Consider the following 56,522-nt stretch of genomic DNA (forward strand, 5'->3'; position numbering starts at 1 on the left):
CCTCATGGTCTCCTCGGTGGTGGCCCAGTCGATGCAGGCATCGGTGACGGAAACGCCGTACTGCATCTGACTGTGATCGTCGAGGATCTTCTGGCTGCCCCAGCCGATATTGGATTCCACCATCAGACCCATGATCGAGCGGTTGCCCTCGAGGATCTGGTTGGTGACGTTGTCCAGCACCAGTGGCTGCAGCGCCGGGTCCTTGTTGGAGTTGGCGTGGGAGCAGTCGATCATGATGTTGGGCTTGATGCCGGCCTTCTTCAGCTCCTGCTCGGCCAGCGCCACGCTGACGCTGTCGTAGTTGGGCTTGCCGTTACCGCCGCGCAGCACCACATGAGCGTAAGCGTTGCCGCGGGTGCGGATGATCGCCACCTGGCCGCTCTGGTTGATGCCGAGGAAATTGTGCGGATGCGAGACCGACTGCAAGGCGTTGATGGCCACGTCGAGGCTGCCGTCGGTGCCGTTCTTGAAGCCCACCGGGCTGGAGAGGCCCGAGGACATCTCGCGATGGGTCTGGGACTCGGTGGTGCGAGCGCCAATGGCCGACCAGCTGATGCAGTCCTGCAGGTACTGTGGCGAGATCGGGTCCAGCGCCTCGGTGGCCAGCGGCAGGCCGAGCTCGGAGAGCTCCACCAGCAGTTTGCGGGCGATGTGCAGCCCTTCCTCGATCTCGAACGAGCCGTTGAGGTGCGGGTCGTTGATCAGGCCCTTCCAGCCGACGGTGGTACGCGGCTTCTCGAAATAGACGCGCATCACGATGAACAGGCTGTCCTTGACCTCGTCGGCCAGGCGGCGCAGGCGGCGCGCATAGTCGAGGGCGGCGTCGACGTCGTGGATCGAGCAGGGGCCGACCACGACGAGCAGGCGCGGGTCGCTGCCGTCGAGAATGTTCTGAATGGTCCGGCGACCCTCGATCACCGTTCTCTCGGCGACGTCACCGAGGGGGATCTCGTTCTTGAGGGCTTCGGGAGTGATCAGTACGTCCTGGGAAAGGACGTTGAGGTTGCTGACCTGCTGATCTGACATGTTGCTACCTGTGTCGTGATGCGTTGAAGGCAATAAGATGAACTACTATACACCCGCCGGGGGAATAATCGGCAATCGGAACGGAACCCGAAGCGGCTGGAGGGGTCTCAGCGCCGGCAGCATGGCGGCCGGCTTGATGCGCGGCCAAGAAAGAGGAACACTTGTCGGGACGGACGACCACGTCCAGGGACATTCAGCGGCCAACGGGCTCCAGGTTGAAACCATGCAAGCAGATTATTCAACGACGCTTTACACCCGCATCCCGCCTCGGGGCGCTGCCCTGTCGGGGAGGGCATGAATGGGCAACCGGGAAACCGACCAGCAGCTCGTGGAGCGTGCGCAACAGGGCGATACGCGTGCCTTCGACCTGCTGGTGAAGAAGTATCAGCACAAGATCATCGGCTTGATCGGTCGCTACGTTCAGGACCACGCCGAAGTGCAGGATGTGGCCCAGGAGGCTTTCATCAAAGCCTATCGTGCACTGGGCAAGTTTCGCGCCGAGAGCGCGTTCTATACTTGGATGTATCGCATCGCCATCAATACGGCAAAGAACCATCTCGTCTCGAAGGGGCGCCGCCCACCAGGCAGCGATCTCGATATCGTCGATGCCGAAATTCTCGACCATAGCGGGCGACTTGCCGATATCGAAACCCCGGAGTCGTCGCTGGCCCGGGATCAACTTGAGACGGCCGTCTTCGAGGCCATCGAAAATCTACCCGACGATCTGCGCACGGCCATCACCCTGCGTGAACTCGATGGGCTCTCCTACGAGGACATCGCCAATATCATGCAGTGTCCGGTAGGGACGGTCCGCTCGAGGATCTTTCGTGCTCGTGAGGCGGTGGATCAGCATATTCAGCCGCTGGTGGAGACGGCTCGGACACGGGAATCGGTGACCGAGTGAAGTTTTTCAAGAAGTTTTCGTCTCGGCGCTGAACTGTCTCGCGCCGATGACGTCTGAAGCATTGACCGCAGTATGACAGCGGCAAATCATGGGCTGTCGGCATTCCGTTTCGGTGCGTTCGGGAATGCCGGAAAACATTGGTAGCAAGGCAGGGTGCCTTGTCGATGTGGGGGTGTAGAGGAATGAGTCAGAATGCACGGGAATCGCTTTCTGCCCTGATGGACAACGAAGGTGATGATCTCGAGCTTCGCCGGACGCTCAAGTCGCTCGAAGAGCAGCCGGACGCGGCGGAAGCCTGGCGGCGCTATCATCTGATGCGCAGCGTGATGCGGCGGGATCATGACATCGATGTCAGCACGGACCTCTCGGCCGGCATCATGGCCAGGCTCCATGCCGAGCCGGTGCCCGAAATGGAAGCGCCTCGTATTGCACCGCGTCGCATGCAGCCCTTCGCTCGCAGCGCAGGCATTGCGGCGGCGGTCACGCTGATGGTGATCACCGGGGTGCAGTTCTACAACGGCACCGATTTCACTCGCACGGGCGGTGAATCCGAGCTGGCCGACAACCAAGTCCCCGCAGCTGCAGGCCAGACTCAGCGCAACCTCGTGGCACAGGCCGGAGGCGGCAGTCAGGCCACCCCCGTTGGCATGCCGTTATTCTCTCCGGCGCTGTCGGGCGGTCAGGCAGGCGGCGTGATGCCGGTCGGCGCCAGCTTCGACAATCCCCTGTTCATGACTCCCAACCCGCGCCAGTCCCGCAGCACCGACCAGGAGCAGGCGCGCTTGCTGCAGTCATATCTCGACCGTCACTCTCAGGGGGCCACCAACCTGAGCGGCGACGTCTGGATGCCACTCCTGCGGGCTTCGGGTAACGAGACGCTGGGGCAGCGCTGATGGTAAGCAGGCGTAACGCCAGGTGCCTGGCTGCGTTGAGCGGTGTCTTGCTCCTGGCTTACGGTGCCGTCGCGATTGCAGAAACGTCGGCGGCGATTGCAGAAGCGGCGGATGAGCCAACCGAGACCGAGCACTTCGACTGCCGTCAGCTGGCCGAGTGGGAGCGTCCCGAATCGCCCGTGGAGTGGTTCGAGCGCAGTCTGTGGGCGGGTCACTGTCATGTCTTCCAGGCGCGAGCGGTACGCATCGGCATCGATGGCGTTCGTACCCTGGCGCTCTCCCGCGACATCCAGGACGGTGTCGAGCGCGAAGTAGCGCGTTTCCTCGACGGTCCTCCCGTATTCTTCGAGCGCCGTGGCCACATCGGTCGCATGAGCTGGTCCAACGGCGACCCGGAGGTCCCCGCTTCGCCGGCAGGCATGGCCCGGCATATCGAACAGTATTACCGCCTCTCCATGGGCAGCGATGAGCGTATCGCCAATCGCAGTGCGGTTCGTCTGGATATCGAGCCGTTGGACGGTTTGCGCTTCGGCCATCGCCTTTGGCTCGACGAAGACACTGCCTTGCCGCTCAAGCGCGAGTTGATCGACGACCGAGGGCGTGTTGTCGAGACGTTCCAACTGACCGAGCTTCAACCACCGCAGCTTTACCAAGGCGGAGTGGTGCTCGATGCAACTCCCGCGCCGCCACAGCAAGCCTGGGGGGCTGGCTGGTTGCCCAATGGCTTTCTCGATCAGCCGGTCGATACGCAGACCGACCGGCACGACCCGGAGGTTGGTCATCGCATCTACAGCGACGGCCTCTCTACGCTGAGTCTGTTCGTCGAGCCGATCGAGGAGGGGCGGGAGCGATTGATTCCCGGGCTGCATCGTCTGGGAATTTCGCTCGCCGTGGTACGCCATGTCGCGGTGGGCGGTCGGCCCATGCAGGTGGTGGCAATGGGTGAATTGCCGCCGCGGGTGCTGGCCCAGGTGGCGGAAAGTCTCTCCTGGGGCGAAGCATCCGAGGCGCCGGAGTGAATCGGCCCGCCAAGGGCGTCGTGGCCTGGAGTCCGGGCGCTGCGACACCTTGAGACGCCTTGAAAAGCGATCCGGGCCGCCGCAATTACCGCAAGGGAAATGAGTTACCGCAAGGGAGATGAGTTACCGCCAGGGATGCGAGTTACACCCAGGGACATCATGTTTTCCCTGGGAACAGTAAGTTCCGCTATAGATAATGAAATGCTGATGCAGGAGCTCTCATGAAGCCATTGACGCGACAGGTCTCTCTTTGGGCGCTGCTTGTGGCCATGCTGCTGTCATGGCAGTCTGCCGTTGCCCGCGAGCTGCCCGATTTCACCGTGCTGGTCGAGCAGGCGGCCCCCGGCGTGGTCAACATCTCGACTACCCGCATGATGCCGGGGCGCACTCAGGGGTTCGAAGATTTCGGCGGACAGGACATTCCGGACATCTTCCGCCACTTCTTCGGCGACCGTTTCCCGGCGCCGCCCGGTGGGGGAGGCGGTGGGCCGGGCCGGGGACAAGAGCGCCAATCCCTGGGCTCCGGTTTCATCATCAGTGAAGATGGCTATATCCTCACCAATGCCCACGTGGTAGACGGAGCCGACGAAATCCTCGTGCGTCTCAACGACCGCCGCGAGCTCGAAGCCGAGCTGATCGGTGCGGATAGCCAAACCGACGTGGCGCTGCTCAAGGTCGATGCTTCCGACCTGCCGACGCTGCGCATGGGGGATTCCGACCGGCTGCGCGTAGGCGAATGGGTGGCGGCCATCGGTTCGCCGTTCGGTTTCGACCACTCGGTGACTGCGGGTATCATCAGCGCCATCAATCGTACCCTGCCGCGCGATGCCTACGTGCCTTTCATCCAGACCGACGTTGCCATCAATCCAGGAAACTCCGGTGGGCCGCTGTTCAATCTCGACGGCGAGGTCGTGGGCATCAATGCGCAGATTTTCACCCGTAGCGGCGGCTTCATGGGCGTGTCGTTCGCGATTCCCATCAACGTGGCCATGGACGTCGCCAATCAGCTGCGGGATGACGGCCGCGTGCGTCGCGGCTGGCTCGGCGTGATGATCCAGCCGGTATCGCGCGACCTGGCCGAGTCGTTCGGCATGGACAGCGCCAGCGGTGCTCTGATTGCCGACCTCGACCCCGAAGGTCCGGCCGCGCGTGCCGGGCTGCAGGCGGGTGACATCGTGCTCGAGGTCGACGGCGAGGAGGTCGAGCGTTCGCGCAACCTGCCGCGCCTGATCGGGCGGGTCACGCCGGGCAACGATGCCGAATTGACCATCATGCGTGACGGTGAGCGCCAGGAGATTGCCGTCACCATCGGCGACTGGCCGGATAGCGAGCAGACCGAGCAGGCGCGCCGCGGCGGTGAATCCGATGCTCAGGCCCGCCTGGGCATCGCCGTGGCCGAGCTCGAGGATGCCGAGCGTCAGCGGCTCGGCATCGACAGCGGAGTGGTGGTGCGTGAGGTCGACCCCCGTGGGGCGGCTGCCGATGCCGGCATTCGGCCTGGTGACGTGATCGTAAGCATCGATCATCATGCCGTGGAGGAGCCAGCTCAGCTGCGCGAGCTGGTCGAAAGATTGCCTGGTGATCGCGCCGTGCCGGTGCGTCTCTACCGTGAGGGACGCTCACTGTTCGTGGCACTGCGTCTGGGCAACGGCTAAGCAGCGGCCAAGGCCACCGGCCATCGCGACGACACCTCCCGCTCGTGCGGGAGGTGTCGTCGTTTTTGCCGCTGCATGCGGCTGTGCTGTCCAACCCTTGGCCATGCCGGTACAATACCGGCCATTGAATTCATATGACGTGAACGGGCGCCGACCTAGATTGCCGCTGCCGCGCTCGTGTCGAATACCGGACTGGGTTAGATGAGCAACGAAGCAAGCAACGGAAAACTGAAGCACATTCGTAACTTCTCGATCATTGCCCATATCGACCACGGCAAGTCGACCCTGGCAGATCGCCTGATCCAGAGCTGCGGCGGACTGACCGAGCGCGAACTGAAGGAGCAGGTGCTCGACTCGATGGACCTCGAGCGCGAGCGAGGCATCACCATCAAGGCCCAGTCGGTCACGCTGGACTATCATGCCCAGGATGGCAACACCTACCAGCTCAACTTCATCGACACCCCGGGTCACGTCGACTTCTCCTACGAAGTATCGCGCTCGCTGTATGCCTGCGAGGGGGCGCTGCTGGTAGTGGACGCCGCTCAGGGCGTCGAAGCGCAGTCGGTCGCCAACTGCTATACCGCGATCGAGCAGGGCCTCGAGGTGCTGCCGGTACTCAACAAGATGGACCTGCCCCAGGCCGACCCGGACAAGGTCTCCCATGAGATCGAGGAGATCATCGGACTGGACGCCACCGATGCCTGCCAGGTGTCGGCAAAGAGCGGTTTGGGTATCGATGGGTTGCTCGAACGCCTGGTGCGTGACATTCCGCCGCCCAAAGGCGATCCCGATGCGCCGTTGCAGGCACTGATCATCGACTCCTGGTTCGACAACTACCTCGGCGTGGTGTCGCTGGTGCGTATCTTCGACGGCACCCTGAAAAAGGGCGAGAAGATCCGCATCAAATCGACCGGTCGCGACTGGCAGGCCAACGAGGTGGGCATCTTCACTCCGATACGCAAGGAAACCAACATCCTGCGTGCCGGTGAGGTGGGCTTCGTGGTGGCCGGCATCAAGGACATCCACGGTGCCCCGGTGGGGGATACCATCACCCACGCCAAGACCCCGGACGTCGAGCGCTTGCCCGGCTTCCAGAAGGTCAAGCCGCAGGTCTACGCCGGCATGTTCCCGGTCAGCGCCGACGATTACGAAGACTTCCGCGATGCGCTGGAGAAGCTGGCGCTGAACGACGCCTCACTGGAGTACGAGCCGGAGAACTCCGATGCTCTGGGTTTCGGTTTTCGCGTCGGCTTCCTCGGCACGCTGCACATGGAGATCATCCAGGAGCGGCTCGAGCGTGAGTACGACCTCGATCTGCTCACCACCGCACCCACGGTGGTCTACGAACTGGCAATGAAGAACGGTGACGTCAAATACGTCTCCAATCCCTCAAAGCTGCCCGACATGGCCGACGTGGACGAGATGCGCGAACCGATCGTACGCGCCAGCATCCTGGTGCCGCAGGAGTTCGTCGGCAACGTGATCATGGAGTGCGAGAACCGGCGCGGCAATCAGCTCGACATGCAGTTCCTCGGCAGCCAGATCCAGCTCACCTATGAGCTGCCCATGTCCGAAGTGGTGATGGACTTCTTCGATCGGCTCAAGTCCATTTCCAAGGGCTATGCTTCGCTGGACTACAACTTCGAGCGCTTCGAGGCGGCCAAGCTGGTGCGGTTGGACGTGCTGATCAACGGCGACCGGGTCGATGCGTTGGCCGTCATCATTCACCGCGACCATGCCCACACGCGGGGGCGGGTGCTGGTGGAGAAGATGAAGGAGCTGATCCCGCGCCAGATGTTCGACGTGGCGATCCAGGCCGCCATCGGCGGTCAGGTGGTGGCTCGCTCCACGGTCAAGGCACTGCGCAAGAACGTGACGGCCAAGTGCTACGGCGGGGACGTGACGCGCAAGAAGAAGCTGCTCGAGAAACAGAAGGCAGGCAAGAAGCGCATGAAACAGGTCGGTCGGGTGGAGATTCCCCAGGACGCTTTCCTGGCCGTACTCAAGGTGAACGACTAGGACCGGCGATAACATGGATTTCTCTTTGCTACTGGTGGTGGCAGTCGCCATCACTGGATTGATCTGGCTGCTCGATCTGGTTTGGTGGCGGCCGGCGCGTCGCCGTAAACTGGCCGCCGTGGAGGCGGGCACTACGGAAGGGCTCGACGAGGCCTCCCGCGAGCGGGCCATGAAGGAGCCCTGGCCGGTCGACTATGCGCGCTCGTTCTTTCCGGTATTGCTGGTCGTCCTGCTATTGCGCAGCTTCCTGGTGGAGCCGTTCCAGATCCCCTCGGGCTCCATGCGTCCGACCCTGGAAGTGGGCGACTTCATCCTGGTCAACAAGTTCACCTATGGTTTGCGTCTGCCGGTGACCCACACGCGTATCGTCGAGTTGGGTGAGCCCGAGCGTGGCGACGTCATGGTGTTCCGTTTTCCCAGCGAGCCCTCGGTGAACTTCATCAAGCGTGTGGTGGGGCTGCCGGGCGATACCGTGCGCTACGAAGACAAGCAGCTGTACGTCAACGGCGAGCCCGTGCCCAAGCGCGTGCTGGACGAAGCGCCGCCCACCGCGCCGGGCGAGTGGCTGCTGGAGGAGCGCCTGGGCGAGGTCAGTCATCGTATCTACAATAATCCACGTGACCCGGGCCCTCGCGTACGCGAGATCGTGGTGCCCGAGGGTCATTACTTCACCATGGGCGACAACCGAGACCACTCCAACGACAGCCGCTACTGGGGCTTCGTACCCGAGGAGAACGTCGTCGGCCGAGCCTTTGCCGTATGGATGCACTGGGACGGTGGCCTGCCCAGTTTCACCCAGGCTCGCCGCATCCATTGATGGATCAGCAATAACAGGAATTTCGTGAGCAAATCCCTTTCCGCCTTCAGCCGCCGCATCGGCCACGCTTTCAGCGACATCACGCTGCTGGAACTGGCCATGACGCACCGTAGCTTTGGGGGCCAGAACAACGAGCGGCTCGAGTTTCTCGGCGACTCCATCGTCAACTTCGTGATTGCCGAGGCACTCTACGAGCGTTTTCCTCAGGCTCGCGAAGGTCAGCTTTCGCGCCTGCGGGCGCGCCTGGTTCGCGGCCAGACCCTGGCCGAACTGGCCCGGGAGATGTCGTTCGGCGAGTGCCTGCGGCTTGGCTCGGGTGAGATGAAGAGCGGCGGTCATCGGCGCGATTCGATCCTGGCCGATGCGGTGGAAGCCGTGCTTGGCGCCATCTATCTCGATGCCGGCATGGACGTGGCGCGCACCCGGGTGCTGGCGTGGTACGCCGAGCGTCTGGAGTCGATCGATCTGCAGGATACTCAGAAGGATCCCAAGACCCGGCTGCAGGAGTTCCTGCAGTCGCGCCAGTCGCCGCTGCCGCGCTACGATGTGGTGTCCGTCGAGGGCGAGGCACATGACCAGACCTTTACGGTCGAGTGTCACGTCGAACTGCTGGCGACGCATACCCTGGGTACCGGCTCCAGTCGCCGTCATGCCGAGCAGCAGGCCGCCGAGCTTGCCCTGCTCCAGCTCGAAAACCAGAAGGGGGCGAAATCATGAGCCAGACCTGTGGCTTCGTGGCCATCGTCGGTCGTCCCAACGTCGGCAAGTCGACGCTGATGAACCGCATCCTCGGCCAGAAGATATCGATCACCTCGCGTCGCCCGCAGACGACCCGCCATCAGGTCATGGGGATCAAGACCGAGGGCGAGGCGCAGTTCATCTACGTCGACACGCCGGGTATCCATATTCTGGGTCGCGATCGCAACAAGGCGATCAACCGATTCATGAACCAGGCCGCTACTCAGGCCCTGCGCGATGTCGATTGCGTGGTCTTCATCATCGACCGCACGCGCTGGACCGACGAGGACCAGGTGGTGCTGTCGCGTCTGGAGCACGTCCAGGCGCCGGTGATCCTGGCCGTCAACAAGGTCGACCGGCTCGAGGACAAGAGCACGCTGCTGCCGTGGCTGGCCGAGGTCGGCGCGCGCCGCGACTTTGCCGCCATCATCCCCGTTTCCGCCAAGCACGGTACCAACGTACCGGAGCTGGAGGCGGAGGTCGCCAAGCATCTGCCCGAGGGCATCCACCACTTCCCCGACGACCAGGTCACCGACAGGAGCCAGCGCTTCCTGGCGGCGGAACTGGTGCGCGAGAAGATCATGCGTCAGCTCGGCGACGAGTTGCCCTATCAGGTGACGGTCGAGATCGAGGAGTTCCGCGACGAGGGTAGGGTGGTGCACATCAGCGCCCTGATCCTGGTGGAGCGCGCCGGCCAGAAGAAGATCCTCATCGGAGACAAGGGCGAGCGGATCAAGAACATCGGTCGTGAGGCGCGGCTCGACATGGAGCGTGCGCTCGACGCCAAGGTGATGCTCAATCTCTGGGTCAAGGTGAAGCGCGGCTGGTCGGACGACGAGAGAGCGCTGAAGAGCCTCGGCTACGACCTGGACTGATACTTCCGAACCTGTCTGCGCTTGCCCTCTCTCGTTCAGGCGATTCATCATGCAGCCGCAGCCGGCCTTTCTTCTCCACAAGCGTCCCTATCGCGAGACCAGCGCTCTGGTCGAGCTGCTGACCCTCGAGCACGGTCGCGTGCGGGCGGTGGCCCAGGGCGTGCAGCGTCCGGGCTCACGCTCGCGGGGCAGGCTGCAGCCCTTTGCCCCGCTGCACGTCACCTGGGTGGGAGAAGGGGAGCTCAAGCGTCTGCGCCTGATGGAGAGTCGTGGCGCGGCGGCGCTGCTGGCCGGGGAAGGGCTACTGTGCGGACTTTACGCCAATGAACTGCTGACGCGAACGCTGCCGGTGGAGCTGCCCGTACCGGACGTGTTCGCTTTTTATACGGCCCTGCTCGAGGCACTGCCGCGTCCCGATGGGCGTGCCATGGCGCTGCGGCGCCTGGAGTTCACGCTGCTCGATGCGCTGGACGCCATGCCGCGCTACACCACGCCCGAAGGCGAGGAGCTGGACCCCCAGGGACGCTACCGTTTCGATGCCGCCTCGCGCGCCTTCATACCCGGCTCGCCAGGGATCGATGGTCGCACCCTGCGCTTGCTGGCCGGCGGCGACTGGGCGGCTCCCGGGCTGGCCGGCCCGGCCAAGGCGGTGGCGCGGGCGGCGTTGGCGCCTTTGCTTGGCACGCGGCCGCTGCGTTCCCGTGAGCTGATGCGTCAGCTTGCCGAGCGGCGCCGCCCCCCCTCACACTGACCCATTCATTCGACCAGCCGCTGGAGGCCACCATGCATCCCCCGCGCATTCTGCTTGGCGTCAACATCGACCACATTGCCACGCTGCGTCAGGCGCGCGGCACGCGCTATCCCGATCCGGTTCAGGCAGCGCTGCTGGCAGAGGAAGCCGGCGCCGACGGTATCACCGTGCACCTGCGAGAAGATCGGCGACACATCCAGACGCGCGACGTGCGCCTGCTGGCCGAAGTGCTCAATACGCGCATGAACCTGGAGATGGCCGTCACCGAGGAGATGCTGGTGCTGGCCGAGGAGGTGCGCCCGGCGCACGTTTGCCTGGTTCCCGAGAAACGCGAGGAGCTGACTACCGAAGGTGGGCTGGACGTGGTGGGCAACTTTGCTGCCGTAGCCGATGCCTGCCGACGTCTGGCGGCGGCGGACTGCGAGGTTTCCCTGTTCATCGATCCCGAGCCGAGTCAGATCGAAGCGGCCAAGCGCGCCGGGGCGCCGGTCATCGAACTGCATACCGGGACCTATGCCGAGCGCTCCGGGCAGGCGGCGCGCGAGGAGCACGCGCGGTTGACGGCGGCGACGGAGATGGCACTCGAGCTGGGGCTGACGGTGAATGCCGGGCATGGGTTGAACTACCACAACGTCGAGGCGATCGCTGCCATTCCGGGCCTGCACGAACTCAATATCGGCCATGCCATCATTGCCCGGGCGCTGTTCGTCGGGCTCAAGGAGGCAGTGGCCGAGATGAAACGGCTGATCATCGCCGGGCAGGAGGCGGGCTTCGTCGCTTCGCTCGAAGAGCACGACCATGATCATGAGCATGACGACAACGATTGACCCCGGTGCCGATAACGCCGACGGTCGGGGCTAGACGACGAAGCAAGGCTCATTTGGCGGTGCTGGGTGGCGCTTCCTGGCGCTGGGCATGCCACTCGCTGAGCCTGTCCATGGCGCTGAACAGGTCTTCCAGCAGCGACGCGACCTCCGACATTCCCCGCGAACGCAGCCGCGTCTCCAGGGTTTCGGCAACCAGGGCCAGCTCGGGTGCGCCGCAGTAGCGGCAGGCGCCGTTGAGGGCATGCACGGCATCCAGCAGCGCCTCGGAATCGCCTCTGGCCAGTGCTACACGCAGCTGTTCGAGAGTGTCGGGCAGTGAGGCCGCTAGCTCGCCGAGCAGTTCATAGGCCAGGCTCTCGCTGCCATTCGCCAGTCGCGTGCCCAGCTCCAGGTCGACGACTGCCAGGTCCGCGGCGACGTCTTTTTCACGTCCCGCTGGCAAGGCAGGGGCGGGAGCGTTAGCGGGGAGTGGCGGCACGAAGCCGAGATGGCGCTGCAGGATGGTTTCGAGGCGATTGGAGTCCACCGGCTTGATCAGAATTTCCTGCATGCCGGCCGCCTGGAGGCGCGTTCGCTCGCTGTCGTGAGCATGAGCGGTCACGGCGATGATGGGGCAGCGCGCCCAGTGCCCACCCAATCGGCGCAACGCCTGGGTCGCTTCGACGCCGTCCATTCCCGGCATGCGGATGTCCATCAGCACCAGATGAAAGGTCTCGCCTTCGGCCAGGGCCAAGGCTTCTTCGCCGCTGCCGGCTTCGGCCAGCTCCAGGCCGGGTCGCTGCAGCAGTTCGCGCAGCAGTCGCCGGTTGATCGTATTGTCGTCCACCACCAGGATTCGTGCCTTGTGCTGCCGTTGCGCTTCGATGGCGGGGCGACGCTGCGCCGAGTTGCAGCGGCGCAATGCATCGGCAAGGGCTTGGCGTGAAACCGGCTTGCACAGAATCTCACAGCCGCGTGGCAGGTGCAGGTCGGGCAGCTCCAGCGGCGCCATGTTGATCAGCAGCAGTGCCGGGCAGGGGCAGGCCTGGAGCCGAGCGCGCCACTCCTCGACCACATCGGCATTCAGTTCGGTGGGGAGCGCGGCGACGAGCAGCGCGGGGGCGGGCGGCAGCAGATCCGGCTGGTGAATTTCTTCCACCTGCCCACCCCACAGGGTGAGCAAATGGTTCAGTGCGTGGCGGGTCGGGGCATGGGGCTCGAAGAGGGCGACCCGGCTGCCGTCCAGGATGTCGTCGCTTGTCTCGATGCCGTTGCCCACGACGTCCAGCGGCAGGGTGAAGGAGAAGGTCGAACCGCGCGAGGGCTCGCTCTCCACGGTGATCTGTCCTCCCATCTGTTCGACCAACTGCCGACTGATGGCCAGGCCAAGGCCAGAACCGCCGTATTGCCGGGGATGGCTGGCGGCGGCCTGGCGGAAAGCCTGGAAGAGATTGTGCTGCTCCTGCGACGTGAGTCCGATGCCGGTATCGCTGATGCTGACACGCAGGAGAACGTGTTCGTCGTCGGGTTGTTCCTCAACCATGACTCGAACGATGACCTCGCCCTGCTCGGTGAACTTGAGAGCGTTGTGGGTCAGATTGGTCAGTACTTGACGAATGCGCAGCGGGTCGCCGCGCAGCGGCGAGGGCACGTCGTCGTAGACCAGGCCCAGCAGATGGAGCCCTTTCTGATGGGCCAGCGGAGCCTGAAGCGCGAGCGCCTCGTCAACCAGCGAGACCATGTCCAGCTCAGCGCGATCCAGCTCCAGACGGCCAGCTTCCATGCGCGAGAAGTCCAGCACGTCATTGACCAGAGCCAGCAGGTTGTCGCAGGCGACCTGCACCTGATCGAGCCACTCGCGCTGACGCGGTTCCAGTCGCGAGCGTCCCAGCAGCCGACAGAAGCCGACGATGCCGTTGAGTGGGGTGCGGATCTCGTGACTCATGCTGGCCAGGAACTCGGACTTGATACGGTTGGCTTCCAGCGCTCTGCGGTGTGCCAGGTCGAGCTCGATGTTCTTGATCTCGATGGTTTCCATCGATTCTTCCAGCTCGGACGTGGTCTGCTCGATCTGGCGTTGCGTGTTCTCCCGGGATTGCTGCATCTCGTCGCCCAGGGCGTTCACGTGACGCGCCAGGCGGCGCAGCTCCGGGGCGCCCTCTTCCGGCAGGCGGATATCCAGGTCGCCGCTGCGCAGGCGTCTCAGCGCTTCGGCGGCGTTGTCCAGGCTGGAGTCGAGCCGGCGGCCCAGGGCGGAGGCAATCACGAACAGCAGTAGCCCCAGCAGCAGCAGCCCCAGGCCAGCAGTGGCCAGACGCCGATAGTAATCCAGCGTGAGCGCGCGGGTGTCGATGTCCAGTTCCAGCCACGCCTGAGGCATGGCGGTGACCTCGCCATTGGCCATGGCCAGGGGCATCATCAGCCGCCACAAATCGCCGCTGGTGTCGAGTTGCGTCGTGTGCGGCGGCGAGGTGGCCACCTGGGCGCGATTGCGGCCCATCTCCAGCTCGATCAGACCTTCATCGGTGTAGATACCGACACCGCGTGTCTCCTCGATTTCCAGCAGGCGCCGGGCCATGCCGTCGAGCCGGGACTGGGCTCCATCGAACAGAGCCTGTGCCATTTCCGGATTCTGCTGCTCGACAGCGGTGACGATGCGGTCACGCAGGGCCGCCTTGCGCCACTCGGTATCCTGCTTGAGCAGGAAGATGCTTATGAGCAATAGAACCAGCAGGGGAAGACACAGGATCCATAGTGTCAGGCGATTTCCGAGCGACATCGACGTTCCTTGATAACGGGCCAGCGCTTTCAGTATGCCACATTGACGGGGCATGCCTGTCCAGTCGATGACGGCGCGGATATACTACGGAAAAGACGTTAGCCTAAGGACGCTTACATGCAGTTCCCCACCATCGAGGATGTCGTCGGCCACACGCCGCTGGTGCGACTCAAGCGAATCACCGCGGGACGCAACAACACGCTGCTCGCCAAGCTCGAGGGCAACAATCCAGCAGGCTCGGTCAAGGACCGTCCGGCGCTGTCGATGCTCGAGCAGGCAGAGGCGCGCGGCGACATCACGCCGGGCGATACGCTGATCGAAGCCACCTCCGGCAACACCGGCATCGCTCTGGCCATGGCGGCTGCCATCAAGGGCTACCGCATGGTGCTGATCATGCCCGACAGCGCCTCCAGCGAGCGCAAGCAGGCCATGGCCGCCTATGGCGCCAGACTGATCACCGTGAGCAAGGAGGGCGGCATGGAGGAGGCCCGCGACCTGGCCGAAGCCATGGTGTCGCGGGGCGAAGGCAAACCGCTCAATCAGTTCGCCAATCCCGACAACCCGCTGGCCCACTATCGCGGCACCGGCCCCGAACTGTGGGAGCAGACCGACGGCACCATCACGCACTTCGTCAGCTCCATGGGTACCACCGGTACCATCATGGGCGTGTCGCGCTATCTCAAGGAGCGCAATCCGGAGGTGCAGATCATCGGTCTGCAGCCGGAGGATGGCGCCAGTATCGCCGGTATCCGCCGCTGGCCGAAGGAGTACCTGCCGAGCATCTTCGATGCCACCCGTGTCGATCGGGTGCTCGACATCGGCCAGCACGAAGCCGAGGAGCACATGCGTCGCCTGGCGCGCGAGGAAGGGATTCTGGCCGGTGTCTCCTCCGGCGGTGCCCTGGCCGGTGCGCTGCGCGTCGCCGAAGAGGTCGAGAATGCCGTGATCGTGTTCATCGTTTGCGATCGCGGCGATCGTTATCTCTCGACTGGGCTGTTCGCCCCGGAGGTTTGAGTTGGCACTGCTTGGCAAGCGGCGACCGGCACGCCAGCGTTCCGGTGTCTCAGGGCTGCACAAGCGACACACCGAAGCCCAGCGTCCGGCTGAGCCCGAAGCCGACGGCGAGGCAGTGAGCATAGAACGTCTGGCCCACGATGGCCGAGGCGTGGCTCGCAGCGCCGCTGGCAAGACGCTGTTCGTCGAAGGGGCGCTGCCGGGCGAGCGTGTCGAGGTGGCGGTGCACCGTACCCGCAAGCGCTTCGACGAAGCCCATATACGCACGCTGCTCGAGCCCGCGCCTGAGCGGGTCACGCCGCCTTGTATCCATTACGGCCAGTGCGGTGGCTGCGACATGCAGCATCTGGCGGTGGCGGCGCAGCGTCGCCACAAGGGCGATGTACTCACCGACCTTCTCGGCCGAGAGGGCATCGAGCTCGCTCACCCCGTTCGTCTGCTGGCGGGACAGCCCTCGGGTTACCGGCGCCGTGCGCGTCTGGGCGTCAAGGTGGACGCCCAGGGCGACGTGCATCTGGGCTTTCGTGCCCGGCATGCCAGCCGTCTGGTCGATATCCAGGCCTGCGAGGTGCTCGTTCCCGAGCTTGCGGCCCTGCTCTTGCCGCTTCGGGCTCAGTTGCGCGAGCTCGAGGCGCCGCGACTGGTGGGCCACCTGGAGCTGATCGCCGCCGACTCGGCCCGCGTGGTGGTGGTTCGCCAACTGCGCGAGAACCCTGCCGACCTGCAGCATTGGCGGGAGTTCGGCCAAGCCAATGACGTCGTCGTCGCGCGTCTGCTGGGGCGTGACGAGCCCACCCTCGAATGGCTGGGGGCGCCGGCATCGCTCAGCTACCGGCTGCCGCTCGACGAGGCCGAGCTGCGCTTGAGCTTCGCGCCGGGTGACTTCGTTCAGGTCAACGCAGAGATCAATCGTGGGATGGTGCGTACTGTGCGGGAGTGGCTGGCCCCCGCCAGCGGTCAGCGCGTGCTGGATCTGTTTGCCGGCATCGGCAACTTCAGCCTACCGTTGGCCGCCGACGGCGCCCGCGTCACGGCGGTGGAGGGCAATCCCGCCATGGTGGCTCGACTCGAAGCCAACGCGCGGGATAGTGCGCTCGAACTGGAGGCGCACCAGGCTAACTTGAACGATGAAGCCTCCGTGGCGGAGCTGCTGGCGCGCCTGGCGCCGGATATCGTGGTGCTGGACCCGCCCCGGGACGGAGCCGATGCGGTATGTCGCGCCTTGGCCGAACGCCCGGTGCCGAAGCTGGTCTACATTGCCTGTGACCCTGCCACGCTGGCGCGCGATGCGGCACGGCTCGTGCATGGCGGTTATGGCATCGTTCAGGCGATGGTAGCCGACATGTTCGTGCACACTTCGCACCTGGAGACCCTGCTCCTGCTCGAACATGGTGCAGGCCAGCCGTCATCGCAAGGAGTCTGACAAGATGGTAAAAGTCCGCGACGACCAGCCGCTGACCGACGATGGCGACGTCGATATCGGCCATTGGCTGGAGCGGCTGCAGGAAGACGTCAAGCTGCGCGATCCCGACGAGATGCGCGAGGCTTGCGAACTCACCAAACGTCTTGCCATGGAGGCGGACCGCCCCCACAAGGCCTGGCTGCCTCGCGACACCACCTATCGCATGGGCCTGGAGATGGCCGACATTCTGGCTCTGCTGAAGCTCGATCAAGCGGCGCTGGAGGCGGCGGTGCTCTATCGTGCCGTACGTGAAGGGCTGATCTCCATCGATGCCGTTGCCCGGCAGTTCGGCAAGGAGGTGGCCGAGCTGATTGCCGGTGTGCTGCAGATGGCCGCCATCAGCAACGCCCAGATTCCCAGTCAGGGCCTGGTGCAGCACGACCAGCAGGACAACCTGCGCAAGATGCTGGTAACCATGATCGACGACGTGCGCGTGGCATTGATCAAGATCGCCGAGCGGACCTGCGCCCTGCGTCAGGTCAAGGACGCTCCCCGCGAGAAGCGTCTGCAAGTGGCCCGCGAGGTGTTCGACATCTACGCGCCGCTGGCCCATCGCCTGGGCATCGGCCAGGTCAAGTGGGAGCTCGAGGATCTCTCGTTCCGTTATCTGCACGAGGACGACTACAAGGCGATTGCCCGCCAGCTGGCCGAGAAGCGCCTGGATCGCGACCGCTACATCCACGACGTGGTCGAAACCCTCAAGGGCATGCTGGAATCCCAGGGCATCACCGAGTACGAGGTCAACGGCCGCGCCAAGCACATCTATTCGATCTGGCGCAAGATGAAGCGCAAGCGCATCGACTTCTCCCAGGTCAATGACGTACGCGCCGTCCGTATCCTGGTGCCCGAGGTAACCGACTGCTATACCGTGCTGGGGCTGGTGCACTCACGCTGGCACCATGTCCCCAATGAGTTCGACGACTACATCGCCAACCCCAAGAAGAACGGCTACCAGTCGCTGCACACCGCCGTGCTGGGGCCCGAGAACAAGGTGCTGGAGATCCAGATCCGCACCTTCGCCATGCACGACGAGGCGGAGCTGGGCGTCTGCGCCCACTGGCGCTACAAGGGCCACGATACCGGCGGCAAGAGCTCCAGCTACGAGGAGAAGATCGCCTGGCTGCGTCAGGTGCTCGAGTGGCAGGACGAGGTGGGCGACTTCGGCGACCTGCGCGAAGGGCTCTCCAGCGATGTGGCACCGGATCGCATCTACGTCTTTACCCCGGACGGCCACGTCATCGACCTGCCGCGTGTCGCCACGCCCATCGACTTCGCCTACCGCGTGCATACCGAGGTCGGTCACCGCTGCCGTGGGGCCAAGATCGACGGGCGCATCGTGCCGCTCACCTACAAGCTCAAGACCGGCCAGCAGGTCGAGATCCTCACCGCCAGCAAGGGTGGGCCCAGTCGCGACTGGCTCAACCCTAGCCTCGGCTACGTGCGCACCTCGCGGGCTCGGGCCAAGATTCAGTCGTGGTTCAAGCACCAGGCCCGCGAGCAGAACGTGGAAGAGGGCAAGGCGCTGTTCGAGCGCGAGATGCGCCGCCTCGACGTGGAGGACATGGATCTAGAGACCCTGGCCAACAAGGTCAACTACACCACGCCCGAGGACATGTACGCCGCCCTGGGTGCGGGCGACCTGCGCATCGGCCAGGTGCTGCATCAGGCCCAGCAGCTGTTCGGTGAGACCGACGATCAGGAGCAGCTCGACCGTCTGCTGGCCAAGCCCAAGCGCGACCAGGCCAAGGGCGGCAGCAGCGACATCACCGTGCTCGGCGTGGGCAATCTCAAGACCAGCATGGCCAACTGCTGCCACCCGGTGCCCGGCGAGCCGATCGTCGGCTTCATCACCCAGGGCCGCGGCGTCACCGTGCATCGCCAGGACTGCCCCAACATCCTGCAGTTGCGCATCGACGAACCCCAGCGGGTCATCGAGGTGGAGTGGGGCCAGCGCGCGCGCACTCAGTACCCGGTGGACATCGAGATCCAGGCCTGGGACCGCTCCGGCCTGTTGCGCGACGTGACCGGCATCCTCAGCAACGAGAAGGTCAACGTGCTGTCGGTCAACACCCTGACCGACACCAGCGACGGCATTGCCCGCATGCGCATCACCGTGGAAGTCGATGGTCTGGAAACCCTGGGGCGGCTCTTCTCGCGCATCCAGCAGCTCTCCAACGTGATCGAGGTGCAGCGCCTGCGCACCGGGGCCAAGGGAATGAAGCGCAAGGGGAGCGGCGCATGAGCGAGAATCGCCACGGCATCGACGACCTGCTGACGCTGATGGCGGTGCTGCGCGACCCGGCGCAGGGCTGCCCGTGGGACCTCAAGCAGGACTGGCAGAGCATCGTGCCGCATACCCTGGAAGAAGCCTACGAGGTGGCCGATGCCATCGAGCGCTGTGCCTGGGACGAGCTGCCCGGCGAACTCGGCGACCTGCTGTTCCAGGTGGTGTATTACAGCCAGTTCGCCGATGAAGAGGGGCGCTTCGATTTTCACGACGTGGTGGATACCCTGACGGCCAAGATGATACGCCGTCATCCGCATGTGTTTCCCGACGGCACCCTGGCTTCGCGGCGGCCACCCGGCGTCAGCGCCGAGGAGGTCGAGACCCGGCAAGTCAACAGTCGCTGGGAATCGCTCAAGGCGGCGGAGCGCGCCGAGCGTGCCGATACCGAGGCCGGCGTGTCGGTGCTCGACGATGTGCCGCGTACGCTGCCGGCGCTGTCGCGTGCCGCCAAGCTTTCCAAACGCGCGGCCCGGGTCGGCTTCGACTGGCCCGACGCCACGGGGGTGATCGCCAAGATTCGCGAGGAGCTCGACGAGGTCGAGCAGGCCCTGGCCGAGGGTGATCGGCGCCATGCGGCGGAGGAAGTGGGTGACTTGCTGTTTGCCGTGACCAATCTGGCGCGCACCCTCAAAGCCGACCCCGAGCAGTGCCTGCGCGACACCAATGCCAAGTTCGAACGCCGCTTCCGCCACGTGGAGCGTGCCCTGGCCGAGCGTGGCATGACCACCCGCGACGTCGACCTGGCTACCATGGAGCGGCATTGGCAGGAGGCCAAGCGGCTCGAGCACAACCTTTCCCCGATATCTGCCGAACCACCAGAACCGTCTTCAGGAGGAGATCGACCATGAGCGGCGATCTGCACGAATCCCTACGCGACAACGTACGCATTCTCGGTGACAGCCTGGGCCGCACCATTGCCGACGACCTGGGCAAGGGCTTCGTCGACCGTATCGAGGCCATCCGCGGCCTGGCCAAGAGCGGCCGACAGGGTGATGTGCAGAGCAGCCGTGAGCTGATCGAATACCTGCGCAAGCTGCCGGACCGCGATCTGCTGCCGGTCACCCGCGCCTTCAACCAGTTCCTCAACCTGGCCAACATCGCCGAGCAGCACTACCGGGCACGCTTTCGCCGCGTGGAGGACTACAAGCCGGGCTCTCAGCCGGTACTCTCCGAGTTGCTGCAGCGGGCCCGCGGCGCCGGCCACACGCCGCGCAAGCTGGTCGAGAGCCTGGCCAGCATGCGTGTCGAGCTGGTGCTTACCGCCCACCCCACCGAGGTCATACGCCGCACCCTGATCCAGAAGTACGACGCCATTGACGACTGCCTTACCGTGATCGAATCGTCGCTGGACTATCCCGAGCGTGCCAGCCGCGCCCGTGGACGCCTCGAGGAGTTGATCAGCCAGGCCTGGCATACCGACGAGATTCGTCATGAGCGACCCACGCCGGTGGACGAGGCGAAGTGGGGCTTCGCGGTGATCGAGAACTCGCTATGGCAGGCGGTGCCGGCGTTCCATCGCGACCTCGACAGCCTGCTGCTGGAGTCCGCCGGTGAGCGCCTGCCGCTGGATGCCGCGCCGATCGTGTTCGCTTCATGGATGGGCGGCGACCGAGACGGCAACCCCAACGTGACCTCCAAAGTCACCCGGGAGGTGCTGCTGCTGGGGCGCTGGATGGCGGCCGATCTTTATCTGCGAGACCTCGAACAGCTCAAGGCCGAGCTGTCCATGTGGAAGTGCAACAGCGCGCTGCGGGCCGAGGTGGGCAACGTGGCCGAACCCTATCGCGAGCTGCTCAAGCGTCTGCTGCAGCGGGTCGAGGCCACCCGCGACTGGGCCAAGGCGCAGCTCGACGGGCGCAGCTACGAGGGTGGCGCGATCATCGAGAGCAGCGATCAGCTCTATGCACCGCTGCTCACCTGCTACCGCTCGCTGTGCGACGTGGGACTCGACACCATCGCCAATGGTGCACTGCTCGATACCCTGCGCCGAGTGGCGGTATTCGGCGTGACCCTGACCAAGCTCGACATTCGTCAGGAGGCGAGCCGGCACGCCATGGTCATGGAGGAACTGACCCAGACCCTCGGGCTCGGTCACTATCGCGAGTGGAGCGAGGAGCAACGCCAGGCCTTCCTGCTCGCCGAGCTGGAGTCGCGGCGCCCCCTGATTCCGCGCCGCTGGGAGTGCTCGCCAGAGACCCGCGAAGTGCTCGACACCTTCCTGGTCATCGCCAACGAGCAGTCCGAAGCGCTCGGTACCTACATCATCTCCATGGCCGGCCAACCCTCCGACGTGCTCACGGTCGCGCTGCTGATGAAGGAGGTGGGGGGCGTCGTCTCGCTGCCTATCGCGCCGCTGTTCGAGACCCTGGACGATCTCAACCGCTCCGGCGACGTAGTCGACCGCCTGCTGGCGTTGCCGGGCTACCGGGCGCTGGTCGGCGACCGTCAGGAAGTGATGATCGGCTATTCCGATTCGGCCAAGGACGCCGGCCAGCTGGCGGCTGCCTGGGCTCAGTATCGCGCCCAGGAGCGCCTGGTGGAGGTATGCCGCAGCCACGGTGTTGCGCTTACCCTGTTCCATGGCCGCGGCGGCGCCGTCGGCCGTGGCGGCGGTCCGGCCTATGCGGCAATTCTGTCGCAGCCGCCGGGCTCGGTGAACGGCAGCCTGCGGGTCACCGAGCAGGGCGAGATGATCCGCTTCAAGTTCGGCCAGCCTGACATTGCCCTGCGTTCCATGGAGATCTACGCCTGTGCTGTGCTCGAGGCGACGCTGCTGCCGCCGCCAGCGCCGGAGGCTCACTGGCGCGAGGAGATGGACCGCCTGGCCGAACTCGCCCATCAGGCCTATGTCGGCGTGGTGCGTGAGGACCCCGATTTCGTGCCTTACTTCCGCGCGGTGACGCCGGAGGGCGTGCTGGGACATCTGCCGCTGGGCTCACGCCCGACCAAGCGCCGTCAGGACGGCGGCGTCGAGACGCTGCGAGCGATTCCCTGGATCTTCGCCTGGACCCAGATCCGCCTGATGCTACCGGCCTGGCTGGGTAGCGGGGAGGCCTTCGGTACCCGTCTGGAAGAGGAGGGAGGGCTCGAGGTGCTGCGCGAGATGCGCGACCGTTGGCCCTTCTTCGGCACCTATCTCGACATGCTCGAGATGCTGCTGGCCAAGGCGGATGTGGGCATCGCTTCCTACTACGAGCAGCGTCTGGTCGACGAGCCTGCTCTCAAGGAACTGGGCGCTCAGCTGCGCGAACGCTTCACCCGGCTGCAGTCGGTGCTGCTGACCATCCTCGACCAGCCGCAACTGCTGGAGCAGACGCCGCTGATCCGTCAGGCCATCGAGGTACGCAACCCGTACATCGATCCGTTGCACGGCCTTCAGGCGGAGCTGCTGCAGCGTAACCGCGATGCCGACGGAGCCATCAGCGGTGAGCTCTCGCGTGCCCTGATGGTCACCATGGCGGGCATCGCCGCGGGCCTGCGCAACACGGGCTAACAGTCACTGCGCTTGGCCATGCTTTGTCGAGGCCATTCTTTGTCGAAAAGCAGCTTCATGACGATCGCCCCGGCTTAACCGGGGCGATCGTGCTATGCGGGTAGCGAAAGAGAGGCTCAGCGGGGCTGCTTGACGGTGCGCAGATAGGGCTTGATGGTGGTGAACCCCTCGGGGTACTTCTTCCTGGCCTCCTCGTCGCTAACCGAGGGCGGAATGATCACGTCGTCGCCGGGACGCCAGTTCACCGGCGTGGCCACGGTGTGCTTGGCATTGAGCTGCACCGAGTCGAGCAGGCGCATCACTTCGTTGAAGTCGCGGCCCGAGGTCATCGGGTAGATCAGCATCGCCTTGATCTTCTTGTCCGGCCCGATAATGAACACCGCGCGCACCGTGGCGTTGTCGGCCGGCGTGCGGCCTTCGGCGCTGCCCGGCTCCTCGGCGGGGAGCATGTCGTAGAGCTTGGCCACTTCAAGCTTGTCGTCGCCGATCATGGGGTAATTGGGAGCGGTGCCCTGGGTTTCCTCGATGTCCTTGGCCCAAGCGGCATGATTGTCGACCGGATCCACCGAGAGGCCGACGATCTTGGTATTGCGCTTGTCGAACTCGGGCTTGAGCTTGGCCATGAAGCCCAGCTCCGTAGTACAGACCGGGGTGAAGTCCTTGGGATGCGAGAACAGAATGCACCAGCTGTCGCCGATCCACTCATGGAAATTCAAGGTGCCCTGGGTGGTTTGCGCCGTGAAGTCGGGCGCGGTGTCGCCGATTCTGAGACTCATCGTCGTGCTCCAGGATCATGGGTTCGAGATAGGCGTCGCATGGCCCCATGCGGACGCTGCTTGAATATAGGACACACATGGAAGAAGCGCAGGTGATGAGTACAGGGGGCGACACTCAGGCAAAGAGCTAGCCTGAGGAGGCAGAGGCATGTGCGCTCAGAAGGCGTATGGAGGTTAGAAGGCGTAGTGCAGCGAGGCGGTGATGAGATTTAGGTGCGCCATGTTAGGAGCGTCGATCTCTTCGATCTCGAGCCTGCTGACCAAGCGATTGTGCTGCAGCCGGGCGCCGAAGCCTTGAATTCTTGCGGTACCCGTGGTCGCCGTATAAAGCGATTCGCTCTGTGTTACCGGATCGCCTTCCCATTCGGCGAAGCCGGACTTGGCGTAGAGGCCCAGTTGCCCCAGTCGCACGCCTGCCACCAGACTGCCGCCCAGGGTCGTGGTATTGACCAGCAGGGACTGGTCGGCGAGGCGGGTGGGAACTTCGTCGCTTTCGCGATAGGTGATTTCAGCTCCCAGGTCGAGCCGCGGGAGGTTGGTCGGCGAGAAGCCCGCTGTCACCCGAAAGCCGGAGGTGTAGCCATCCGGCGAGTGCAGGTCGCTGCCCTCCAGCACGACACCGTTGTCGAGGTACATCAGGTCGCTGGTCTTGCCGGCGTATGCGGGTGTGCTCAACGGAGCATGGGACAGGGCGGCGAGGAGATCGAAGGAGGCATGGGAGTAGGCCAGAGGCTCGTCCGCAACGGACATACCGTTATCCGCTATTGCCGACAGTGGCAACAGCGTCAGGCAGGCGGCCATGGCCACGGCACCTCTGAAACACGCCTTCATGTTTTCAGATCCATTTCCCTGTGCAGTGAATCAGTGGTGATACCTCAGGCTCGATCGCATCAGGCTTACTTCGCAAGATCATGCGGCATGCCTTCGGGGATCCCCATAAAAGCCTAGCAGTATGCCATTAGTCTCGCCAGGCCGGGCTTCAACGCAGCGTAACCGAGACGCTTGCCAGGTAGCCGTCGAGATCCTCGAGACAAGGCGTATCGAGGCCATGCTCGTGGGCGGCAGCGAGCAGCGGCCCGAGTATGGCGTCGCGTTCGGTCGGTCTGCCTGCGAGCACGTCCTGCAGCATCGAGGCGCGATTGTTGGCGGTGCCCTCGATCACCTGCCATACCATTGCGTGCCACCCACCCGGGGGTGGAGATGCGCCTACTTTCGCCATGACCGCGGCCACCTCGTCGACGACACGCTCCACCATGGGGCGAAACGGCCGGTCGCGCAGCTGACCGTTGCGGACACGGTAGCGTGCCACCAGGGGGTTGATCGCTGCATTGATCGCCAGCTTGTGCCAGAGCCGCGTCTCGATGTCCGTCACCGCCTCGGCGGCCAGGCCCGCGCGATTCAGCGTGGCGGCGAGCTGACGGCCGCATTCGGTATGGCGGCCGGTCAGATCGCCGAGGTAGGTGATGCCGCGTCCGGCATGGGTCACGCCCTCGTCGCCGGTCAGCCAGGCACCCTCGGTGGTGGAGGCGCACAGCACGGGCCCCGGGTGGCGGCGCTGAAGTTCGGGCTGGACCTGATAGCCGTTCTGCCACAACACCAGAATCGGGGTGCCGGTGAGCCGGGCCATGGCGCTCTCATAAGCCGCCTGGGCGTCGTAGGCCTTGGTGGTCAGGTGCAGATACGCCGGCGCCAGCGGCGGCAGCTCCGCCAGGGTGGTCATGTCCAGCGGCACGGGGCGCCGCATGCCTTCCGGCGTGACGAGCATCTGCGTCGCGGGCAGGGCCCGCCGTCCGGCAACTGTGACCGGCGCCACGCCCGCCAGGTGCAGGGCCACGAGCCGGCCCAGGGCGCCGGGGCCGACGACCAGGTGAGTTTGCTCGTTCATGGTGCGCCTCATTGATGGAATACGGCAGCATACCGATGGCTTGCCGAGTCATGCCAGCCCGACGTGTCAGGCACGGCTAAGCCTTGGTGCGTGGCTTGCGTTGCCCTCGTGTCGACGCCGCTCGGCTACGCCGCGGCTTGCCGGACGATTTGCGTCGGTGGCTACGCGAGCCGGTCGCTGCCTCGCCCTGGGCCGCGGCCATGGCCTGGCGCAGCCGCTGCGAGTCGGCCTTGCTCAGCAGGCCGCGCAGGTCTTCGACGAGAGCGCTGAGGAAGGGGGCCGGGTCGTCGTCGCGTTCGGCAATCGCCGTCAGGCGCTGCTCCCACAGCGCCGTGCGCTCGGGACGGCTCGCGGCCTCGGGCAGGGAAGCGATCAGACCACTGCCCAGGCGAGTGGCGCGCAGCGCCTTGTTCTGGCGTACCAGATAGCCGCGTTCGATCAGCGTCTCGATGATCCCGGCGCGGGTCGCTTCGGTGCCCAGGCCGTCGTGCTCGCGCAGGGTGCGCTTGACCTCGGGGTCATCGACGTAGCGGGCAATGTTCATCATCGCCTTGATCAGACTGGCATCGGTGAAGGGCTCCGGCGGGCGAGTCTCACGATCTTCCACTGCGCTTGCCGTGACCCGACAGCTTTCCCCCTCGCTGAGGGGCGGCAGCGGCGGGGCTTCGTCGCGGGTGGTGAAGAGCGGCTTCCAGCCCGGCTGCAGCAGCTCCTGCCCGCTGGCGCGGAAGCGCTCGCCCAGAATGGTGAATTCCGCCTTCACCTCGCGAGCGATCAGCGGCGGGTAGAACTGGGCCAGCACGTTGCGGGCGATCAGACGGAACACGTCGGCCTCGGCACGCTCCAGGCGTGCGAGCTCGGCCGCTTTGCCGGTCGGCGCCAGGGCGTGGTGGGCGCCGACCTTCCTGTCGTCCCAGGCCTTGGAGCGCAGCGTGAAATCGGCACCGACGAGCCAGCCGCGCAGCGTCTCGTCCTGGGCGCAGGCGCCGGTCAAGGTGGCGCGCGCCTGGGCCAGGTGCTCTTCGGGCAGGTAGCGACAGTCCGAACGTGGATAGGTGATCAGCTTGTGGCGTTCGTAGAGCCGCTGGCAGATATCCAGTACCGCCTGGGCGGAGAGCCCGAAACGCCGTGCGGCGTCCACCTGCAGTGCCGAGAGCGAGTAGGGCAGCGGGGCGGCCTGGCATTTCTGGCGACTCTCGAGCGACGTCAGGCGCCCCTCGGCGCCTGGCAGACGTGCTGCCAGCGCCTCGGCCGGGGGGCGCTCTAGCAGGCGGCCCTGCTCGTCGAGACACTGCTGCTCGCCGGGCTGCCACCAGGCGCGCAGGCTGCCGTTGGCGACCGCGAGATCGGCCCACAGCACGTAAAAGGGGTAGGGCCTGAAGTCGCGGATCTCGGCATCACGGCGTACCACCAGGCCAAGCACCGGGGTCTGCACGCGGCCCACCGAGAGCACGCCGTCGTGGCCGGCCTGGCGGCCGGTCAGGGTCCAGGCGCGGGTCAGGTTGATGCCGTACAGCCAGTCGGCCCGAGAGCGTGATTCGGCGGCGCGATAGAGCGGCTGATAGCGGGCGTTGTCCTCCAGGCGGGACAAGGCGCGCTGTACCGCAGGCCGGTTGAGGTCGTTGACCAGCAGACGCGCCACCGGCCCCTTCCAGCCCAGGTATTCGATCACTTCCTGCACCAGCAGCTGGCCTTCGCGGTCCGGATCGCCGGCATGTACCACCTCGCGGGCCTGCTTGAGCAGCTTGCGAATTACGGCGAGCTGGCTTCTGGCCTTGGCGCGCGGTGCTAGCTTCCACCTGGCCGGCAGGATTGGCAGATGGTCCAGCCGCCACTGCTTGTAGGCGCTATCGTAGGCATCGGGCGGTGCCTGCTCCAGCAGGTGGCCCAGGCACCAGGTGACGACGGTATCGTTGCCGCGCAGGGCACCGTCCTCACGCTTAGTGTCGCCCGGCAGGGCGTCGGCGATGGCTCGGGCGAGGCTGGGTTTCTCGGCAATGATCAGGCGCATGAAAGACTCGGACTCGGGAGTTCGTTTATGGATATTCTTACAGTAACCCGACGGCAAGACCAGATGTCGTGCGCCAAAAAGCTGTACAGTTCCTGTATCGTGGTTCGGCAGCAAAGGCCAGGAGAGCATCCACATGCGTGAGCGAGGAAGGACGAGGCGGCTTTTCGGTCTCGGTGCGCGTACCGGCGGCGCCTTTCTGCGCAGTCGTCTGGGGGGCGAAGCCGACTGGCGTGCCCTGGGCGAGGCGCTGTTCGACGGTCTCTCCGAGCTCAAGGGGCCGGCCATGAAGCTGGCCCAGATCGTGGCCCAGTGGGACGACCTGCTGCCACCGGATCTCGCCGAGGAGCTGGCCCGGCTGCAGCGCCAGGCCGAGCCGATGCCCTGGGAGGGCATTCGCCGCACCCTGGAGGCGCAGTACGGTGACCTGGAGCGTCACTTCCGCGAGGTCGAGACACGGCCTTTTGCCAGTGCTTCGATGGGGCAGGTGCATCGCGCAGTCACCCATGCCGGCGAGACTCTGGTGCTCAAGGTGCAGTACCCGGGACTGTCCGAGATCCTGGAAGGCGATCTGGCCCAGCTGCGACGCATCTTGCGGCTGGGGCGCTGGCTGAAGGTGCCCCAGGTACGCCTGGATGCGCTGTTCGAGGAGCTTGCCGCCAGTCTGCGCGGCGAGCTCGACTACCATGCCGAGGCTGATGCGCTGGCACGCTATCGTCAGCGCTATGCCCATCTTGATGGATTGCTCATCCCCGAGCCGCTGCCCGACCTTTCCGGGCCGCGGGTACTGGCCATGCGTTACGTGGCCGGCACGCCGCTGCGCGAGCTGGAGAAGGCCGATGATGCGATCTGCCAGCGCGTAGCCGCAACGCTTGCCGATTGGCTCACCGAAGAGCTGTTCACCCATGGTGAACTGCATGCCGACCCGCATGCCGGCAACTTTGCCGTGACCGCCGATGGCCGGCTGGTGATCTACGACCTGGGAGCGGTGATCCCGGTACCGGAAGCGCATCTCCGCGCCATGATGCAACTGCTCGATGCCACCCTGGCCGGCGACCCCATGGCGATGGACGATGCCCTGCGCCGGCTGGGTGGACGCCAGGGGCAGGGGGCGCCGCTGGCGCTGTATCGTGAATCCGCTGAGGCCGTGGCGCCGCTGTTCGAGCCTGGCCCTCAGGACTTTTCGGATGTCAGAGTGCATCGCCGCTTGCGCGATCTCACGCCTAAGGTGTGGGCGGCCATGGATCGCCTGCAGCCGCCTGCCGACGTGCTGCTGCTCTCGCGCACCTTGAACGGGCACTACTGGAACCTGGTGCGCCTGGGAGCCCGCCTGGACATGCACGCCCGCACCCGGCCGCTGCTGGAATGGGCGCGCCGTTGAGATCCGGGATCGGGACCCGGGACGGTTGCGAGCGCTTCTTGCGCACAACACCGAGTCACGCTTCCCTGTTACTATATGCGCCATTTTGAACTGGCGGAGAGAGTGAATGCTGGCAGTATGGGTCGAGCAGCTGCTGGGTTTTGCTTCGGGTGCCTTGGCAGCCATCCGAGAGGAAGAGCGCTATCCGGCGTTCATGGCCTGGGCGCGCGAGGAGGGCGCCGAACTAATGGGCGGCGATCTGGCCATGGCCCAGGCCATGGCGCCCATCCTGTGGAGCCAGACCCCGCTGGAGCGCGCTGGTTTTACCTGTGAGCCGCTGGCACGTCCGGGGCGCAACGAACCCTGCTGGTGCGACTCCGGGCGCAAGACCAAGCACTGCTGCGGAGCCGTCGCGATGCCGGCCGAAGTGCCGGATCACCTGATGTGGATGCTCTCGCTGCGCGACTGGAAGGGACCCACCCTCAAGGCGGCTTTGGAGAGCGGCCACGCACCCGCCCAGGCACTGCTGGAAGCGGGACTGATCGCCGCCGAGACCGGCCAGCGCGGTCGCGCCCAACAGATCCTCGAATCACTGTTCCAGCGCGCCGACTGGTCGCGTCTGCCGGCTCAGGCCGAGCCGGCCTTCGAGCTGCTGATCGACCTCTACCAGGAGCGCGGTTTTACGCGCAAGCGGGCCGAGCTGCTCGATGAAGTGCTCGACCGCGGCCCGCTGTTCCTGCGCGGGGTGGCGCTGGAGCGCCTGTGTCTCATGCACCTCGACAGCGACGATCTGGACAGCGCCCGCGCCGCCTTCGTGCGCGCCCAGCAGGCGCTGCCCGATTCGCCGACCCTGGCCTACATCGAAGCCATGCTGCTGCTGCACGAAGGGCACGAGGAGGAAGCCGCCGAACGGGCTCGCTTCTGGTTCCGGCGCCTGGCGCGCAAGGGCGATCTGGAGCCCGAACAGCTGCAGTTCCTGGCCGATCTGGCGGAGAACCCGGGCGCTACCCTGGCCGATCAGTTGCTCAACGCCGAAGAGGACCTGGCGGAGCCGCTGGCTTCGCTGCAGGCCCTGCTGGCGGAGCTGCCTCCGGCTCCTGGGCTGAGCATTGGCAAGACCGAGAACGGAGAACTGGAATATCACAGCAGCGCTCGCGAAGACACCCTGTTCGCTGCCTGGCAGAAGCACTTTCAGGTCGACGTGGACGACGACAGCGCCCTGGGACTCAAGGGTGACCCCTGGCTGCAGGCCGGCGACTGGCTGCGTGAACTCTGCGCGCATCCGGAGTGGCTCGATTCGCCGCGAGTGGTGCAGTCGCTCACCCTGGCCCTGACCAGCCGCTTCGGCAGCCTGCCGTGGATGTCGCCCAGCCTGTTCGAACCGCTTTCCGACCGTCTCGAGCGTTGGCTCGAGCGCATTCGCGGCGAGGGCGAGGGACCGTTTCTGTGGGACAGCGCCGACAACGCCGTGCTGCTGCGCACCGGGCTGGCGCTGGTGGTCGGCATGGAGCGGGGGGCTCGCGAGCGTTCCCGGCGGCTGGCCGAGCGGCTATTGACGCTCGACGACCAGGACAGCCTGGGCTTGCAGGAACTGGTGCTGGATCAACTGCTGCGGGAAGGGCGCGACCGTGAAGCGTTGAGCGTGACCGAGACCCAGCGCGACGATACGCCGGTGCTGGGCATTCTCCTGGGGAGGGCGCTGGCTCTGTTTCGATTGCAGCGCATCGACGAGGCCAACGAGGCGCTGCGCGACGTGCATCGCCACAATCCCCACGCGCTGCCGATGCTCTGTGCCGAGCAGACCCGTCCGGTTCAGATGGGCCCGGACAACGTCGCCGAGCCCGGCAGTCGCGCCGAGGCGTGGCAGTACCGCACGCTGATGCGCGACCAGTGGCGCGCCACGGCGGGGGCGCTGGACTGGCTGCAGAGTCAGATCGACGACTGAAACTCCCGTCAGGCGACCCGTGGTGCCGGTGGCGGTACCAGATCCTTGTCGCGGCTGATCCAGATCGCCAAGGCAATGGCGGGCAGTCCCAGCGCGGTGGCGATGACGAAAAAGGTGGCGTAGCCCTCGGCAGCCACTACCAGCCCACCGAAGCCACTCAGGAACTTGCCCGGCAGCGTCATCAACGACGAGAACAGCGCGTATTGGGTCGCGGTGTAGGCACGTGAGGTCAGGCTCGACAGGAAGGCGATGAACACCGCACTGGCCAGGCCATTGGCCAGGTTGTCGCCGACGATGGCCATCACCAGCATCGGCAGGCTCTGGCCGGCCAGCGCCAGAGCGGCGAACAGCAGATTGGTCAGGGTGGCCGCCGCCGCGCCCAGCACCAGGATCGGCCCGATGCCGTAGCGCGCTACCAGCAGTCCGCCGAGAATGCCGCCGCTGATGCTCATGGCAATGCCGAACACGTTGGTGACGTTGGCGATGGTCGCCAGCGAGAAGCCCAGGTCGATATAGAGCGGATTCGCCATCGATGCCATGGCCAGGTCGCTGATGCGGAATACGGCCACGAACACCAGCAGCCACAGCGCCTTGAGGCGATGACGGGAAATGAAATCGGTGAACGGGCATATCACCGCGCCGATCAGCCACGCGCCCAGGCGGCGCAGCGCTCGCGGCTTGCCGCGGCTGGCCCGGATGAAGGCCCGCACCTTGGGCTCGTGGATCAACTGGGTGGTGAGCGACAGCCGCTTGGGCTCCGGGCGCAGCAACACCGTGATCACACCCACGCCGACCAGCAGGGCCATGGTCAGGTAGGCTGCCTGCCAGGAGAGCCAAGAGGCGACGTAGAGGGCGCCGGCGCCGGCGGCCAGCAGGCCGCCGCGATAGCCGATGATGTAAGTGGAAGCCATGGCTGCCTGGATGTCATCCGGCGCCGACTCAATGCGAAAGGCGTCGATGGCGATGTCCTGGGTCGCCGAGCCGAAGGCGACCAGCAGAGCGAAGGCGGCCACCAGGGCCAGGTTCTGCTGTGGGTCGAGGCTCGACAGGCCGACGAGCCCGCCGGCGATCATGGCCTGGGCCAGCAGCATCCAGCCGCGGCGCTGGCCGAAGGTGCGGGTCAACACCGGCAAGGCCAGACGGTCGACGATGGGCGCCCAGAAGAACTTGATCGAGTAGAGCATGCCGATCCAGGAGAAGAAGCCGATGGCGGCCACCTGGATACCATCGCTGCGCAGCCATGCGGAAAGGGTGGAAAAGACCAGCAGGAACGGCAGCCCGGCCGAGAAACCCAGAAACAGCATGGTGATCACGGGTGCGCGAAGGTAGATGGCCAGGGCGGCACCCCAACTGCGCTGAGCGGTAGGGATTGTCATGCGTGGCGATACTCCTCGATGTAACGATGGCCAGGGGGCGGCCCGGGGCCGTTAACGATGATAGAATGACCCGCCGTTCGGCGGAGGGGACGGTCCAGGAGGACCCATCGTCCGGCCGCTCGATTGTTGCAGAGCACCGGCATCGATACCAGCAGGTAATTCCGATCAGGAGGCCTTCATGAGCCATAGCGAACGTCAGCCGATCGATGACATGGACGATAACCTGCCGCGGTGGTACGTCGTTCAGTGCAAGGGCGGAGAATCCTTCCGTGCCGCACAGCATCTGGCCAACCAGGGCTATGAACTGTTCCACCCAATTCTGCAGGTGCAGAAGAAACGCGGCGGCAAGCTGGTGTGGCTGGATGAGCCGCTGTTCCCTCATTACCTTTTCATTCGCCTCGATCGCATTGCCAGCAACTGGCGGCCGATTCGCTCGACCCGCGGCGTGCTGCGGGTCGTCAACTTCGGCAACCATCCGCTTCCGGTCGACGATGAGCTCATCGAGATGCTGCGCGAGCAGGGTTCCCAGAGCCTGGAGAGTGCCGTCAACGTCTATTTCCGTGCCGGCGAGAAGGTGGAGATCACCGAAGGGCCGTTCAAGGATCTGCAGGCAGTCTTTGCCAGTCACAAGGGAGATGAGCGGGCCATCGTGCTGCTCAGTCTGCTCAACCGGCAGCAGCAACTGGAGATGCCCGTGGCCAGCTTGCGACCGGGTAGCTGAGCCGGCTGCCGGTCTTTACCCCGACACTACCCATCAACGCTCACAGAGCCCAGGAGATCGCCATGAACATCGCCCCGCAGCGGGTCGTGACCCTTCATTACGTGCTGAGCGATGCCCAGGGCCAGATTCTCGACGACTCGAGGGCACGTGCCAGGCCCCTCGAGTATCTGCACGGCCACGACAACATCATGGCCGGCCTCGAGCGCGAACTGGCGGGCCACGAACCCGGCGACAGGCTGAACGTGACGCTGCCGCCGCAGGACGCCTACGGTGAGCGCAACGAGGAGCTGGTACAGTCATTCGGTCGCAGTGCCTTTCCCGAGCTGGAACTGACGCCGGGCATGCGCTTCCAGACGCCGGGCGACGACGGCCCTCAGATCGTCACCGTGCTCGAAGTCAGTGACAACGAGGTACTGGTCGATACCAACCACCCGCTGGCCGGCCAGACGCTCAGCTACGAGCTGGAAGTGCTGAGCGTGCGCGAGGCGAATCGCGCCGAGCTGGCCAAGGGGCACCCGCTGCCCGACGATGTGATGCCCTCTCAAGTAGAAGATCGCAAGCTTTCCTAGGGCCGAACTCGCACGAATCTCCCTGAAAAACTGACCTGCATCAATTCGTCGATCGCCACTCGCCATGGCCGAGGCGAAATTTGATGCAGGTCAGTTTTCCGCTGCCTTCAACGGGCTAGAGTGAACTCATCGCATCGAGTGACGGGGAGAAAACGACATGTACTGGGATGACGCCGTAATTTTCGGACTGGTAACCGTCGCGATGATGATCGCATTCATGGCAGGTTGGATCGGCTTCGTGATTCGCGACCATCGTCGCAAGCGCAAGCACTGAATCAGCCTGTAAGCAAGTCGTCAGGGGAGGGGGGAGTTTTCCCCCCAGTAGCCGGCCCAATTGGGCCGGCATTTTTTCGTGTTAGACTCCAGCGAAACGATACGCCGATGGCGTGATCGATTCCAGCAAGAAAAAGAACGAGGGGTCTTGATCATGTTCCAGTCTGGACGCGACGTTTACGGCCGTGCCCTGGGAGTGCTGCTCGGAGCGCTGTTGCTGTCTCCGGTCGTACAGGCCAATCCCGATTCGCTGCTCCTACACGACGGTGAGAGGGAAATCGAGCTCTCCGTCGAATCCTTGCGGGAGCAGGCCGACGTCGAGTTTCGTTTCTTCGAGCCTTATCTGGCCGAAGAGGTCAGCATCCGTGGGCTGGTCTTCCGCGACCTTCTCGTCGAACACTTCGGCCAGGTGCCACCTCAGTTGCATTTCGAGGCCTGGGACGATTACGACGTGACGCTGTCGGACTGGGACGATCCGAACTGGATTCTCGTCACCCATCAGGATGATGAACCGATCAGCCTTCGTCAGCGTGGCCCAGTGCGCCTGGTCGAGCGTGACTACGGCAACCGTGATCCAGCCAATCTGCGTAATTTCAACGACTGGGTGTGGATGATCCGCAGCATCGAGGCGGTATGGTAGAACCGGGGCTTCCCTGGTGGCGACACGTTCGCTGGCTGTGGCTCAGCCTGATGAGCTTTGTTGCGCTCATGCTGCTGATCGCTTACCAGAGCCGGTGGGTCTACCCGGAGATCCATGCCTATTTCAGCCAGTCTGGCAATCTCACCGGCCAGCAACTGGCCACACGTGCTCGCGATTACCTGCAGCAGGGACTCGACCTTTTGCTGCAGGGGCCGGACGATGCCGACATTCGTCAGCAGGCCCATTTCCAGATCAAGCTTGCCTACAGTCTGTTCGATATCGGTCTTTATCGGCGTGAATACGACTGCACTGCGCCGAGTCTCGATGCCATCGACGAGTTGCTCGTGCGCCTGGAGGATAACCAACCTGTCACGGCCCCGAACCTGAGAGAGAGCATACTCGCGCCGATGCGCTGTCTCACCCGAATCGAAATGCACCAGTTGGACCGGCGCAGTGCCGTCACAGCAGTATTTGTCGAAAAGACGCGTCGTCACCAGGGGCAGGTGCTGGCCGGTAGTCTGGTGATCTTCGTGCTCGGGCTGGGCTTTTGGCTGATGCATGAGCTGCAGCGCCGTCGTGCAGCCCGGTCGGCAAAAGAAAGCCTCGAGTGGATGAGTCGAGCCCTGCGAGACCCGCTCACCGGTGTGGGCAACCGCAGTGCCCTGCACGATGACGTCGTGGCCAAGCATGGGCGGCCGATGGGGCTACTGCTCGTCGACATCGATTATTTCAAGCAGTACAACGATAGCCTTGGCCATCCCGATGGCGATCGCCTGCTGCGCCGCCTGGTCGAATTGATCCAGCAGGCCATGGGAAAGGGAACACAGCTCTACCGACTCGGGGGCGACGAATTTGCCGTACTGTTCGCGTGCGACGATGATCAGTCGCTGGATGTCAGCTGCCGCAATCTCGTCGAGTCATTGCGTGCCGCTGCCTTGCCCCATCCGTCACACCCTCATGCCACTCATGTGACGTTCAGCGTCGGGGCGGCACGCTTCAATGCAGACCATGCTGGGTACGAGAGAGGTTATGCCGCCGCTGACGTGGCGCTATACAAGGTCAAGGAGCAAGGACGCGACGGCTGGCAAGTGGCTGCATTGGACAACCGTGAGTTGGCCGGCTAGTGCGATTCCACCGCTGGCCGCTCATCTGTGGTGGGAGCGGTGCCGCGGCTCGGAGTATTACGGCTCAGCGTGCAAGCCACCAGTTGTCGCGCCAGGCGCGCATTACCCGCTCGGGATACCAGGTCTGGCCCAGGCTGCCGTTGTAGCGGGCCAGGGCGCGGGTGAGGTCGCCGCGTTCCACGGCGAGATAGTGGGCAAGAATGGTGCAGCCGTAGCGCAGGTTCAGCCACGGGTCCATCAGGTCGTCGGCGGAGCGGCCCAGCTCGCGAATCCAGAATGGCATGATCTGCATCAGCCCGACGGCGCCGGCCGAGGAGACGGCTTCCGGCTGAAAGGCACTCTCCACCTGGATGACGGCCAGCACGATTTCCGGTGCCAGGCCGGCCAGGCGTGCTTCGTGGTAGATGCGGGTGAGCATTTCGCCACGCAGCGCCTCGTCGGGGACGAAGCGTGCGAGCTTGGGTTCCATCTGGCTCATCCAGCGACGTGCCGCCCACACCTGATCCGGCGAGGGCGGCACGGCAACCAGGGTGTCGAGAGTCTGGCGCAGCGAGGGCGGAATGTCGGGCTCCACTCGCACGCGCTGGGCAGGTGGTCTCAGCAAGGCCGCGGGCAGGGTGTCAGCCGAGCGCGTTGACTCGCTACCGCCTGCGCTGAGCCGCTCTTCACCCGTCAACGGCGGGGCGAAAAGGCCGGCCGCGGCCAGCAGGACCGCGGCGGCCAGGCGTCGGTCAGGCGCCGATCTGCTCGCGCAGGAATTCGACGATGCCATCGGCCGGGACCATGGTCGCTTCACTATCACGCCGCCCCTTGTACTCGAGCTCGCCATTGTCCAGCCCGCGATCGCCGACCACCAGACGGTGGGGAATGCCGATCAGCTCCTGGTCGGCGAACTTCACTCCGGGACGCAGGTCCCGGTCGTCCAGCAGCACGTCGATGCCGGCTGACGTCAGCGCTTCGTAGAGCCGCTCGGACTCTTCACGCACGCGCTGTGACTTGTGGGCGTTCATGGGCACCAGGGCCACCTGGAAGGGGGCGATGGCATTGGGCCAGATGATGCCGGCCGAGTCGTGGTTCTGCTCGATGGCGGCTGCCACCACGCGGGTCACGCCGATGCCGTAGCAGCCCATCCAGGTGTGGGCCGCCTTGCCGTTGTCGTCGAGCACCGTGGCGTTCATCGCCTCGGAGTACTTCTTGCCCAGTTGGAACACGTGGCCGACTTCGATGCCGCGCTTGATCGAGAGCGTGCCCTTGCCATCCGGCGAGGGATCACCCTCGACCACGTTGCGGATGTCGGCCACCTTGGGCAGCGCCACGTCGCGCTCCCAGTTGATGCCGAAGTAGTGCTTGCCGTCGACGTTGGCACCGGCGCCGAAGTCGCTCATCAGGGCCACGCTGCGGTCGATGATGACCGGCATGTTCAGGTTCACCGGGCCCAGCGAGCCGGGGCCGGCGCCCACCAAGGCGCGAATCTCTTCCTCCGTGGCCATGGTCAGTGGCTCGGCCACTTCGGGCAGGTTCTCGGCCTTGATCTCGTTTAGCTCGTGATCGCCGCGCACCAGCAGAGCGATCAGGCCACCCTCGGCGGCGCGTACCATCAGGGTCTTGATGGTCTTCTCGATGGGCAGGCCGTGCTGCTCCACCAAAGCGGCGATGGTCTTGGCATTGGGCGTGTCGACCAGGCGCAGTTCCTCGCTCGGCGCGGGGCGCTCGGGGTTGGTGCCCAGCGGGGCGGGCAGTGCCTCGGCCTTCTCGATGTTGGCGGCGTAGTCCGATTCGGTGGAGAACGCGATGTCGTCTTCGCCTGAGTCGGCCAGCACGTGGAATTCGTGGGAGTTTTCGCCGCCGATGGCGCCGGTGTCGGCCAACACCGGGCGAAAGTCCAGACCCAGGCGGGTGAAGATGCGCGTGTACGCATCGTACATCGCCTGGTAGGTCTCTCTGAGAGAGCGTTCATCCAAGTGGAAGGAGTAGGCGTCCTTCATGATGAACTCGCGCGAGCGCATCACGCCGAAGCGCGGGCGGATCTCGTCGCGGAACTTGGTCTGGATCTGGTAGAAGTTGGCCGGCAGCTGCTTGTAGCTGGAGAGCTCGCGGCGCATCAGGTCGGTGATCACCTCCTCGTGGGTAGGGCCGACGCAGTAGTCGCGCTCATGGCGGTCCTTCAGGCGCAGCAGCTCGGGGCCGTACTGTTCCCAACGGCCCGACTCCTGCCACAGCTCGGCGGGCTGCACCGCCGGCATCAGCACCTCCTGGGCGCCGGCGCGGTCCATTTCCTCACGCACGATGCGTTCCACCTTGCGTAGGGTGCGCAGGCCAATTGGCAGCCAGGTGTACAGGCCCGAGGTCAGGCGGCGGATCATGCCGGCACGCAGCATCAGCTGGTGGCTGATGACCTCGGCGTCGGCAGGCGTTTCCTTGAGGGTGGCAATCAACAGTTGGGTGGCGCGCATGGGTCCGGCGTTTCCTTCAGCGTGGGCTGACATGAGTCGAGATGCCGCGGGGAGCGGCGTTCGGGGCATTGTAAGGCCAACGGAGAACGGCGGCAAAAGCGTTGCTCAACCTGGCATGGCTGCTCGGGGCTTATCCGTCGACAGGGCTCACCCCAACGACTTCAGCCAGAACACCATTGGCTTGTCGGTCTCCGTCGGCTCGCCGATGTCTTTCCAGCGGAAGGTGGTGGCGAGCTCCGGGTGGCGCTCGTAGCCCTGAGAGCGCCAGAAGCCGTGCAGGGGGACATAGCCTGCCGGTTTCAGCGGGTGATCGTCAGGGCGCTCCACGGCGCAGAAGGCGACGGTGGTAAACCCACGCTCGGTGGCGTGACGCTCGCGCTTGGCGAGAAAGGCCTTGCCGATGCCGCGGCCGCGATAGCTCGGTAGCAGCACCGACTCGCCGTAGTAGAACACGCTGTTCACATCGAAGCCGGCCTGCTCGAAGGGGGCGCGAAACTCCGCCACGTCCTGGGCCAGCGGCATGCCCGTGGCGGCCCCCACCAGAGCATCGCCATCCTCGGCCAGCACGAACAGGCTGTCGGGACACTCGGCGTAACGGCGCAGGTAGTCGGCCTCGTAGTCGAAGCTACCGTCATAGAGATAGGGAAAATCGCGGAACACGGTGATGCGCAAATGAGCCAGCTCCTCCAGCCGTGGCTCGATGGCGCTGCCCTGGCAGGTATGTAGTCCGATCTCGCTCATGTGAGCCTCCGTGAAAGATCTAAACGCTCGTATCAGACGTGGTTGTGGTAATCTCCCGCCATTCTCCATGGCGGCGCCCAGGGCGGCAATCGCCCTCGACGCCGGTAACCCGACTTCTGCGGAGCATCCCTTCCATGAGGATCCTGATCCGTCGTGCCCTGACCGGCCTGGTGCTTGGCGTTTCCATCACCGCCCTGGTGGGCTGCGGCACCGTCTTCCACCCCGAGCGCAAAGGCCAGATGAGCGGGCGTATCGACCCAGTGGTCGCCATCGCCAACGGCGTGGGCCTGCTGTTCTTCATCGTACCCGGTGTGATCGCCTATGCTGTGGATTTCTCCAACGGCACCATCTACCTTCCCGGCACCCACGACACGGCCAGCGTCGATACCCTGATCATGGACGAAAACATGGACGTGCCGACCCTCGAGAAACTGCTTTCCGAGAAGACCGGCAAGCGGGTCCGTCTCGACAGCGAGCTGCTGCGGGTCGAAGAGGTGGAAAGCCTCGACGAGGCCCTGGCGCTGGTGCGCATGGCCGGAGTGAACGACAAGGAACGGTTGGCGACCATGTAGGCGGTGTGATCGCTTGCGTCTCGGCTGCCGCCATCACCTCCCTTCGAAACGCTTGAGCTCCAGGGGACGGTAGCGTTCCAGCAGTGCCCAGAGGATGGCGGCGGTTTCCGCATCCGGCGTGCCGCGATAGTCGCTGGGGCGGAAGCGCATCTGGAAGGCCCGCAGCACGGCGCGAGTTTCACGGTCCAGTTCGCCAGTCTCTTTCAGCGGATAGCCCCATACCCTTAGCGCCTCCTGGAAGACGCTCAGCGCCGGCGGCTGCGCCTCGAAGCGCGCCTGCCAGCTCGCTACCGCATCGTCTTCTGGCCATACTCCGATACCCGCTTCGTACAGTTCGCGCCAGGGGAATCGCGGGCCGGGGTCGATCTTGCGGGTGGGCGAGATGTCGGAGTGGGCCACCACGTTGGTGGGGTGGATGCCGTGGCGTTCGATGATGTCCCGCGACAGCGCGATCAGCGCGTCGATCTGGGCGTCGGGATAGGGTGCCCATTGGATATCCACCGACGCGTCCGGGTTCTGTTCCAGCAGGCGTTCCACCTCGGTATAGGGGCGGTCGGGCCCGAGATTGACGATCTCGATGCCGATGGAGGTGTCGTTGATGTTGGTGCGCCCCCGCCAGGCGCTGGCGCCGGCGTGCCAGGCACGGCGATTCTCGTCGACCAACTGATAGACCAGCGGCATGCCGCGGTGGTCTCGCGGCGGCAGCGGCAGAACGTAATGGGCGCTGACATGGGGGCCGGTGAGCACGGCCAGCGACTCGGCCTCGTCGATATCGGTGTAGTGCATGACCAGGTGGCGCACCCGACTGTTGTGCGAGGGAGCCACCCAGGAGTGATCCACCGCATAGCCGCTGCGCCGCTCCAGCTGTTCCGGTGCAGCGCAGCCGGCCAGCCACGCGCCGGCCAGAGCGATAATGAGACTGGCGGTCCAACGTATCGGCATGTTCAGCCTCCTTGAACCGCTAGCCGTATCAGCAAACCGAGCACCATGGCAGTCGAGACGCTGAGCAGGGTGCCCATCAGCACGTATTCGGTCAGCTTGCGATCCTGGGCGCCGCGCAGCTCACCGAAGCGCAGCACCGACTTGGCTGCCAGCAGGAAGCCGATGGCGGTCAACTGGTCGAGCAGCACCAGGGTCAGCACCAGTACGCGCTCGGCCATGCCGATACGTGCGCCGGCGGCAATGAGTGTGCCGGGATTGTCGATCTGGGCGCTCCAGCGCTGTATCACCAAGGCGATGACGATCGACAGCGGGCGGGTGACGAGCACGTAGGCGACGGCGGTGCCGAGCACCCGCGGCGTGAACAGCCAGTGCCAGAACGCCACCAGCGGTTGCCAGTGGCCCAGCCAGACCAGCCATACGCCCACCAGCACCAGCAGATGCAGCAACTGGTCGAGCATGAACCAGCGCAGCCGCATGGGTGACAGATAGGCCTTGCCGAGGTCGATCACGGCATGGCTCACGGCAATCGCTGCCGCGCCACTCAGCACCATGTTCCAGGAAGCGCCAGTGGCTTGAGTCAGTGTGGCCGCGCTCAGTACCGCCAGGGCCAGAGCGCCGTGCAATGCCGCGTGCAGATAGAGCTGGGCGGAGCGCACCTTGTGCATGTAACGCGCCTCGACCCAGCGACTGGGCTGCAGGGCGAAGTCACCGAGCAGATGGACCAGCACAAGCCCCAGCAGCAGCGAGATATCGGCGTTCATCGTGGGTCGTCCTTGAATCGTTGGCCGAGGTAGCGCAGGTAGTCGTCGAGCAGTGCCCAGCGTGCGGCCCGCAGCCGCTTGTGTACGCTGGGCTGGCTGATGCCGAGCCGCTTGGCCAGCGCCTGCTGGGATTCCTCGTGCCACAGGCTCAGGTAGACGGCCTCGGCAGCGTAGCGCGACCAGCCGTCGATCAGATCGTCGACGAAGCGGGTCAGCAGCGCCAGGCAATCGCTTCGGGGCTCCTCGACCAGGCTGAGCGCCAGGTGAGCCGTGCCTTCGCTCATGGTATCCAGGGTCTGGCCGGAGCGCACGAATACCTCGCCGCTGGCTTCGGTTACCCGCTGCCCGGGCTGCCAGGGATCCCGGCCGATGGCGACGGCAATGCGCGCATCCCAGCGCTGGCGCTCCTCCGAATGGCGAATCAGAGCCGCACGCAGCAGCACCGCGGCGGGTAGGGCGGCCGCCGGGTCGGGCAGGGCGATCTGGAAGCCGTCGCCACGATAGCGCTCGCTCTGCCCGCCGTAGCGCGCGGTGATCGCCTCGATGGCGGTATCGAGTGCCTGGAAGAGCCGCTGGGGATCGCTGGCCTTGCGGGAGTCGACCAGATCGCCCGTGAGAACGGCAATGCGCTGCGCCATAGGCTTGCTCTACGCGTCGGTGATGTCCTGATAATAGCCCCTAAAGGCTATTTTTCAACATAATAACCAAAAAGGGCTATAGCGAGTCCATTCGCCATTGTCGTTTGCCCAGGCCGGCCGAGCAGGGCGGCCAGCCATACGAAACATGTATGAATATACAGTATATGGATGAGCCAGGCATGGGGCAAGCATCAGCGCGCCAGATCGCGCATGGCGTTCTCGAGCCCTTCCAGGGTCATGGGGTACATGCGGTCGTCGATCAGCTCACGGATCAACTGGGTGGAGTGGGTGTACTCCCACGCTCGCGGCGGCATGGGATTGAGCCAGGCCAGGCGGGGGAACTTGTCGGCCAGGCGCTTGAGCCATACGGCACCGGCCTCGTCGTTGAAGTGCTCCACGCTGCCGCCGGGGTGGGTCACCTCGTAGGGCGACATGGCGGCATCGCCGACGATCACCACCTGGTAGTCGCGGCCGTAGGTGTGCAGCACGTCCATGGTGGGGATGCGCTCGCTGGTGCGACGGTAGTTGTTGCGCCACACGCCTTCGTACAAGCAGTTGTGAAAGTAGTAGTGCTCCAGGTGCTTGAACTCCGAGCGGGCGGCGGAGAACAGCTCCTCGCAGACGCGGATGTGATCGTCCATGGAGCCGCCCACGTCGAGGAACAGCAGCACCTTCACCGTGTTGTGGCGCTCGGGGCGCATGCGCACGTTGAGCAGGCCGGCGTCGCGGGCGGTGTCGCGGATGGTGGCGTCGACGTCGAACTCCTCGGCCGCGCCCTGGCGGGCGAACTTGCGCAGGCGGCGCAGCGCCATCTTGATGTTGCGCGTACCGAGCTCGAGCGAGTCGTCATAGTCGCGAAAGCGTCGTTCGTCCCACACCTTCACCGCGCGGCGGTGGCGCGAGCCTTCCTGGCCGATGCGAATGCCCTCGGGGTTGTAGCCATAGGCACCGAAGGGGCTGGTGCCCCCGGTGCCGATCCACTTGTTGCCGCCGGCATGGCGCTCCTTCTGCTCCTCCAGCCGCTTCTTGAAGGTCTCGATCAGCTGCTCCAGGCCGCCCAAGGATTCGATCTGCGCCTTCTCCTCCTCGGAGAGCTGCTTCTCGAACTCGCGGCGCAGCCAGTCGTCGGGAATCAGCGCCTCGATGGCGGCGTCGAGATTTTCCAGACCGTCGAACCAGGCGGCGAAGGCGCGATCGAAGCGGTCGAAGTAGCGCTCGTCCTTGACCATCACGGTGCGCGCCACCTGGTAGAACGCCTCCATGTCGGCGAACACCACGCCGCGCTCGACCACCGCATGCAGATCGAGCAGCTCACGCAGCGAGACCGGTACGCCGGCGCGCTTGAGGGTTTCGAACAGGCCGATGAACATGGCTCAGCGCCTCTGATTGCCTTGGCGGCGCATCATGAAGGCCAGCCGTTCGAGCAGTTGGGTATCCTGCTCGTTCTTCACCAGGGCGCCGGCCAGCGGCGGAATCGCCTTTACCGGGTCGCGGTGGTAGAGCGCCTCACGGGCCAGCTCGTCGGCCATCAGCAGCTTCAGCCAGTCCACCAGCTCCGAGGTGGAGGGCTTCTTCTTCAGCCCCGGTGCCTGGCGCAGGTCGAAGAACACCTCCAGCGCCTCGCTGACCAGCTTCGGCGCGATGTCGGGGAAGTGCACGTCGACGATGGCCTGCATCGTCTCGCGGTCGGGGAACTCGATGTAGTGGAAGAAGCAGCGGCGCAGGAAGGCGTCGGGCAGCTCCTTCTCGTTGTTCGAAGTGATCACGATGATCGGCCGGTGGCGTGCACGAACGGTCTCGCCGGTCTCGTAGACATGGAATTCCATGCGATCCAGCTCCTGGAGCAGGTCGTTGGGGAATTCGATGTCGGCCTTGTCGATCTCGTCGATCAGCAGCACTACGCGCTCGTCGGCGGTGAAGGCTTCCCACAGCTTGCCGGGCTTGATGTAGTTCTCGACGTTTTCCACGCCCTCGACGCCAAGCTGGGAGTCGCGCAAACGGCTCACCGCATCGTACTCGTAGAGCCCCTGGGCGGCCTTGGTGGTGGACTTGATGTGCCAGGTGATCAGTCGTGTGCCCAGCGAGCGGGCCAACTCCTCGGCCAGCAGGGTCTTGCCGGTGCCAGGTTCGCCCTTGATCAGCAGCGGGCGCTCCAGGGTCACGGCGGCGTTCACCGCCTGCTTCAAGGCATCGGTAGCCACATAGGTAGAGGTCGAATCGAAAGCCATGGGTGCCTCGGCGATAGCTCGTTTAGGGGATAATCAAACAAGTGTACGGAAGGGTGGGGCGAGGGACAATTACCCGGCCCTTCCCTTTACCCCTCTGTGCGCCGATACGACTCCACCAGCGTTGCCGGGTCGTGCTCGGCGTGCCCGTGGCCGACGTGGGTACGCATCAACTGTGCCGCCAGGCCGGTCATCGGTGTTCCGCTGCCGGCGCGCTGGCTCTGGGCCACGGCCATGTCGAGATCCTTGAGCAGGGTGCGCAGGTGCCAGGCCGGGTTGTCGAACTCCCTTGCCGCCATGCGTGGGGTCAGGATCTGGAACGGCTTGGAATCGGCGAAGCCGCCGGCCAGCGCCTCGGTCAAGCGCGAGGCGTCCACGCCGCTGGCCTCGGCCAGGGCCACCATCTCGGCAATCACCGCCGCCTGACAGCCGACGATCATCTGGTTGCACACCTTGGTGACCTGGCCGGCGCCCACGGAGCCCATGTGGGTGACCCTGGCCGAGAGAGGTGCGAGCAGAGGGCGTACGGCCGCGATGTCCGCCTCCTCGCCACCGCACATGATTGCCAGGCTCCCGGCCTCGGCTCCTGCCACGCCACCGGAGACCGGTGCGTCTACCCAGCGCATGCCGCACGCTTCTGCCAATCTCTCGGCAAAGTGGCGCGTTGCCGCCGGGTCGCTACTGGATAGATCGACCAGGTGCTGACCCGAGCGACCGTGCGCCGCTACGCCGCCTGTGCCGAACACCACCTCTTCCACCACGGCCGTATTGGCCAGGCACAGCATCACCACATCCACGCCTGACACCAGCTCGGCGATGGAGCTTGCCACCGTGGCTCCGGCCTCATTCAGCGATGCGCATTTCTCCGCCGTGCGGTTCCACACCGTCACGGCAAAGCCGGCCTGCAGCAGGCGGCGTGTCATGGGGTCGCCCATCAGGCCGATGCCGATGAAGCCGAGGCGGGGCTGTGTCATGTCGTTTCTCCAGAATGGGGGCAGGGAAGCGGAACACCTAGCATGCGCTATGGAAGGATTTTCCATCAAGATGGAGCCGAGCGGGGAATGGAAGGCTGTCGGATACAGAATGAAGCGGTAATCGTTAAGCGGCTGGCGTTGAGTTGGGTAGCGGTCTAGTTTCTTAGTGTTACGTTGCAATACCTGTAGAACGGGCACCGTACAGGGGGCGGCATTACTCGCTTATCTTGAGGCGCCATCAGGATGAGGACCTCAAGATGCCGATCGCTGGCCACGCCATGCACGCTTGTACCCATTCGATTGCTCATGGTGTCTGCTGTTGTGGCTCGCCGCTGCTACAACGCTTCCATGAACGCATGATGGCCGATATCTCGCGGCGTTATTTCCTCGGCGGTGCGGCGGCTGTCATGGCACTGTTTGCCGGTTTGCACGCGCCGAAGGCCGTCAGCGTCCAACCGCAAGATCGCCGCGGACCACTGCTGTTCACCAACCTCAGACTCTTCGACGGAAGAGGAGGATCGCTGCGTGAGAATGTGGCTTTGCGGGTGAACGAAGGACGAATACAGGGCCTGCTGGCCGGCGATGCCGAGCCGGAGGGCGCCGAAGTGATCGACTGCGGTGGCCGCGTGCTGATGCCCGGTCTGATCGACGTACACTGGCATAGCACCCTGGTAGGCATCACCCAAACAGCGGCGATGACTGCCGATCCGGGGTACGTACATCTGCTCGCCGCCAGAGAGGCGGAGCGTACCCTGATGCGTGGGATCACCTCGGTGCGGGATGCCGGTGGGCCATCCTTCGCGCTGAAGCGTGCCATCGATGAGGGAATTGTCTCAGGGCCTAGGATCTTCCCAGCTGGAGCGATGATCTCTCAGACCTCAGGGCACGGCGACTTTCGTATGCGCCATGAGATACCCCGCGGAACTACAACGCCCCTCAGCGAGCCGGAGCGACAAGGTGTGGTAGCTATCGCCGATGGCGAAGCCGAGGTATTGCGGCGCACCCGTGAGCAGCTGATGCTCGGCGCTTCCCAGATCAAGCTGATGGGTGGCGGTGGGGTTGCCTCGACTTACGATCCTCTGGACAGCACGCAGTTCAGGGAGAGGGAGCTGCGTGCCGCCGTGGAGGCTGCTGAAGATTGGGGCACTTACGTGATGGTGCACGTCTATACCCCACGCGGTATCCAACGCTCCATTCGGGCTGGAGTCAAGTCCATCGAACACGGCCAGCTCGCCGATGAAGAGAGCGCAAGGATGATGGCGGGAGAGGGCACCTGGTGGAGTCTGCAGCCCTTCCTTCAGGACGAGGACGCCAACGTCTACCCCGACGAGGCTCGCCGCGCGGCCCAGCGCCAAGTGGCCGAGGGTACTGAGCGTGCTTACGAGCTCGCGCAGCGCTTCGATGTCAGGCTGGCATGGGGCACCGATATCCTCTTCAGCCCTCATAATACGCCGGGTCATTTGCGTCATCTGGCCAAGCTAACGCGCTTTTACGATCCACTCACGGTGCTGTCCATGGCCACCGGCCGCAACGGAGAGTTGCTCGCGCTATCCGGCCCTCGCAGTCCGTACCCCGGCACGTTGGGGCATCTCGAAGAGGGGGCACTGGCCGATCTTCTGGTCGTGGATGGTGACCCGAGTCGCGATCTCGACTTCCTCACCGACCCAGAGCGCAACCTGCGTTTGATCATGAAGGATGGACGCATCTACAAGAACAACCTGTGAGGCGAACCATGTTTGTCAGACTCATCTCCTTTGCCCTGATCGTCGTGGCGATGGGCTTCATGACCGAAGCCCAGGCCCAGGTGCGTGAAGACAGCTGGCGCTTTCAGCTCACGCCGTACGTCTGGTTGGCGAATCTGTCCGGCGACATTCGCCCGCTAGCGGGCAGTCCAACGGTGAGCACCTCGCGTTCGTTCGGCGAGATTCTGGACGACCTGGAAGGCGCTTTCTTCATTTCGGGCAGCGCTCGCTACGAGCGATGGGTGCTGTTCGGGGATTTCACCTACGCCTCGCTCAGCCATGAGGGTGTAATCCCGCCGGGCATGACCGCCGAAGGCAAGGTAGGGCAGCGCTCGCTCACGGCGGCAGCCGGTTATCAGGTCATGAGTGAACATGGACATTATCTGGACCTGCTTGTCGGCGCGCGGGCCTGGCGCATGAAGTCAGAAGTCTCCGTGCCGGCGCTTGGACTCGGCCTGCAAGACACCGAGCGCTGGGTAGACCCGATTCTGGTCGCGCGTTGGCGCACGGTGTGGAGTCCGGCATGGTCCACGCTGCTACATGCCGATGTAGGAGGATTCGGTATCGGAGCTGATAGCACCTGGCAGGTCATGGCAACAGCAAACTACCAAATTAGCGAAGCCCTCTATCTTTCCGCCGGGTACCGTCAGCTGGTGCTGCATCGCGACGAAGAAGGCACGCGGCTCGATATTGCGATGGGCGGCCCGCTAGTGGGCATGACTTGGCGCTTTTAGGCAGCCATCGGAATGGGATCCCGAGCATGGTTGCCAGCAAGCGCGGTCGTGCAAGAGGGGAGCAAGAGGGAAGTAAGATGAGCGACGCAAAGAACACACGTGCCACGGTGATTCCATGCCTGCGCTATCGAGACGCGCCAGCGGCCATTGAATGGCTCTGCCAGGTCTTCGGCTTCGAGCAGCAATTCCTGGCCGCCAACGAGGATGGCTCCATTGCCCATGCCCAACTGACGTTCGGCAACGGAATGATCATGCTGGGGTCCGCCACGGACAGTGAGTTCGGGCGACTGATGAAGCAGCCGGATGAGATCGGCGGTGCCGAAACGCAGTGTGCCTATCTCATCGTTTCGGATGCCGACGCCGTCTACACCCGCGCCAAAGCAGCCGGTGCCGAGGTCGTCATCGAGATCAAGGATGAGGATTACGGTGGGAGGGGCTTCAGCTGCCGCGACCTGGAAGGTCATCTCTGGAACTTCGGCACCTACGACCCTTGGTAAATAGGCACTGCTTTGCCCCGGCTATGCCATGTGCCGTTGATTGAGCAAGGTTTCTATCCAGGCTTGAGCGAGATCGACGCCGGCTTTGGGCCGGCGTCGCAAGGTAGGTCGGTCAACCGCGCAATTCCTCCGGGATGTCGTAGCCGTTCTCTTCGAACCAGCGAACGGCACCCGGGTGCCATGGTATGAAGGTGTTCTCCACGAAATTCTCGGGCACCGTTTCACTGGCAGAGCCATGTACTTGCACCATGCGCTCATGGTTTTCCATTACCGCTTTCGTGACCTCGTAAACCAGCGATTCAGGCATGTCCTTGTGTGTGATCGCAAAGTTCCACAATGAAATGGCAGAGGTGTCTTCATCGAGGCTGCTATAGGCGCTGGCTGGAATCGTGGCTGGGCTAAACTCTGGGAAGTCTTCCAGAAACACCTCCATCTCCTCTTCGGAAAAGGAGAAGATGTTCACATTCACTTGCGCTTCCAATTGGCTAAATGCAGAAACCGGTATGCCCGCAGCAAACGCAAAGGCATCCAAGAGGCCATCTTGCACTTGACTAGCCTGATCGGCAGCGCCGGCATTTCGGGTGCGTACGTCCAGCCCCAGCTCTTCGAAGAGCTGGGGGTAATACATGTCGCCTGTGCCGCCTGCTGGGCCAATACCTACGGTCTTTCCATCGAGGTCCGAAATCGAAGAAATGCCTGAGCCCGACAGAGCGATGACTTGCAAAGCGGTTTGGTACATCGGGAAAACGGCACGTATATCGGTATGCTCGACTCCGGGTGCCAGCTCGCTGTTGCCGTGCCATGCCTCGTAGGCCGGCCCTGTGGTGACCATCCCGAACTCATGTTCACCCATCTGCACGAGCGTCACGTTCTGAACCGGACCGCCTGTTACTTCGGCGCCAAAGGAAGCGCCAGTTGCCTCACTTGCCAAGTTCCCCCAGCCAGAGCCATAAATATAATAGGTGGCTCCCTGACTGCCCGTGCCGATGGTCAGGCTACTTGGCCAACTATCGCGATCACTATCAGCACTGGCGACTAGTGAAGCGCCAGTGCAAAATACAAAGAGAGTGAGATTGGTAAGTTTCATGGTGTATGCTCCATCTGATTATACTTGTATTTTCATTTTTTTTACGTTGAGTGGGGCCTCCGTGGTCTGGTCGGTTTCAAGCGATGATCGATATCAGTTGAATCAGCTACGGCTCATGGATTGTTAATGATTTCAATGCTCGATGCCGTTCACTGCCTCTCGATGTCTGCACAGATCGCTTGGGTCACATCTCGAGTCGTGGCGGTTCCACCGAGGTCTTTGGTCTGGAGGCCAGAGGCTGTCAGCCGTTCAATGGCAGCCATAAGCCGTTCAGCCGCAGTGCTCTCGCCTAGATGTTCCAGCATCATGACTGCCGTCCAGAAGGAACCTACCGGATTGGCGATACCTTTCCCTGCGATATCGAACGCGGATCCATGAATCGGCTCAAACATGGAAGGGAAGGTCCTTGCGGGATTCAGGTTGGCTGTCGGCGCAATGCCGAGGCTTCCCGAGAGCGCTGCGGCGAGGTCAGAGAGAATGTCGGCATGCAGATTGGTTGCTACTATCACATCCATCGTCTCGGGTTTTAATACCATGCGAGTGGTGACAGCATCTACAAGCTCTCGATCGATACTGACATCTGGATAGTCTTTCGCCACTTCAAAGAACACTTCGTCCCAGAGTACCATCCCATAGCGCTGTGCATTGGACTTGGTCACTAGGGTCAACTGCTTGCGTGGGCGGCTTTGGGCCAACTGGAAGGCGAAGCGATGTATCCTCTCCACGCCTTTCTTGGTAAAAACGGAAACTTCCGTTCCAACCTCGTCGGGGAAACCTTGATGCACTCTACCGCCGTTACCTGAGTACTCGCCTTCACTATTTTCCCGAACGATTATCCAATCGATGCTTTCGGCACCTTTCAGTCGACTATTGACTCCCGGCAGCACGCGTGCCGGACGGACATTTGCGTATTGGTCAAAACCTTGGCAGATGGCAAGCCTGAGCTCCCAGAGCGAGATATGATCAGGTACGTCTTGGCTGCCCACGGCACCAAAATATATGGCATCGAATCGAGAAAGTTTATCCAGTCCGCCTGCTGGAATATATTCGCCCTTTTCTAGGTAGCGCTGCGAGCTCCAGTCAAAATCTACAAATTCGAAACATAAGTCACCGCTTTTCTCCGCCAATGCCGAGAGTACTTTTTTTCCGGCTTCTATGACTTCCTGGCCTATGCCATCTCCGGGAATTACGGCGATACGGTGGCTCCGCATGTTTAATTCTCCAGGTTTCTGCTTGGTTGGCTTTGTGATGGTTTTGATGTCTCAAGGTAGGTGACACACCATGGTTCGTGCAATATACTTAGGGTTGAAATAGTAATGACTTGAGGGTTAATGCCCATGTCGAGCAGCGACTTTGAGTTTTTTATTTATCTCTGCCAGGCTGGAAGTATTTCCCAGGCGGCCCGGGAATTGGACATTACACCCGCAGCAGCAAGTAAACGGCTTTCTAGCATTGAGAAGGCTGTCGGATGCCAGTTGCTTTCGAGGTCCACACGCTCGATGAGTTTGACGCACAATGGGCGAATTTATCTGGACTATGCCAGGAAAGTCACAACGACAATAGAGGATATGAACAAGCTCCTTCGCCAGCAGAGCGATGAAGCCGAGGGGCTAATTCGTATTAACGCCCCTTTCGGTTTCGGGCGGAGGTACGTGTCAAGGTTCGTTGCCGATTTCATAGAGGAAAACCCTAAAGTCGAATGTCAGCTACATCTTTCGGATCATCCGCTCAACCTGATTGCCAATTCATTCGATATTGGTATCCGGTTTGGGGCGCTTCCGGATTCAGGCTTGCATGCCAGAAAAATTGCTTCACATCAGAGATTTGTCTGTGCATCTCCTTCTTATATTGCGGCTCATGGGGAACCCAGGCATCCTCATGAACTATCCAGTCATAACTGCATTGTGCTCAGGCAGAATGAAGATACCTACGGCAATTGGAGATTCAGTCAAGAGGAACAAGTTTACCATGTTCGAGTCAGAGGAAATTTGAGTTCAAACGATGGTGAGAGTGTTTTGAGTTGGGCTTTGAGGGGGCAGGGCATAGCGATACGTGCCGAGTGGGATGTATATTACCATCTGAAGGATGGCAGTTTGAGAAGGGTTCTCGATGATTATCAACTCCCGAATGCCGATATTTACGCAGTATATCCTTATAGCCATAATTTGCCCGCTCGGATACGTTTGCTCATAGATTACTTCGCTGAAAGGATGAATATAGTGCCTTTTAACCGATGAGTGGAGCGGTAGCAATGAATTTGCCCCTCGCTTCGCCATGTGAGCTGACCATTCAGGTGCCTGGAATCAGGCACCTGAATCCGGCATGACGTTATCAGCCGGTCATTCTCCCGCTGAGCTTGTCACGCAGGCGGTCGACCATGCCGATGCCGGGACCTATCGTCTTGTGAAACAATTCGGAATGAGGGGCGCCAGGATGCGGACGGGTCGGGGCCAGTTTCTTGCCATTTTCGACTTTCTTGCCTAGGTCGATGAGTTCCTGTTCGGCAAGATGATCGCGGAGCCGGGAAAACTGGTCCACCTCCTCGTCCTTGTGATGGTGGCGAAGCAATTTTTCTAACTCATGCACGCGGTCCATAAAAGCCGGTTCGGTGGTATCGGCGTCTTCCAGCTGCTTCATTAACTGGATGATCTCCTCATGCTCTTCCTTGTCGTGCTCGACCTCCTCGGTGCCCTTGGGGATCCGCTGCTCCATCACTGGATAAACATACATCTCTTCGGCTACGGCATGACGCATCACCTCGGCAATGAGAATGTCGGTCAGGTTCCGCCGCAGCTCAGCATCCGGAGCGCGCTGAATCTGGCCTACCAGATCCTCCATCTCGCGATGCTCGAGAGTGAGAAGCTCGACGACGTCATTTGTGGACACGTTGGTATGCTGATTCATGAGACTCCCTCCATTGAGTCGTTGCGCCCTTTGCAACGGGCCATCTCAACATAGCCGTGAGTGGCGGCTTCAGCCAAACCTGGCGCAGCCTGGCACTGCCCGCTTATGCTGAAGCGCCCGCCGGAAGGCGGGGACAACGGTCCTGCGCCTCGAAACAAGGGAGGGTGTCATGCGACTCAGGGTGCTGTCCGACCTTCATCTGGAACATTTCGATGAAGGGCGTGAACTGCCGGACGTCCAGGCAGATGCGGTGGTTCTCGCCGGTGACATCCACCGGCATGCCGAGGGATTGAGCTGGGCGGCCGAGCGTTTCGCCGGGCTACCCATTCTCTACGTGCCGGGAAATCATGAATTCTATGGCGCCAGTATGCCGCTGTTGCGACTGGCCATGGCGTACGAAGCCGAGCGGCTGGGCATCGAACTGCTCGACAATCGCTCGCTGACGCTGGATGGGGTGCGCTTCCATGGCACGACGCTATGGACCGACTTCGCCCTGTACGACGGTGAGCCGGAACATGATCCTGAGCTGACCGAGCAGAAAGCGCGTTGGCTGATGCCCGATTTCAGCATCATCGAACAGCCGGAAGGGCAGACCTTCAGCCCGGCGGAGAGCCGGCGACTGCATGCCGAATCGCTGGCCTGGCTGGAAACGGAGCTGACCCGGCCCTTCGATGGGCCGCGGGTGGTGATCAGCCACCATGCCCCCTTGTCTGAGTGCATTCCGCCGCGCTATCGGGGTGATGCGCTGTCGCCTGCCTTTGCATCGCATCTGCCTGGTCTGATGGGATGCATGGACCTGTGGATTCACGGTCACGTGCATGAGCCGGTGGATACCGTGTTCGGCGGCACACGGATCTTGGCCAACCCAGGCGGCTACCCCGGCGAGTTCGAGCCGCCGCTGTTCGTGAACGACCTGATCGTCGAAATATGAGCGAGAAGAAGGAAATGAGAACAATGTTCAAGGTCTACGGCGATCGTCGGTCCGGCAACTGCTACAAGATACAGCTATTGATGAGCCATCTGGGCATCGAACACGAATGGATCGATGTCGATATCCTGGCTGGCGATACGCGCAGCCCCGCGTTTCTGGCCAAGAACCGCAACGGCAAGATTCCGCTGCTCGAGCTGCCCTCTGGCGAGTACCTGGCCGAATCCAACGCCATTCTCGATTATCTGGCCCACGGTACCGCCTATCTGCCCGATGAGCCGCTGGCCATGGCGCGCGTACTGAGCTGGCAGTTCTTCGAGCAGTACAGCCACGAGCCCTATATTGCGGTAGCGCGCTTCATCGCCAAATACCTTGGCCTGCCCGAGCAGCGCCGGGCGGAATACGAAGGCAAGCAAGCGGGTGGGTACAAGGCACTCGACGTCATGGAGCAGACGCTTGCCGCCTCGCCCTACCTGGTGGGGGAGACGCTCAGCGTGGCGGACGTCGCGTTGTATGCCTATACCCACGTCGCCCATGAAGGCGGCTTCTCGCTCGCTGACTATCCTGCCGTGCAGGCCTGGCTCGCCAGGGTGGCTGCTCATCCGCGACATGTTCCGATGGGCTCGAAGAGCTCGTGACGTAGCCCATCAAAGCTAGTACCCAAGTCTCCGATTTGGTGCCATAAAGAAATGGCGTACCCATGGTACGTGGTTGCGCCGTTTCAGCCTTGGCAGCGCAGCCTGTCACCACCCTGACAATAACGAAATCGACCCGTCAACGGCAGGCTGTCTGCGCCGTCCTGGCCTCATGGAGGTTTCACATGCTTCATCGCGGCCATGGCCGAGCCGACGCCGCTCGCCGAGCAGGGGATCCGTGGGAGAACGACAATGACCGGTGCAATGGCAGACAAGAAAATGGCCCTTCTGTGGCTGAAAATTGCGGTGGTGTATCTACTGGTTGGGGTCATCTACGGCATCGTGATGGCCGCCAGTCATCAATATGTCTTCCGAAGCGTGCATGCACACATCAACCTGCTGGGCTGGGCAAGCTTGGCTCTGGCCGGTCTGATGTATCACTTGTATCCGGCTGCTGCGCGTAGCCGTCTCGGCCGACTCCATTTCTACCTGCACAACGGCGGTCTTCCGGTACTGTTGGTGTGCCTGCACTTTTACGCGGGCGGCATGCGACAGCTCGAGCCAGTGGTGGCATTGGCCTCGGTGATCGTTGGCTTGGGGATCCTGGCGTTTACGGTCAACGTCATGATGAACATGAAGGTGGCCTTGTCGACCGGCAACGTCGATAGCGCCTGAGGCGCCGCGGCTGCCGGTTGAAAGCGGCCTGCCTGGGCCACATCTGAACAGGAGAAGACGTCAACTCGCCTGGCCCAGGCGGCCATCCACCGACAGGAGCCTCAGCCGCATGTTCATCGCCGTACTGACACTCGAAGTTTCCTTGCCGGGCTGCGCGTCGCTCAAGGAGAAGCGTCAGCGTATGGGGGGCATTCACGAGCGCTTCGGGCGCCATCCGGCCGTGGCAGTGTGCGAGAGCGGCCAGCACGATCGGCTCGAAGCAAGCGAGTGGACTTTCGTGGTGACAGGTAACGAGCGACAGAAAGTGGAGTCGCTGTGCAGCGAGATCGAAGACAAGTTGCAGCGCACGGTGGACGGCCGGGTGCTGAAGGTTTCACGCGAAATGCTGTAGCTGGAGTGCTTGGCATATGAAGGCATGCTGATTTTGCATTGCATCAAAATAAGTCAGCAGGCCATTATTATGAGCATTGATGGTGCAGAAGGGAGTGAGCTGGCGGCGTATGGCACAAAGCCTGCGTACTGTTTTTCTTGCAGGTCTTTGTTTTTTCAAGAGTTCTGTAATTGTTGGCGCGGCTATCGCATTGTATTGGGCAACGAAGCAAGAAACCCAGTACTGAGTTGCTAATTAGTACTGAGTAACCGATCAACGCTTCGGAAGGTCAGCAAGAACTGCCTTCTGGGCAACGTCGCCAAAGGCTGAACGGCAGCGGGCGATATACCGATGTGAGCTGGCGTGCTCCACCTGACCCCCTTCGGGGGGTCTTTTTTATTTTTCCCGAGCTTGGGCGAACGTGTCGGCAAAGGCAATGCGACCTTGGTCGGGCAGGTCGCTGAACTTGAACTCTTCTTCGAGCCGAAGCAGCCACAAGATAAATGAGGAACCCTGAAAATGACTGAGCTGCCAGGGTTGCCCCTGACAGCTCGTTCGATCCGGCCGGCTACACACCTATCTGCCTTCCTATAGCAGAGCTCTACACGACCTCCCTGTCGCTTGCAGCCAACGACCGGTATCTCAGCGGCTTTGGTTCTTGCCACCCTTGCGACCCGCCTCGGAGGCCTTTTGCGGGTCATTGGCAAAATTGCCCCCGCTGTGCTGACCGCCTTTCTGGCCGGCCTCGGAGGCGCGCTGCGGGTCGTTGGCAAAATTGCCCCCGCTGTGCTGGCCGGCTTCAGAGGCGCGCTGTGGGTCGTTGGCGAAGTTGCCGCTGCTTTCCTGGCCACCTTTCTGGCCAGCTTCGGATGCCTTCTTCGGATCGTTGGCAAAATTGCCCGGATTCTGGTTGCGCTGTGCCATGTCAGAACTCCTTCTACATGCCTGTCGATTCAACAAGCGAAACGTACTTCCATTTACCGGCTGTCCGGCGCTTCTGGCGTTTGCCAGCATGGTTAAACGTAGGAACGCTCAACCGGCTCATCAAGCTGTGTCGGGTATTCTAATGCTAAGAAAAGTTGTTGTTTCTAAAGAAAGATTGCGTGTTTGATCGGGCTCGTGGCGTGTCTGTCAACCGTTGCGTTGCAACCCTCTGATTCCATTCTTGTCACTGGTTCGAGCCATGGCGCCCAGTGGCTGAGTCGATGGGTGACAAGCAAGGGCAAGGGAGGGGCAGTGAGAGGTTGATATAGATCAACGGAGTGTGAGGTAACGCCACTCATTGGTATGAAGTATCTGGTGCGGTTCGCTGGGCTGAGGCTTCATGGCAGCTTGAAAACTCCCACAACGATACTGCCCACTCAACAGCGAGAACGGCCTTGCCATGAAAACGTACGCATCCAACGGGGAAGCGTTCGCCAGCCTCAAGCGGCTGCTGGTGCTCAACCTGCAGAACAAGATTTTGCTTCTGGTGCTGGTGCCGCTGATCATCTCTTCATCCTGTCTGCTGGTACTCGAGGGCCTGGAGCGCATCGACTCCAACCGTGCCCAGTTGGCTCAGCAGCGCGAACTGATGCTCGAAGCCCGACGCCAGGGAGTGGAGAGTATCGTCGACATGGCGGCGACGCTGGTGGAGAGCGTGGCCGGTACCCTCGACGATCCGGAGGCGGCTCGCCTGGCGGCTGGCGAACTGCTGCGTGACCGGCGTTTCGAAGAGAACAATGTCAGTGTCGTGGATGCCGCCATGGCGGTAATCGAAGAGCAGGCCAGGCAAGAGCTGATCCAGACCCTGGTGCGGCTCTGGGCCATTGCTTCGATCATCAACTTGGCCATCACCTTCTTTGCCATCTGGATCACCCGTCGCACGGTTCGCCAGATTCGCCAGACTGCCAAAGACATGAATGAGATCGCCCAGGGTGTGGCCGAAGGCAGAGGCGATCTGACGCGCCGCCTGCGTGTCACCAGCCGCGACGAGATCGGCGAGCTCGCCAGACAGTTCAATGGCTTCCTGGCACGCATACAGCACACGCTGAGTGAAGTGAGGGCCGGGGCCAACGACGTTTATTCGGCGGCGTTGAGCATCGCCCGCAGCAGCGACGAGCTGGCGGCACGCACCGATCAGGCGGCTGCCAGCCTGCAACAGACCTCCTCGGCGATGGAACAGATCACCTCGACGGTGGAGAACAATGCCGAACACACCGGACAGGCAGACAAACTGGTGAGGGGCAGCGCCGAGGTGGCCCGGCAGGGCAGGGATTCGATGCAAAGAGTCGAGGAGACGATGGGGCGGATCAATGCCTCCTCGACCAAGATCGGCGAGATCGTCTCGCTGATCGACGGCATCGCCTTCCAGACCAATATCCTGGCGCTCAACGCCTCGGTCGAAGCCGCCAGGGCAGGTGAGCACGGGCGCGGCTTTGCCGTGGTAG

The 56,522-nt window shown here is 63.4% G+C and carries 52 protein-coding genes (2 of these 52 cut by a window edge); 32 read left to right on the plus strand and 20 right to left on the minus strand.

The features are described from left to right. On the minus strand, nucleotides 1-1,026 hold the 5' portion of the coding sequence (locus HOP53_RS01560) for a 3-deoxy-7-phosphoheptulonate synthase (RefSeq protein WP_234268380.1). 51 nt of this gene lie to the left of the window's left edge; 1,026 of the gene's 1,077 nt are visible here — the first part of the coding sequence; the start codon lies at nucleotides 1,024-1,026; the stop codon falls past the left edge of the window. A gap of 298 nt (nucleotides 1,027-1,324) precedes the next feature. On the opposite strand from HOP53_RS01560, the gene rpoE reads away from it, so the two are divergent. The 10 genes from rpoE (at nucleotide 1,325) to pdxJ (ending at nucleotide 11,524) form a co-directional block, all read left to right on the plus strand. After that, entirely contained in the window at nucleotides 1,325-1,930 is a 606-nt protein-coding gene (gene rpoE, locus HOP53_RS01565; RefSeq protein WP_234268381.1) for an RNA polymerase sigma factor RpoE, read from the plus strand. Nucleotides 1,931-2,112: 182 nt separating this feature from the next. Next, nucleotides 2,113-2,823: a sigma-E factor negative regulatory protein gene (locus HOP53_RS01570; protein ID WP_234268382.1), complete on the plus strand. Its 711-nt coding sequence runs from the start codon at nucleotides 2,113-2,115 to the stop codon at nucleotides 2,821-2,823. 47 nt (nucleotides 2,824-2,870) lie between these two features. Next, a complete protein-coding gene (locus tag HOP53_RS01575) occupies nucleotides 2,871-3,842 on the plus strand; it encodes a MucB/RseB C-terminal domain-containing protein (protein WP_234268383.1) in 972 nt (323 codons plus the stop codon). A gap of 221 nt (nucleotides 3,843-4,063) precedes the next feature. Further along, on the plus strand, nucleotides 4,064-5,497 hold the full coding sequence (locus tag HOP53_RS01580) for a DegQ family serine endoprotease (protein ID WP_234268384.1): 1,434 nt from the start codon (nucleotides 4,064-4,066) through the stop codon (nucleotides 5,495-5,497). Nucleotides 5,498-5,698: 201 nt separating this feature from the next. Continuing rightward, a complete protein-coding gene (gene lepA / locus HOP53_RS01585; protein ID WP_234268385.1) occupies nucleotides 5,699-7,516 on the plus strand; it encodes a translation elongation factor 4 in 1,818 nt (605 codons plus the stop codon). 13 nt (nucleotides 7,517-7,529) lie between these two features. Next, nucleotides 7,530-8,333 (plus strand): signal peptidase I, encoded by an 804-nt coding sequence (lepB, locus tag HOP53_RS01590; protein WP_234268386.1) that lies wholly within the window; start codon nucleotides 7,530-7,532, stop codon nucleotides 8,331-8,333. A gap of 24 nt (nucleotides 8,334-8,357) precedes the next feature. Next, complete coding sequence (gene rnc / locus HOP53_RS01595) at nucleotides 8,358-9,050, plus strand: ribonuclease III (RefSeq protein ID WP_234268387.1); 693 nt, start codon at nucleotides 8,358-8,360, stop codon at nucleotides 9,048-9,050. Then, the gene (era, locus tag HOP53_RS01600) at nucleotides 9,047-9,946 is read left to right on the plus strand and encodes a GTPase Era (RefSeq protein ID WP_234268388.1); all 900 of its coding nucleotides are present in this window, start codon (nucleotides 9,047-9,049) and stop codon (nucleotides 9,944-9,946) included. Before rnc ends, era begins: the two co-directional genes overlap by 4 nt. Before the next feature lie 49 nt (nucleotides 9,947-9,995). After that, entirely contained in the window at nucleotides 9,996-10,697 is a 702-nt protein-coding gene (gene recO / locus HOP53_RS01605; RefSeq protein WP_234268389.1) for a DNA repair protein RecO, read from the plus strand. A 32-nt stretch (nucleotides 10,698-10,729) separates the two neighbouring features. Next, nucleotides 10,730-11,524 (plus strand): pyridoxine 5'-phosphate synthase, encoded by a 795-nt coding sequence (gene pdxJ, locus HOP53_RS01610; RefSeq protein ID WP_234268390.1) that lies wholly within the window; start codon nucleotides 10,730-10,732, stop codon nucleotides 11,522-11,524. A gap of 49 nt (nucleotides 11,525-11,573) precedes the next feature. Here pdxJ and HOP53_RS01615 read toward each other — a convergent pair whose 3' ends face one another. Continuing rightward, a complete protein-coding gene (locus tag HOP53_RS01615) occupies nucleotides 11,574-14,282 on the minus strand; it encodes an ATP-binding protein (RefSeq protein ID WP_234268391.1) in 2,709 nt (902 codons plus the stop codon). Nucleotides 14,283-14,399: 117 nt separating this feature from the next. On the opposite strand from HOP53_RS01615, the gene cysM reads away from it, so the two are divergent. From cysM to ppc, 5 genes are read left to right on the plus strand one after another with little or no spacing between them, the layout of a single operon-like run. Beyond that, on the plus strand, nucleotides 14,400-15,296 hold the full coding sequence (gene cysM / locus HOP53_RS01620) for a cysteine synthase CysM (protein WP_234268392.1): 897 nt from the start codon (nucleotides 14,400-14,402) through the stop codon (nucleotides 15,294-15,296). A 1-nt stretch (nucleotide 15,297) separates the two neighbouring features. Further along, a complete protein-coding gene (locus tag HOP53_RS01625; protein ID WP_234268393.1) occupies nucleotides 15,298-16,719 on the plus strand; it encodes a TRAM domain-containing protein in 1,422 nt (473 codons plus the stop codon). 4 nt (nucleotides 16,720-16,723) lie between these two features. After that, complete coding sequence (gene relA / locus HOP53_RS01630; RefSeq protein ID WP_234268394.1) at nucleotides 16,724-19,000, plus strand: GTP diphosphokinase; 2,277 nt, start codon at nucleotides 16,724-16,726, stop codon at nucleotides 18,998-19,000. Next, nucleotides 18,997-19,893, plus strand: a complete 897-nt coding sequence (gene mazG, locus HOP53_RS01635) for a nucleoside triphosphate pyrophosphohydrolase (protein WP_234268395.1) — start codon at nucleotides 18,997-18,999, stop codon at nucleotides 19,891-19,893. The genes relA and mazG overlap by 4 nt, the downstream gene beginning before the upstream one ends. After that, the gene (gene ppc / locus HOP53_RS01640) at nucleotides 19,890-22,538 is read left to right on the plus strand and encodes a phosphoenolpyruvate carboxylase (RefSeq protein WP_234268396.1); all 2,649 of its coding nucleotides are present in this window, start codon (nucleotides 19,890-19,892) and stop codon (nucleotides 22,536-22,538) included. The genes mazG and ppc overlap by 4 nt, the downstream gene beginning before the upstream one ends. 116 nt (nucleotides 22,539-22,654) lie before the next feature. Here the strand turns inward: ppc and HOP53_RS01645 are convergent, their stop codons facing one another. The 4 genes from HOP53_RS01645 to HOP53_RS01660 form a co-directional block, all read right to left on the minus strand. Continuing rightward, nucleotides 22,655-23,314 carry a peroxiredoxin gene (locus HOP53_RS01645; protein WP_234268397.1) on the minus strand — a complete coding sequence of 220 codons (660 nt, stop codon included), beginning with the start codon at nucleotides 23,312-23,314 and terminating at the stop codon, nucleotides 22,655-22,657. Nucleotides 23,315-23,488: 174 nt separating this feature from the next. Then, nucleotides 23,489-24,145, minus strand: coding sequence for a hypothetical protein (locus HOP53_RS01650; protein WP_234268398.1), 657 nt, complete (start codon nucleotides 24,143-24,145; stop codon nucleotides 23,489-23,491). Between the two features lie 148 nt (nucleotides 24,146-24,293). Further along, nucleotides 24,294-25,199 carry a ketopantoate reductase family protein gene (locus HOP53_RS01655; RefSeq protein WP_234268399.1) on the minus strand — a complete coding sequence of 302 codons (906 nt, stop codon included), beginning with the start codon at nucleotides 25,197-25,199 and terminating at the stop codon, nucleotides 24,294-24,296. 76 nt (nucleotides 25,200-25,275) lie between these two features. Further along, a complete protein-coding gene (locus tag HOP53_RS01660) occupies nucleotides 25,276-27,210 on the minus strand; it encodes a DNA topoisomerase III (RefSeq protein WP_234268400.1) in 1,935 nt (644 codons plus the stop codon). A gap of 133 nt (nucleotides 27,211-27,343) precedes the next feature. Here HOP53_RS01660 and HOP53_RS01665 point away from each other — a divergent pair, with 133 nt between their 5' ends. Next, nucleotides 27,344-28,588: an ABC1 kinase family protein gene (locus HOP53_RS01665; protein WP_234268401.1), complete on the plus strand. Its 1,245-nt coding sequence runs from the start codon at nucleotides 27,344-27,346 to the stop codon at nucleotides 28,586-28,588. 106 nt (nucleotides 28,589-28,694) lie between these two features. Next, nucleotides 28,695-30,512, plus strand: a complete 1,818-nt coding sequence (locus tag HOP53_RS01670) for an SEC-C domain-containing protein (protein ID WP_234268402.1) — start codon at nucleotides 28,695-28,697, stop codon at nucleotides 30,510-30,512. A gap of 8 nt (nucleotides 30,513-30,520) precedes the next feature. Here the strand turns inward: HOP53_RS01670 and HOP53_RS01675 are convergent, their stop codons facing one another. Continuing rightward, complete coding sequence (locus HOP53_RS01675) at nucleotides 30,521-31,888, minus strand: AmpG family muropeptide MFS transporter (RefSeq protein WP_234268403.1); 1,368 nt, start codon at nucleotides 31,886-31,888, stop codon at nucleotides 30,521-30,523. A 178-nt stretch (nucleotides 31,889-32,066) separates the two neighbouring features. Between HOP53_RS01675 and rfaH the strand changes: the two genes are divergently transcribed. From rfaH to HOP53_RS01695, 5 genes are all read left to right on the plus strand, one after another. Continuing rightward, a complete protein-coding gene (gene rfaH / locus HOP53_RS01680; protein ID WP_234268404.1) occupies nucleotides 32,067-32,609 on the plus strand; it encodes a transcription/translation regulatory transformer protein RfaH in 543 nt (180 codons plus the stop codon). A 62-nt stretch (nucleotides 32,610-32,671) separates the two neighbouring features. After that, nucleotides 32,672-33,178: an FKBP-type peptidyl-prolyl cis-trans isomerase gene (locus HOP53_RS01685; protein ID WP_234268405.1), complete on the plus strand. Its 507-nt coding sequence runs from the start codon at nucleotides 32,672-32,674 to the stop codon at nucleotides 33,176-33,178. 157 nt (nucleotides 33,179-33,335) lie between these two features. Beyond that, nucleotides 33,336-33,452, plus strand: a complete 117-nt coding sequence (gene ccoM / locus HOP53_RS21615; protein WP_276574612.1) for a cytochrome c oxidase subunit CcoM — start codon at nucleotides 33,336-33,338, stop codon at nucleotides 33,450-33,452. Nucleotides 33,453-33,605: 153 nt separating this feature from the next. After that, the gene (locus tag HOP53_RS01690; RefSeq protein WP_234268406.1) at nucleotides 33,606-34,091 is read left to right on the plus strand and encodes a hypothetical protein; all 486 of its coding nucleotides are present in this window, start codon (nucleotides 33,606-33,608) and stop codon (nucleotides 34,089-34,091) included. Continuing rightward, nucleotides 34,058-35,215: a GGDEF domain-containing protein gene (locus tag HOP53_RS01695; protein ID WP_234268407.1), complete on the plus strand. Its 1,158-nt coding sequence runs from the start codon at nucleotides 34,058-34,060 to the stop codon at nucleotides 35,213-35,215. Before HOP53_RS01690 ends, HOP53_RS01695 begins: the two co-directional genes overlap by 34 nt. 64 nt (nucleotides 35,216-35,279) lie before the next feature. Here HOP53_RS01695 and HOP53_RS01700 read toward each other — a convergent pair whose 3' ends face one another. From HOP53_RS01700 to HOP53_RS01710, 3 genes are all read right to left on the minus strand, one after another. Further along, nucleotides 35,280-35,987, minus strand: a complete 708-nt coding sequence (locus tag HOP53_RS01700; RefSeq protein WP_338073283.1) for a lytic transglycosylase domain-containing protein — start codon at nucleotides 35,985-35,987, stop codon at nucleotides 35,280-35,282. Continuing rightward, nucleotides 35,947-37,668, minus strand: coding sequence for a proline--tRNA ligase (locus HOP53_RS01705; protein ID WP_234268408.1), 1,722 nt, complete (start codon nucleotides 37,666-37,668; stop codon nucleotides 35,947-35,949). The genes HOP53_RS01700 and HOP53_RS01705 overlap by 41 nt, the downstream gene beginning before the upstream one ends. Before the next feature lie 147 nt (nucleotides 37,669-37,815). Continuing rightward, a complete protein-coding gene (locus HOP53_RS01710) occupies nucleotides 37,816-38,409 on the minus strand; it encodes a GNAT family N-acetyltransferase (protein ID WP_234268409.1) in 594 nt (197 codons plus the stop codon). Nucleotides 38,410-38,543: 134 nt separating this feature from the next. On the opposite strand from HOP53_RS01710, the gene HOP53_RS01715 reads away from it, so the two are divergent. Next, on the plus strand, nucleotides 38,544-38,981 hold the full coding sequence (locus tag HOP53_RS01715) for a hypothetical protein (RefSeq protein ID WP_234268410.1): 438 nt from the start codon (nucleotides 38,544-38,546) through the stop codon (nucleotides 38,979-38,981). Nucleotides 38,982-39,014: 33 nt separating this feature from the next. Here HOP53_RS01715 and HOP53_RS01720 read toward each other — a convergent pair whose 3' ends face one another. From HOP53_RS01720 to HOP53_RS01745, 6 genes are all read right to left on the minus strand, one after another. Next, on the minus strand, nucleotides 39,015-39,923 hold the full coding sequence (locus tag HOP53_RS01720) for a peptidoglycan recognition protein family protein (protein WP_234268411.1): 909 nt from the start codon (nucleotides 39,921-39,923) through the stop codon (nucleotides 39,015-39,017). 2 nt (nucleotides 39,924-39,925) lie between these two features. Further along, nucleotides 39,926-40,684 (minus strand): DUF3307 domain-containing protein, encoded by a 759-nt coding sequence (locus HOP53_RS01725; protein ID WP_086510290.1) that lies wholly within the window; start codon nucleotides 40,682-40,684, stop codon nucleotides 39,926-39,928. Beyond that, nucleotides 40,681-41,322: a helix-turn-helix domain-containing protein gene (locus HOP53_RS01730; RefSeq protein WP_234268412.1), complete on the minus strand. Its 642-nt coding sequence runs from the start codon at nucleotides 41,320-41,322 to the stop codon at nucleotides 40,681-40,683. Before HOP53_RS01730 ends, HOP53_RS01725 begins: the two co-directional genes overlap by 4 nt. Nucleotides 41,323-41,513: 191 nt before the next feature. After that, complete coding sequence (locus tag HOP53_RS01735; RefSeq protein ID WP_234268413.1) at nucleotides 41,514-42,692, minus strand: vWA domain-containing protein; 1,179 nt, start codon at nucleotides 42,690-42,692, stop codon at nucleotides 41,514-41,516. 3 nt (nucleotides 42,693-42,695) lie between these two features. Beyond that, nucleotides 42,696-43,550, minus strand: a complete 855-nt coding sequence (locus HOP53_RS01740; RefSeq protein ID WP_086510293.1) for an AAA family ATPase — start codon at nucleotides 43,548-43,550, stop codon at nucleotides 42,696-42,698. An 86-nt stretch (nucleotides 43,551-43,636) separates the two neighbouring features. Then, nucleotides 43,637-44,521, minus strand: a complete 885-nt coding sequence (locus HOP53_RS01745; protein ID WP_234268414.1) for an NAD(P)-dependent oxidoreductase — start codon at nucleotides 44,519-44,521, stop codon at nucleotides 43,637-43,639. 257 nt (nucleotides 44,522-44,778) lie between these two features. Between HOP53_RS01745 and HOP53_RS01750 the strand changes: the two genes are divergently transcribed. From HOP53_RS01750 to HOP53_RS01760, 3 genes are all read left to right on the plus strand, one after another. Continuing rightward, complete coding sequence (locus HOP53_RS01750; RefSeq protein WP_234268415.1) at nucleotides 44,779-46,245, plus strand: metal-dependent hydrolase family protein; 1,467 nt, start codon at nucleotides 44,779-44,781, stop codon at nucleotides 46,243-46,245. 8 nt (nucleotides 46,246-46,253) lie between these two features. Beyond that, complete coding sequence (locus HOP53_RS01755) at nucleotides 46,254-46,997, plus strand: hypothetical protein (RefSeq protein WP_234268416.1); 744 nt, start codon at nucleotides 46,254-46,256, stop codon at nucleotides 46,995-46,997. Between the two features lie 77 nt (nucleotides 46,998-47,074). Further along, entirely contained in the window at nucleotides 47,075-47,494 is a 420-nt protein-coding gene (locus HOP53_RS01760) for a VOC family protein (RefSeq protein ID WP_234268417.1), read from the plus strand. Between the two features lie 112 nt (nucleotides 47,495-47,606). On the opposite strand, the gene HOP53_RS01765 is transcribed toward HOP53_RS01760, so the two are convergent. Beyond that, a complete protein-coding gene (locus tag HOP53_RS01765) occupies nucleotides 47,607-48,581 on the minus strand; it encodes a TAXI family TRAP transporter solute-binding subunit (protein WP_234268418.1) in 975 nt (324 codons plus the stop codon). A 149-nt stretch (nucleotides 48,582-48,730) separates the two neighbouring features. Further along, nucleotides 48,731-49,792, minus strand: a complete 1,062-nt coding sequence (locus HOP53_RS01770; protein WP_234268419.1) for a tartrate dehydrogenase — start codon at nucleotides 49,790-49,792, stop codon at nucleotides 48,731-48,733. Between the two features lie 126 nt (nucleotides 49,793-49,918). Between HOP53_RS01770 and HOP53_RS01775 the strand changes: the two genes are divergently transcribed. Continuing rightward, nucleotides 49,919-50,818, plus strand: a complete 900-nt coding sequence (locus HOP53_RS01775) for a LysR family transcriptional regulator (protein ID WP_234268420.1) — start codon at nucleotides 49,919-49,921, stop codon at nucleotides 50,816-50,818. 94 nt (nucleotides 50,819-50,912) lie between these two features. Here HOP53_RS01775 and HOP53_RS01780 read toward each other — a convergent pair whose 3' ends face one another. Beyond that, nucleotides 50,913-51,485 (minus strand): hemerythrin domain-containing protein, encoded by a 573-nt coding sequence (locus tag HOP53_RS01780; protein WP_234268421.1) that lies wholly within the window; start codon nucleotides 51,483-51,485, stop codon nucleotides 50,913-50,915. A gap of 169 nt (nucleotides 51,486-51,654) precedes the next feature. Here HOP53_RS01780 and HOP53_RS01785 point away from each other — a divergent pair, with 169 nt between their 5' ends. The 4 genes from HOP53_RS01785 (at nucleotide 51,655) to HOP53_RS01800 (ending at nucleotide 54,114) form a co-directional block, all read left to right on the plus strand. Next, the gene (locus HOP53_RS01785) at nucleotides 51,655-52,416 is read left to right on the plus strand and encodes a metallophosphoesterase (protein WP_234268422.1); all 762 of its coding nucleotides are present in this window, start codon (nucleotides 51,655-51,657) and stop codon (nucleotides 52,414-52,416) included. Between the two features lie 23 nt (nucleotides 52,417-52,439). After that, the gene (locus HOP53_RS01790; protein ID WP_234268423.1) at nucleotides 52,440-53,051 is read left to right on the plus strand and encodes a glutathione S-transferase family protein; all 612 of its coding nucleotides are present in this window, start codon (nucleotides 52,440-52,442) and stop codon (nucleotides 53,049-53,051) included. A gap of 249 nt (nucleotides 53,052-53,300) precedes the next feature. Further along, a complete protein-coding gene (locus HOP53_RS01795; protein ID WP_234268424.1) occupies nucleotides 53,301-53,723 on the plus strand; it encodes a cbb3-type cytochrome c oxidase subunit I in 423 nt (140 codons plus the stop codon). Between the two features lie 109 nt (nucleotides 53,724-53,832). Continuing rightward, a complete protein-coding gene (locus HOP53_RS01800; protein ID WP_234268425.1) occupies nucleotides 53,833-54,114 on the plus strand; it encodes a DUF503 domain-containing protein in 282 nt (93 codons plus the stop codon). Nucleotides 54,115-54,735: 621 nt separating this feature from the next. Here the strand turns inward: HOP53_RS01800 and HOP53_RS21760 are convergent. Continuing rightward, nucleotides 54,736-55,017 (minus strand): con-10 family general stress protein, encoded by a 282-nt coding sequence (locus HOP53_RS21760; RefSeq protein WP_479688665.1) that lies wholly within the window; start codon nucleotides 55,015-55,017, stop codon nucleotides 54,736-54,738. Between the two features lie 460 nt (nucleotides 55,018-55,477). On the opposite strand from HOP53_RS21760, the gene HOP53_RS01815 reads away from it, so the two are divergent. Further along, a protein-coding gene (locus HOP53_RS01815; RefSeq protein WP_234268426.1) for a methyl-accepting chemotaxis protein crosses the window boundary here: on the plus strand, nucleotides 55,478-56,522 show its 5' portion. The gene runs 509 nt beyond the window's last position; only the first 1,045 of its 1,554 coding nucleotides appear in the window; its start codon is at nucleotides 55,478-55,480; its stop codon lies off the right edge, out of view.

Source organism: Billgrantia ethanolica, assembly GCF_021404305.1.
GTDB classification, from domain to species: domain Bacteria; phylum Pseudomonadota; class Gammaproteobacteria; order Pseudomonadales; family Halomonadaceae; genus Halomonas; species Halomonas ethanolica.

Excerpts from the sequence above, each read along its gene's own strand:
- rpoE (WP_234268381.1), top strand. The coding sequence starts at position 1,325 with ATGGGCAACCGGGAAACCGACCAGCAGCTCGTGGAGCGTGCGCAACAG.
- HOP53_RS01570 (WP_234268382.1), top strand. The coding sequence starts at position 2,113 with ATGAGTCAGAATGCACGGGAATCGCTTTCTGCCCTGATGGACAACGAA.
- HOP53_RS01580 (WP_234268384.1), top strand. The coding sequence starts at position 4,064 with ATGAAGCCATTGACGCGACAGGTCTCTCTTTGGGCGCTGCTTGTGGCC.
- lepA (WP_234268385.1), top strand. The coding sequence starts at position 5,699 with ATGAGCAACGAAGCAAGCAACGGAAAACTGAAGCACATTCGTAACTTC.
- lepB (WP_234268386.1), top strand. The coding sequence starts at position 7,530 with ATGGATTTCTCTTTGCTACTGGTGGTGGCAGTCGCCATCACTGGATTG.
- era (WP_234268388.1), top strand. The coding sequence starts at position 9,047 with ATGAGCCAGACCTGTGGCTTCGTGGCCATCGTCGGTCGTCCCAACGTC.
- recO (WP_234268389.1), top strand. The coding sequence starts at position 9,996 with ATGCAGCCGCAGCCGGCCTTTCTTCTCCACAAGCGTCCCTATCGCGAG.
- pdxJ (WP_234268390.1), top strand. The coding sequence starts at position 10,730 with ATGCATCCCCCGCGCATTCTGCTTGGCGTCAACATCGACCACATTGCC.
- HOP53_RS01615 (WP_234268391.1), bottom strand. The coding sequence starts at position 14,282 with ATGTCGCTCGGAAATCGCCTGACACTATGGATCCTGTGTCTTCCCCTG.
- cysM (WP_234268392.1), top strand. The coding sequence starts at position 14,400 with ATGCAGTTCCCCACCATCGAGGATGTCGTCGGCCACACGCCGCTGGTG.
- relA (WP_234268394.1), top strand. The coding sequence starts at position 16,724 with ATGGTAAAAGTCCGCGACGACCAGCCGCTGACCGACGATGGCGACGTC.
- mazG (WP_234268395.1), top strand. The coding sequence starts at position 18,997 with ATGAGCGAGAATCGCCACGGCATCGACGACCTGCTGACGCTGATGGCG.
- ppc (WP_234268396.1), top strand. The coding sequence starts at position 19,890 with ATGAGCGGCGATCTGCACGAATCCCTACGCGACAACGTACGCATTCTC.
- HOP53_RS01645 (WP_234268397.1), bottom strand. The coding sequence starts at position 23,314 with ATGAGTCTCAGAATCGGCGACACCGCGCCCGACTTCACGGCGCAAACC.
- HOP53_RS01650 (WP_234268398.1), bottom strand. The coding sequence starts at position 24,145 with ATGAAGGCGTGTTTCAGAGGTGCCGTGGCCATGGCCGCCTGCCTGACG.
- HOP53_RS01655 (WP_234268399.1), bottom strand. The coding sequence starts at position 25,199 with ATGAACGAGCAAACTCACCTGGTCGTCGGCCCCGGCGCCCTGGGCCGG.
- HOP53_RS01660 (WP_234268400.1), bottom strand. The coding sequence starts at position 27,210 with ATGCGCCTGATCATTGCCGAGAAACCCAGCCTCGCCCGAGCCATCGCC.
- HOP53_RS01665 (WP_234268401.1), top strand. The coding sequence starts at position 27,344 with ATGCGTGAGCGAGGAAGGACGAGGCGGCTTTTCGGTCTCGGTGCGCGT.
- HOP53_RS01670 (WP_234268402.1), top strand. The coding sequence starts at position 28,695 with ATGCTGGCAGTATGGGTCGAGCAGCTGCTGGGTTTTGCTTCGGGTGCC.
- HOP53_RS01675 (WP_234268403.1), bottom strand. The coding sequence starts at position 31,888 with ATGACAATCCCTACCGCTCAGCGCAGTTGGGGTGCCGCCCTGGCCATC.
- rfaH (WP_234268404.1), top strand. The coding sequence starts at position 32,067 with ATGAGCCATAGCGAACGTCAGCCGATCGATGACATGGACGATAACCTG.
- HOP53_RS01685 (WP_234268405.1), top strand. The coding sequence starts at position 32,672 with ATGAACATCGCCCCGCAGCGGGTCGTGACCCTTCATTACGTGCTGAGC.
- ccoM (WP_276574612.1), top strand. The coding sequence starts at position 33,336 with ATGTACTGGGATGACGCCGTAATTTTCGGACTGGTAACCGTCGCGATG.
- HOP53_RS01690 (WP_234268406.1), top strand. The coding sequence starts at position 33,606 with ATGTTCCAGTCTGGACGCGACGTTTACGGCCGTGCCCTGGGAGTGCTG.
- HOP53_RS01700 (WP_338073283.1), bottom strand. The coding sequence starts at position 35,987 with ATGGCATCGTCGAATTCCTGCGCGAGCAGATCGGCGCCTGACCGACGC.
- HOP53_RS01705 (WP_234268408.1), bottom strand. The coding sequence starts at position 37,668 with ATGCGCGCCACCCAACTGTTGATTGCCACCCTCAAGGAAACGCCTGCC.
- HOP53_RS01710 (WP_234268409.1), bottom strand. The coding sequence starts at position 38,409 with ATGAGCGAGATCGGACTACATACCTGCCAGGGCAGCGCCATCGAGCCA.
- HOP53_RS01715 (WP_234268410.1), top strand. The coding sequence starts at position 38,544 with ATGAGGATCCTGATCCGTCGTGCCCTGACCGGCCTGGTGCTTGGCGTT.
- HOP53_RS01720 (WP_234268411.1), bottom strand. The coding sequence starts at position 39,923 with ATGCCGATACGTTGGACCGCCAGTCTCATTATCGCTCTGGCCGGCGCG.
- HOP53_RS01725 (WP_086510290.1), bottom strand. The coding sequence starts at position 40,684 with ATGAACGCCGATATCTCGCTGCTGCTGGGGCTTGTGCTGGTCCATCTG.
- HOP53_RS01730 (WP_234268412.1), bottom strand. The coding sequence starts at position 41,322 with ATGGCGCAGCGCATTGCCGTTCTCACGGGCGATCTGGTCGACTCCCGC.
- HOP53_RS01735 (WP_234268413.1), bottom strand. The coding sequence starts at position 42,692 with ATGTTCATCGGCCTGTTCGAAACCCTCAAGCGCGCCGGCGTACCGGTC.
- HOP53_RS01740 (WP_086510293.1), bottom strand. The coding sequence starts at position 43,550 with ATGGCTTTCGATTCGACCTCTACCTATGTGGCTACCGATGCCTTGAAG.
- HOP53_RS01745 (WP_234268414.1), bottom strand. The coding sequence starts at position 44,521 with ATGACACAGCCCCGCCTCGGCTTCATCGGCATCGGCCTGATGGGCGAC.
- HOP53_RS01750 (WP_234268415.1), top strand. The coding sequence starts at position 44,779 with ATGCCGATCGCTGGCCACGCCATGCACGCTTGTACCCATTCGATTGCT.
- HOP53_RS01755 (WP_234268416.1), top strand. The coding sequence starts at position 46,254 with ATGTTTGTCAGACTCATCTCCTTTGCCCTGATCGTCGTGGCGATGGGC.
- HOP53_RS01760 (WP_234268417.1), top strand. The coding sequence starts at position 47,075 with ATGAGCGACGCAAAGAACACACGTGCCACGGTGATTCCATGCCTGCGC.
- HOP53_RS01765 (WP_234268418.1), bottom strand. The coding sequence starts at position 48,581 with ATGAAACTTACCAATCTCACTCTCTTTGTATTTTGCACTGGCGCTTCA.
- HOP53_RS01770 (WP_234268419.1), bottom strand. The coding sequence starts at position 49,792 with ATGCGGAGCCACCGTATCGCCGTAATTCCCGGAGATGGCATAGGCCAG.
- HOP53_RS01775 (WP_234268420.1), top strand. The coding sequence starts at position 49,919 with ATGTCGAGCAGCGACTTTGAGTTTTTTATTTATCTCTGCCAGGCTGGA.
- HOP53_RS01780 (WP_234268421.1), bottom strand. The coding sequence starts at position 51,485 with ATGAATCAGCATACCAACGTGTCCACAAATGACGTCGTCGAGCTTCTC.
- HOP53_RS01785 (WP_234268422.1), top strand. The coding sequence starts at position 51,655 with ATGCGACTCAGGGTGCTGTCCGACCTTCATCTGGAACATTTCGATGAA.
- HOP53_RS01790 (WP_234268423.1), top strand. The coding sequence starts at position 52,440 with ATGTTCAAGGTCTACGGCGATCGTCGGTCCGGCAACTGCTACAAGATA.
- HOP53_RS01795 (WP_234268424.1), top strand. The coding sequence starts at position 53,301 with ATGACCGGTGCAATGGCAGACAAGAAAATGGCCCTTCTGTGGCTGAAA.
- HOP53_RS01800 (WP_234268425.1), top strand. The coding sequence starts at position 53,833 with ATGTTCATCGCCGTACTGACACTCGAAGTTTCCTTGCCGGGCTGCGCG.
- HOP53_RS21760 (WP_479688665.1), bottom strand. The coding sequence starts at position 55,017 with ATGGCACAGCGCAACCAGAATCCGGGCAATTTTGCCAACGATCCGAAG.